Annotated in this window: 55 protein-coding genes and 1 pseudogene (2 of these 56 cut by a window edge); 35 read left to right on the top strand and 21 right to left on the bottom strand. The window is 71.7% G+C overall.

The genetic code is table 11. The features are described 5' to 3' along the window. Positions 1-193, top strand: the final stretch of a protein-coding gene (locus KBX34_RS10935) for an acyl-CoA dehydrogenase (RefSeq protein ID WP_210791911.1). 1,664 nt of this gene lie to the left of the window's left edge; the window shows 193 of its 1,857 coding nt (coding positions 1,665-1,857); its start codon lies beyond the left edge, outside the window; it ends in the stop codon at positions 191-193. A 284-nt stretch (positions 194-477) separates the two neighbouring features. Further along, positions 478-747, top strand: coding sequence for a DUF6458 family protein (locus KBX34_RS10930; protein ID WP_030332052.1), 270 nt, complete (start codon positions 478-480; stop codon positions 745-747). Positions 748-799: 52 nt separating this feature from the next. Here KBX34_RS10930 and KBX34_RS10925 read toward each other — a convergent pair whose 3' ends face one another. Continuing rightward, positions 800-1,339 carry a histidine phosphatase family protein gene (locus KBX34_RS10925; RefSeq protein WP_210924777.1) on the bottom strand — a complete coding sequence of 180 codons (540 nt, stop codon included), beginning with the start codon at positions 1,337-1,339 and terminating at the stop codon, positions 800-802. Between the two features lie 113 nt (positions 1,340-1,452). Between KBX34_RS10925 and KBX34_RS10920 the strand changes: the two genes are divergently transcribed. Further along, positions 1,453-1,740, top strand: coding sequence for a DUF6458 family protein (locus KBX34_RS10920; RefSeq protein ID WP_088950887.1), 288 nt, complete (start codon positions 1,453-1,455; stop codon positions 1,738-1,740). Positions 1,741-1,950: 210 nt separating this feature from the next. Here KBX34_RS10920 and KBX34_RS10915 read toward each other — a convergent pair whose 3' ends face one another. After that, complete coding sequence (locus KBX34_RS10915) at positions 1,951-2,628, bottom strand: hemolysin III family protein (protein ID WP_088950888.1); 678 nt, start codon at positions 2,626-2,628, stop codon at positions 1,951-1,953. Between the two features lie 107 nt (positions 2,629-2,735). Between KBX34_RS10915 and KBX34_RS10910 the strand changes: the two genes are divergently transcribed. Genes KBX34_RS10910 through KBX34_RS10900 form a run of 3 tightly spaced genes read left to right on the top strand, consistent with a single transcriptional unit; the run spans position 2,736 to position 4,985 of the window. Beyond that, positions 2,736-3,392 carry an allophanate hydrolase subunit 1 gene (locus KBX34_RS10910; RefSeq protein ID WP_210791915.1) on the top strand — a complete coding sequence of 219 codons (657 nt, stop codon included), beginning with the start codon at positions 2,736-2,738 and terminating at the stop codon, positions 3,390-3,392. After that, entirely contained in the window at positions 3,389-4,252 is an 864-nt protein-coding gene (locus tag KBX34_RS10905) for a biotin-dependent carboxyltransferase family protein (RefSeq protein WP_210924776.1), read from the top strand. Before KBX34_RS10910 ends, KBX34_RS10905 begins: the two co-directional genes overlap by 4 nt. Next, entirely contained in the window at positions 4,236-4,985 is a 750-nt protein-coding gene (locus tag KBX34_RS10900; protein WP_210791919.1) for a LamB/YcsF family protein, read from the top strand. The genes KBX34_RS10905 and KBX34_RS10900 overlap by 17 nt, the downstream gene beginning before the upstream one ends. A gap of 34 nt (positions 4,986-5,019) precedes the next feature. Here the strand turns inward: KBX34_RS10900 and KBX34_RS10895 are convergent, their stop codons facing one another. The 6 genes from KBX34_RS10895 to pdhA form a co-directional block, all read right to left on the bottom strand. Next, positions 5,020-6,858, bottom strand: coding sequence for an NHL domain-containing thioredoxin family protein (locus tag KBX34_RS10895; RefSeq protein WP_210924775.1), 1,839 nt, complete (start codon positions 6,856-6,858; stop codon positions 5,020-5,022). A 249-nt stretch (positions 6,859-7,107) separates the two neighbouring features. Next, the gene (locus tag KBX34_RS10890; RefSeq protein ID WP_210924774.1) at positions 7,108-9,825 is read right to left on the bottom strand and encodes a hypothetical protein; all 2,718 of its coding nucleotides are present in this window, start codon (positions 9,823-9,825) and stop codon (positions 7,108-7,110) included. A 342-nt stretch (positions 9,826-10,167) separates the two neighbouring features. Then, a complete protein-coding gene (locus KBX34_RS10885; RefSeq protein WP_165435866.1) occupies positions 10,168-10,305 on the bottom strand; it encodes a hypothetical protein in 138 nt (45 codons plus the stop codon). Positions 10,306-10,523: 218 nt separating this feature from the next. Further along, positions 10,524-11,987, bottom strand: a complete 1,464-nt coding sequence (locus KBX34_RS10880; protein WP_210792038.1) for a dihydrolipoamide acetyltransferase family protein — start codon at positions 11,985-11,987, stop codon at positions 10,524-10,526. A gap of 5 nt (positions 11,988-11,992) precedes the next feature. Next, on the bottom strand, positions 11,993-12,982 hold the full coding sequence (locus KBX34_RS10875) for an alpha-ketoacid dehydrogenase subunit beta (protein WP_088950894.1): 990 nt from the start codon (positions 12,980-12,982) through the stop codon (positions 11,993-11,995). Continuing rightward, positions 12,982-14,157 carry a pyruvate dehydrogenase (acetyl-transferring) E1 component subunit alpha gene (gene pdhA, locus KBX34_RS10870; protein WP_210791921.1) on the bottom strand — a complete coding sequence of 392 codons (1,176 nt, stop codon included), beginning with the start codon at positions 14,155-14,157 and terminating at the stop codon, positions 12,982-12,984. The genes KBX34_RS10875 and pdhA overlap by 1 nt, the downstream gene beginning before the upstream one ends. A 603-nt stretch (positions 14,158-14,760) precedes the next feature. On the opposite strand from pdhA, the gene KBX34_RS10865 reads away from it, so the two are divergent. Next, complete coding sequence (locus tag KBX34_RS10865) at positions 14,761-15,612, top strand: hypothetical protein (RefSeq protein ID WP_210924773.1); 852 nt, start codon at positions 14,761-14,763, stop codon at positions 15,610-15,612. A gap of 65 nt (positions 15,613-15,677) precedes the next feature. Beyond that, positions 15,678-16,301 carry a phosphatase PAP2 family protein gene (locus KBX34_RS10860; protein WP_141912082.1) on the top strand — a complete coding sequence of 208 codons (624 nt, stop codon included), beginning with the start codon at positions 15,678-15,680 and terminating at the stop codon, positions 16,299-16,301. 132 nt (positions 16,302-16,433) lie between these two features. Here KBX34_RS10860 and KBX34_RS10855 read toward each other — a convergent pair whose 3' ends face one another. Genes KBX34_RS10855 through KBX34_RS10845 form a run of 3 tightly spaced genes read right to left on the bottom strand, consistent with a single transcriptional unit; the run spans position 16,434 to position 21,238 of the window. Beyond that, positions 16,434-17,657: a hypothetical protein gene (locus tag KBX34_RS10855; protein ID WP_088950897.1), complete on the bottom strand. Its 1,224-nt coding sequence runs from the start codon at positions 17,655-17,657 to the stop codon at positions 16,434-16,436. Positions 17,658-17,714: 57 nt separating this feature from the next. Beyond that, the gene (locus KBX34_RS10850) at positions 17,715-19,400 is read right to left on the bottom strand and encodes a GTPase (protein WP_210791924.1); all 1,686 of its coding nucleotides are present in this window, start codon (positions 19,398-19,400) and stop codon (positions 17,715-17,717) included. Further along, positions 19,397-21,238 carry a GTPase domain-containing protein gene (locus KBX34_RS10845; RefSeq protein WP_210924772.1) on the bottom strand — a complete coding sequence of 614 codons (1,842 nt, stop codon included), beginning with the start codon at positions 21,236-21,238 and terminating at the stop codon, positions 19,397-19,399. The genes KBX34_RS10850 and KBX34_RS10845 overlap by 4 nt, the downstream gene beginning before the upstream one ends. A gap of 220 nt (positions 21,239-21,458) precedes the next feature. On the opposite strand from KBX34_RS10845, the gene dnaK reads away from it, so the two are divergent. The 5 genes from dnaK to KBX34_RS10820 all read left to right on the top strand — a co-directional run bounded on the left by dnaK (position 21,459) and on the right by KBX34_RS10820 (position 26,171). Next, on the top strand, positions 21,459-23,336 hold the full coding sequence (dnaK, locus tag KBX34_RS10840) for a molecular chaperone DnaK (protein ID WP_210791928.1): 1,878 nt from the start codon (positions 21,459-21,461) through the stop codon (positions 23,334-23,336). 48 nt (positions 23,337-23,384) lie between these two features. Beyond that, positions 23,385-24,143: a nucleotide exchange factor GrpE gene (gene grpE, locus KBX34_RS10835; protein ID WP_088950901.1), complete on the top strand. Its 759-nt coding sequence runs from the start codon at positions 23,385-23,387 to the stop codon at positions 24,141-24,143. 45 nt (positions 24,144-24,188) lie between these two features. Beyond that, positions 24,189-25,370 (top strand): molecular chaperone DnaJ, encoded by a 1,182-nt coding sequence (gene dnaJ, locus KBX34_RS10830; RefSeq protein ID WP_210924770.1) that lies wholly within the window; start codon positions 24,189-24,191, stop codon positions 25,368-25,370. 30 nt (positions 25,371-25,400) lie between these two features. After that, positions 25,401-25,841: a heat shock protein transcriptional repressor HspR gene (locus KBX34_RS10825; protein ID WP_088952117.1), complete on the top strand. Its 441-nt coding sequence runs from the start codon at positions 25,401-25,403 to the stop codon at positions 25,839-25,841. A gap of 135 nt (positions 25,842-25,976) precedes the next feature. Further along, positions 25,977-26,171 carry a hypothetical protein gene (locus KBX34_RS10820; RefSeq protein WP_210924769.1) on the top strand — a complete coding sequence of 65 codons (195 nt, stop codon included), beginning with the start codon at positions 25,977-25,979 and terminating at the stop codon, positions 26,169-26,171. Between the two features lie 80 nt (positions 26,172-26,251). On the opposite strand, the gene KBX34_RS10815 is transcribed toward KBX34_RS10820, so the two are convergent. The 4 genes from KBX34_RS10815 to KBX34_RS10800 all read right to left on the bottom strand — a co-directional run bounded on the left by KBX34_RS10815 (position 26,252) and on the right by KBX34_RS10800 (position 29,828). Then, complete coding sequence (locus KBX34_RS10815; protein WP_088950904.1) at positions 26,252-26,683, bottom strand: hypothetical protein; 432 nt, start codon at positions 26,681-26,683, stop codon at positions 26,252-26,254. 143 nt (positions 26,684-26,826) lie between these two features. Then, entirely contained in the window at positions 26,827-28,032 is a 1,206-nt protein-coding gene (locus tag KBX34_RS10810) for a cation:proton antiporter (RefSeq protein ID WP_099849638.1), read from the bottom strand. Positions 28,033-28,037: 5 nt separating this feature from the next. After that, entirely contained in the window at positions 28,038-28,538 is a 501-nt protein-coding gene (locus tag KBX34_RS10805; protein WP_030332098.1) for a cation:proton antiporter regulatory subunit, read from the bottom strand. A 153-nt stretch (positions 28,539-28,691) separates the two neighbouring features. Further along, positions 28,692-29,828, bottom strand: a complete 1,137-nt coding sequence (locus KBX34_RS10800) for an epoxide hydrolase family protein (RefSeq protein ID WP_210924768.1) — start codon at positions 29,826-29,828, stop codon at positions 28,692-28,694. Between the two features lie 84 nt (positions 29,829-29,912). Between KBX34_RS10800 and KBX34_RS10795 the strand changes: the two genes are divergently transcribed. From KBX34_RS10795 to KBX34_RS10730, 14 genes are all read left to right on the top strand, one after another. Further along, positions 29,913-30,557: a TetR/AcrR family transcriptional regulator gene (locus KBX34_RS10795; RefSeq protein ID WP_210924767.1), complete on the top strand. Its 645-nt coding sequence runs from the start codon at positions 29,913-29,915 to the stop codon at positions 30,555-30,557. A gap of 85 nt (positions 30,558-30,642) precedes the next feature. Continuing rightward, the gene (clpB, locus tag KBX34_RS10790; RefSeq protein ID WP_210924766.1) at positions 30,643-33,234 is read left to right on the top strand and encodes an ATP-dependent chaperone ClpB; all 2,592 of its coding nucleotides are present in this window, start codon (positions 30,643-30,645) and stop codon (positions 33,232-33,234) included. Between the two features lie 178 nt (positions 33,235-33,412). Beyond that, positions 33,413-34,039, top strand: a complete 627-nt coding sequence (locus tag KBX34_RS10785; RefSeq protein ID WP_112586431.1) for a DUF4178 domain-containing protein — start codon at positions 33,413-33,415, stop codon at positions 34,037-34,039. A gap of 1 nt (position 34,040) precedes the next feature. Beyond that, complete coding sequence (locus tag KBX34_RS10780) at positions 34,041-34,553, top strand: DUF2617 family protein (RefSeq protein WP_210924765.1); 513 nt, start codon at positions 34,041-34,043, stop codon at positions 34,551-34,553. Then, the gene (locus tag KBX34_RS10775; RefSeq protein WP_088950910.1) at positions 34,550-34,975 is read left to right on the top strand and encodes a DUF4247 domain-containing protein; all 426 of its coding nucleotides are present in this window, start codon (positions 34,550-34,552) and stop codon (positions 34,973-34,975) included. The genes KBX34_RS10780 and KBX34_RS10775 overlap by 4 nt, the downstream gene beginning before the upstream one ends. 34 nt (positions 34,976-35,009) lie before the next feature. After that, positions 35,010-35,432: a DUF350 domain-containing protein gene (locus KBX34_RS10770; RefSeq protein ID WP_088950911.1), complete on the top strand. Its 423-nt coding sequence runs from the start codon at positions 35,010-35,012 to the stop codon at positions 35,430-35,432. Positions 35,433-35,484: 52 nt separating this feature from the next. Further along, positions 35,485-37,077 carry a polyamine aminopropyltransferase gene (locus KBX34_RS10765; RefSeq protein ID WP_210924764.1) on the top strand — a complete coding sequence of 531 codons (1,593 nt, stop codon included), beginning with the start codon at positions 35,485-35,487 and terminating at the stop codon, positions 37,075-37,077. Positions 37,078-37,189: 112 nt separating this feature from the next. Beyond that, on the top strand, positions 37,190-37,570 hold the full coding sequence (locus KBX34_RS10760) for a hypothetical protein (protein WP_088950913.1): 381 nt from the start codon (positions 37,190-37,192) through the stop codon (positions 37,568-37,570). A 142-nt stretch (positions 37,571-37,712) separates the two neighbouring features. Continuing rightward, positions 37,713-38,318: a DUF4178 domain-containing protein gene (locus KBX34_RS10755; RefSeq protein WP_210924763.1), complete on the top strand. Its 606-nt coding sequence runs from the start codon at positions 37,713-37,715 to the stop codon at positions 38,316-38,318. A 92-nt stretch (positions 38,319-38,410) separates the two neighbouring features. Next, positions 38,411-39,226 carry a hypothetical protein gene (locus tag KBX34_RS10750; RefSeq protein ID WP_210924761.1) on the top strand — a complete coding sequence of 272 codons (816 nt, stop codon included), beginning with the start codon at positions 38,411-38,413 and terminating at the stop codon, positions 39,224-39,226. Between the two features lie 72 nt (positions 39,227-39,298). Next, positions 39,299-39,955, top strand: a complete 657-nt coding sequence (locus KBX34_RS10745; protein WP_210924759.1) for a hypothetical protein — start codon at positions 39,299-39,301, stop codon at positions 39,953-39,955. Positions 39,956-39,965: 10 nt separating this feature from the next. Continuing rightward, the gene (locus KBX34_RS10740; protein ID WP_210791942.1) at positions 39,966-40,775 is read left to right on the top strand and encodes an SDR family oxidoreductase; all 810 of its coding nucleotides are present in this window, start codon (positions 39,966-39,968) and stop codon (positions 40,773-40,775) included. A 169-nt stretch (positions 40,776-40,944) separates the two neighbouring features. Next, positions 40,945-41,484 carry an orotate phosphoribosyltransferase gene (pyrE, locus tag KBX34_RS10735; protein WP_088950918.1) on the top strand — a complete coding sequence of 180 codons (540 nt, stop codon included), beginning with the start codon at positions 40,945-40,947 and terminating at the stop codon, positions 41,482-41,484. A 57-nt stretch (positions 41,485-41,541) separates the two neighbouring features. Continuing rightward, complete coding sequence (locus KBX34_RS10730; protein WP_030332125.1) at positions 41,542-41,919, top strand: helix-turn-helix transcriptional regulator; 378 nt, start codon at positions 41,542-41,544, stop codon at positions 41,917-41,919. A 173-nt stretch (positions 41,920-42,092) separates the two neighbouring features. On the opposite strand, the gene KBX34_RS10725 is transcribed toward KBX34_RS10730, so the two are convergent. Both KBX34_RS10725 and KBX34_RS10720 read right to left on the bottom strand, forming a co-directional pair. Beyond that, on the bottom strand, positions 42,093-42,914 hold the full coding sequence (locus tag KBX34_RS10725) for a DedA family protein (protein ID WP_088950919.1): 822 nt from the start codon (positions 42,912-42,914) through the stop codon (positions 42,093-42,095). A gap of 130 nt (positions 42,915-43,044) precedes the next feature. Continuing rightward, positions 43,045-44,634 (bottom strand): LPXTG cell wall anchor domain-containing protein, encoded by a 1,590-nt coding sequence (locus tag KBX34_RS10720; RefSeq protein WP_210924755.1) that lies wholly within the window; start codon positions 44,632-44,634, stop codon positions 43,045-43,047. A gap of 181 nt (positions 44,635-44,815) precedes the next feature. On the opposite strand from KBX34_RS10720, the gene KBX34_RS10715 reads away from it, so the two are divergent. Further along, positions 44,816-45,295, top strand: coding sequence for a SigE family RNA polymerase sigma factor (locus KBX34_RS10715; protein WP_210791944.1), 480 nt, complete (start codon positions 44,816-44,818; stop codon positions 45,293-45,295). 2 nt (positions 45,296-45,297) lie between these two features. After that, entirely contained in the window at positions 45,298-46,362 is a 1,065-nt protein-coding gene (locus tag KBX34_RS10710; protein WP_210924753.1) for an LCP family protein, read from the top strand. An 18-nt stretch (positions 46,363-46,380) separates the two neighbouring features. Here the strand turns inward: KBX34_RS10710 and KBX34_RS10705 are convergent, their stop codons facing one another. Further along, positions 46,381-46,593 carry a hypothetical protein gene (locus KBX34_RS10705; RefSeq protein ID WP_088950922.1) on the bottom strand — a complete coding sequence of 71 codons (213 nt, stop codon included), beginning with the start codon at positions 46,591-46,593 and terminating at the stop codon, positions 46,381-46,383. Between the two features lie 123 nt (positions 46,594-46,716). On the opposite strand from KBX34_RS10705, the gene KBX34_RS10700 reads away from it, so the two are divergent. Both KBX34_RS10700 and fbaA read left to right on the top strand, forming a co-directional pair. Next, positions 46,717-47,100 carry a phage holin family protein gene (locus tag KBX34_RS10700; RefSeq protein WP_088950923.1) on the top strand — a complete coding sequence of 128 codons (384 nt, stop codon included), beginning with the start codon at positions 46,717-46,719 and terminating at the stop codon, positions 47,098-47,100. A gap of 135 nt (positions 47,101-47,235) precedes the next feature. Then, positions 47,236-48,261, top strand: coding sequence for a class II fructose-bisphosphate aldolase (gene fbaA / locus KBX34_RS10695; RefSeq protein ID WP_088950924.1), 1,026 nt, complete (start codon positions 47,236-47,238; stop codon positions 48,259-48,261). A gap of 52 nt (positions 48,262-48,313) precedes the next feature. Here fbaA and KBX34_RS10690 read toward each other — a convergent pair whose 3' ends face one another. After that, positions 48,314-49,507, bottom strand: a complete 1,194-nt coding sequence (locus tag KBX34_RS10690; protein ID WP_210924751.1) for an LOG family protein — start codon at positions 49,505-49,507, stop codon at positions 48,314-48,316. 248 nt (positions 49,508-49,755) lie between these two features. On the opposite strand from KBX34_RS10690, the gene KBX34_RS10685 reads away from it, so the two are divergent. Then, positions 49,756-50,184, top strand: a complete 429-nt coding sequence (locus KBX34_RS10685) for a DUF3151 domain-containing protein (protein WP_088950926.1) — start codon at positions 49,756-49,758, stop codon at positions 50,182-50,184. A gap of 45 nt (positions 50,185-50,229) precedes the next feature. On the opposite strand, the gene KBX34_RS10680 is transcribed toward KBX34_RS10685, so the two are convergent. Both KBX34_RS10680 and KBX34_RS10675 read right to left on the bottom strand, forming a co-directional pair. Continuing rightward, positions 50,230-52,509 (bottom strand): chromosome partitioning protein, encoded by a 2,280-nt coding sequence (locus KBX34_RS10680; protein ID WP_210924750.1) that lies wholly within the window; start codon positions 52,507-52,509, stop codon positions 50,230-50,232. A gap of 93 nt (positions 52,510-52,602) precedes the next feature. Then, positions 52,603-53,490 (bottom strand): annotated as a pseudogene (locus KBX34_RS10675) (hypothetical protein); the annotation flags it as partial. Between the two features lie 355 nt (positions 53,491-53,845). On the opposite strand from KBX34_RS10675, the gene KBX34_RS10670 reads away from it, so the two are divergent. The 3 genes from KBX34_RS10670 to purD form a co-directional block, all read left to right on the top strand. Next, positions 53,846-55,135, top strand: a complete 1,290-nt coding sequence (locus KBX34_RS10670) for an adenylosuccinate synthase (protein WP_210924748.1) — start codon at positions 53,846-53,848, stop codon at positions 55,133-55,135. Positions 55,136-55,293: 158 nt separating this feature from the next. Then, complete coding sequence (locus tag KBX34_RS10665; protein WP_374223674.1) at positions 55,294-56,250, top strand: type IV toxin-antitoxin system AbiEi family antitoxin domain-containing protein; 957 nt, start codon at positions 55,294-55,296, stop codon at positions 56,248-56,250. A gap of 156 nt (positions 56,251-56,406) precedes the next feature. Then, positions 56,407-56,468, top strand: partial view of a phosphoribosylamine--glycine ligase gene (gene purD, locus KBX34_RS10660; RefSeq protein WP_210924746.1) — the beginning only. 1,189 nt of this gene lie beyond the right edge of the window; the window shows 62 of its 1,251 coding nt (coding positions 1-62); its start codon is at positions 56,407-56,409; its stop codon lies beyond the right edge, outside the window.

Genomic DNA, 56,468 nt, shown 5'->3' with positions numbered 1-56,468 from the left:
CCAGCGGCAGGCCGAGGTGGCGCTGAAGGCACTGACCGGCGAGGTCTCCGCCAGCGACAAGGCGTTCTACACCGGCAAGGTGGCCGCTGCCCGCTTCTTCGCCCGCGAGGTGCTGCCCCGCATCGGTGCCGACCGGCGGATCATCGAGAACACCGACCTCGACATCATGGACCTCCCGGAGGAGGCCTTCTGACCGTGCCACGGCACGGTTGACCGGTCCCGGGTCGCACCACCTGGGACCGACACCGACGGCCGGTGGGGCAGCTGCCCTACCGGCCGTTGCCGCGTCCGAGGGGTCAGCGACGCCTCTGCTTCCCGGCCCCGACGTCCCAATCCGCGGCAAGGAACACCGCTCGGTCCCTCCTCGGGCCGGGTATTGGGCGAGCCTGGCCGGGTATGCCGGCGGCGTGGCGGGTAACCGTCGCGTGACCTCGAAAGGGAACGCCCAGAGCCACCGCACGGGGGAGTGCAGCGCATATGGGTGTCGGAAGCGGCATTTTTCTCATCGCGATCGGCGCGATCCTGACCTTCGCGCTGAGAGCCAACGTCTGGTGGATCGACGTACGGGCGGTCGGCTGGGTCTTCATCCTGGCCGGGCTGGCCGTACTGCTGACCACGCTCTGGTTCTGGCAGGACCGGCGCAAGCGGGCCCGGACCCTCATCGTGGAGGAGAACCGGCTCTCTCATCCGACCGCGATGATGCCGCCGCCGCCGGACCCGCCGCCACCAACCGCGCCGCCGTCCTGAGCTGGGCCTGGGCGCGTACCTCTGAGCCACCCGTCGAGAAGCGGCGGGTGGCTCAGTCGCGTGCGGTGTGCCGCTCGACGATCGGAGCGCTCGACCGACCCAGTTCCGCCCAGCCGAGTGGGCCACGGTGCACCGCCAGTTCCGCGGTGCGTAGACCTTCGTCCGCCGCGCCCTCCGGGTCGAGGAGCGCGGAGAGCAGTGAGATGCCCGGATTGTGGGCGATCAGCAGCGCCGTGCGAGCCGTGGGGTCGATCGTGCGGACCAGCGCCAGCAACTCCTCGGGGTGCGCGTCGTACGCGCCAGGCTCGTAACGGACGGTCGGCCGTGGCCCGGTCGGGCCACCCTCCGGCGGCGAACCGGTCATCCCCATCGCCACCCCGTGCCAGGTCTGGCGGGTGCGTCTGGCCGTCGAGCAGATCACCACGTCGGGTAGCAACCCGTGGCGCGCCAGCCAGGCGCCGGCCGCTGCGGCGTCTGCGGTCCCGCGTGCGCTGAGAGGCCGTTCGGCGTCGTCCGCCGCGTCGCTGCCCTGCTCGGCCTTCGCGTGCCGCAACAACACCAGCGTCCGGGTCTCGGGGTCGGCGTCCGTCATACTCCCAGCTTGCCCGATTGGCGATCTCCGTGCCTGGGTAAGTCGATGGATGCCGCACCCCTACCGACGGCCGCGGCGCGTCGTACGCCAGGTTTTGAGCCGAGGAGCGAGACATGGGCATTGGTGGCAGCATTTTCTTGATCGCGCTCGGCGCGATCCTCGCATTCGCCGTGGAGGCCGACCTGGGCTGGCTGGACCTGTCCGTGGTCGGCTGGGTGCTGATGCTGGCCGGCGTCGCCGGCCTGATCACGACCCTCTACTTCTGGAACAGCCGCCGCCGCACTGTGGTCGCCGCGCCGGTGCGCGAGCAGCGCGTCGTGGCGGACCGGGTGGTGCCGGTCCAGGACGACCAGGTCGTCCAGGAATACCGCGAGGTGCGTCGGCCGGGCCGACCGGTCTGAACCTCGCTCGCGAAACTCCGGGGTCCCGCAGCGTCGCGGGGCCCCGGCTCGCGTCTCTACCCGGAGGGACCACCACCCCGGCCACCCCTGGCAAGATCCGCGCACTTTCCGGGAAACTGCTGCCTGAAAGCCCGTCGAGGCAGCAGTTTCCCCGAAGTTGCGCGGATCTTGCGGTGCGGGCCGCGCCTGCGTCCTGGCGGGCTCGGGCGCTCAGGCGAACAGTGCGAAGTAGATCGCGATGTGGTGGCAGAGCGCCGCCAGCAGCGTGCAGGCGTGGAAGAACTCGTGGTGACCGAAGACGGTCGGCCACGGGTTGGGCCGCCGCAACGCGTAGAAGACAGCGCCGACGCTGTAGATCGCGCCGCCGACGACCAGCAGCACCAGTGCAGTGACGCCGCCGCCGTTCAGGATCTCCGGCAACATGGCCACCGCCACCCAGCCCAGCGCCAGGTAGAGCGGCGCGGACACCCAGCGCGGCGCGTGCGGCCAGACCACCTTGAGCGCCACGCCGGCCAGTGCGCCACCCCAGACCAGGGACAGCATCACGGTGGCCGGGCGGGGTGCGAGCAGCATCACGCAGAGCGGCGTGTACGTACCAGCGATGAACACGAAGATCATCGAGTGGTCCATCCGGCGCATCAGCTGGTAGCCGCGCTCCGACCACACCCGACGGTGGTAGAGCGCGCTCGTGCCGAAGAGCCCACAGACCGTCAGGCTGTAGATGAGGCAGCTGACCAGGGGCGCCCACCCGGGTCGGGTGGCGGCGATCGAGCAGAGCACGATGCCGCACACCACCGCGACGAAGAAGGCGTACGTGTGCAGCCAGCCGCGCATCCGGGGCTTACCGATGTCGACCGGCTTCAGGCGAAGCGGGGCGGAGGTGGTCACCTCCTTAGGTTACGGCACCGTAGGTTACTTGCAAGTAGTCACGGCGGTGACACCCGGCACCGTCGCCGTGAACACCGCGACCGCCGGCCATCGGCGAGGATGAGCCGATGCGGATCCGACCCGTCGGGGCGCACGCCCTGCTCCTCGACTGCACCGACCCCGACGGCGTGCCCGAGGCCGACCTGGTCGACGCATGGCGAGCCGAGCTGTGGCGGCGTCGGGAGCAGGGTGACCTGGCCGCCGTCGAGATCGTGCCGGCGGCCAGCACCGTCCTGCTCGACGGCCTGCCCGACCCGGCTGCCACGGCCGCGCAGCTGACCCGGTGGGCGCCGGCCATTGTGACCGCCGCCACCGCCCGTCGCGGCACGGACGAGCACGACGACGGCACGGAGACCGTCGTTCCGGTCGACTTCGACGGACCCGACCTGCCGGCGGTGGCCGAGCACTGGGGCGTCGACGTGCCCGCCGTGCTGTCCCGGCTGACCGGCACTCGGTTCCGGGTCGCGTTCTGCGGCTTCGCCCCCGGCTTCCCGTACCTGACCGGGCTGCCTGCCGAGCTGGCGCTGCCCAGGCTGGCCACGCCCCGCCCCCGGGTGCCACCCGGTTCGGTCGCCCTGGCCGGCCCGTACGCCGGCATCTACCCGGGCGCGTCGCCCGGCGGCTGGCAGCTGGTCGGCCGCACCGACCTGGTCCTCTTCGACGTCCACGCCGACCCGCCGGCCCGACTCGGCCCGGGCACCCCGGTCCGGATGGCCGCGGCATGACCCGCCCGCCCGCCATCGAGGTGCTCCGCGCCGGTGCGCTCACCACCGTGCAGGACCTGGGTCGGCCCGGCTGGGCGCACCTGGGGGTCCCCCGGTCCGGTGCCCTCGACCCGGCGGCCCTGCGGCTGGCCAACCGCCTGGTCGGCAACCCGGAGCACGCCGCCGGCCTGGAGATCACCCTGACCGGCTGCACGGTGCGGCTGACCCGGGCCACCACGGTGGCGGTCACCGGCGCCGAGGTGACCGTCCACGCGGGCGATCGGCCCGGCGACACCGGGCGCCCGCTCACCGTGCCGGCCGGGACGGTGCTGCGGATCGGCCCAGCCCGTCGGGGCGTACGGAGTTGGCTGGCGGTGGCGGGCGGCATCGACGTGTCGCCGGTGCTCGGCAGCCGGGCCACCGACACCCTCTCCGGGCTCGGTCCGCCTCGGCTGGGCGACGGCGACCGGCTGCCGCTCGGCGAGCCGCTCGACGCACCCGCGCCGGTGGACCTGACCGTCTGCTCCGCGCCCCCACCGGAGCTGCACCTGATGCTCAGCCTCGGCCCTCGCGACGACTGGTTCACACCAGCGGCACTCGACCTGCTGTTCGGCACCGCGTACACCGTCAGCCCGGTGAGCAACCGGGTCGGCGCGCGACTCGCTGGCGCGCCGCTGCCCCGCGCGGTCGCCGGCGAGCTGCCCAGCGAGGGCATCGCGCTCGGCGCGGTGCAGGTGCCGGCCGACGGACAACCCCTGATCTTCCTGGCCGATCACCCGACCACCGGCGGATACCCCGTCATCGGGGTGGTCACCGACGTGACCCCGCTCGCGCAGGCCCGCCCAGGGACTACCGTCAGATTCCATGGACCTCAACGCTGACCTGGGCGAGGGCTTCGGCATCTGGCGACTCGGCGACGACGAGGCGCTGCTGGGCCTCGTCACCTCCGCCAACGTCGCCTGCGGCTTCCACGGCGGCGACCCGTCCACCATGCGGCGGGTCTGCGAGGGCGCCGCACGGCGCGGGGTCGCGGTGGGCGCGCAGGTCGGCTACCGGGACCTGGCCGGCTTCGGTCGACGGCACATCGCGTACGACTTCGCTGAGCTACGCGACGAGGTGACCTACCAGCTCGGGGCGTTGAACGCGTTCTGCCGGCTGTTCGGCACCCGGGTCCGCTACCTCAAACCGCACGGCGCGCTCTACCACGCGACCAGCACCGACGAGTCCCAGGCGGCGGCGGTGGTCGCGGCGGTCACCGGGTACGACCCCGAGCTGCCCGTGCTCTGCCTACCCGGCTCGACGCTCGCTCAGCTCGCCGTCGGCGCGGGCCTGCCGGTCGTCGCCGAGGCCTTCGCCGACCGCGCCTACCTGCCCAACGGGGCATTGGTGCCGCGCGGCACCCCCGGCGCGGTGATCACCGACCCGGAGCAGGTGGCCGAACGGGCGGTGCGCATGGCCGTCGAGCGGAGCGTGGTGGCGGTAGATGGCACCGTCATCCCCTGCTCGGTCGACTCGATCTGCCTGCACGGCGACACCCCGGGCGCGGTCTCCGCCGCCGAGCTGGTCCGCGCCACCCTGATCGACGCCGACATCCCGCTGGCCCCGTTCGCGTGACCTTCAGGGGCCCACCGGGCCCCTGAAGGTCACGTCAGGCGTCCAGGCCGCGGAGCACCAGAGGCAGCCGGGTCACGGCACCGTCGACCACCCGGACCGGTACGCCCCAGTCCTGCCGGGTCAGGTGGCACGCCGCGTGTTCGACGTCCGCGTCACAGGTCGCCGCCTGGGCGGTCACCTGCAACACCCCGGCGGTGACCTCGCCGTTGAGCACCAGCCGACGGGACAGCTCGGTGCCCGTGCCGGCACCGTCCACCAGCAGCTCCGGCGGAGACGCGGAGACCACCAACCGGGTCGACGGCCCGTACGTCTCGTCCAGCTTCTGCCCCGGCGCCGGGGTGAAGACGATGTCCAGGGTGACCTCACCGGCCGCGACGTCCGTCGGCTTGCGCTCGGTGCGGTGCCGGGGCCCGTCCACCGTGCTGGCACCCGCCGCCGACAGGGCACCCGGGGCGAGCCGGGTCAACCGGTGCGCGGCGGACTCCACCACCAGCACCTCGCCGGCTGGGGTGAGCACCAGGTCGCTCGGCTCCCCCAACCCGTCGGCGACAGTGGAGACCTGGTTGCTGGCCGGGTCGAAGCGGCGCACCGCGCCGTTGTACGTGTCCGCGATCAGCACTGAGCCGTCCGGCAGCGCGCACACGCCCAGCGGGTGCTGGAGCAGCGCCGTCTCCGCCGGGCCGTCCACGTGCCCGAAGTCGAACAGACCCTGCCCGACGGCGGTGCCCAGCACGCCGTTCTCCACGTACCGGATGGCGCTGGTCTCGCTGTCGGCGACCCAGAGCCGGGTGCCGTCGGCCGAGACCGAGAGCCCCGACGGCTGCGCCATCCACGCCTCGGCCAACGGGCCGTCGCGCAGCGCCTCGACGGTGGTGCCGGCGTACATGCCAGTGGTCCGCTTGATCGGGTCGAACCACCAGAGCTGGTGGATGCCGGCCATCGCGATGATCAGCTTGTCGTCGTACCAGGCCAGGTCCCACGGGGAGGAGAGGTCGACGGCGAACGCGTCGTGGGCGTGGTCGTCGACCGAGGCGCGCCACTGCCGCCCACTGCCGGCCACTGTGACCACCTCGCCGGACTCCAGCCGTACGCCGCGCAGCAGGTGGTTGACCGTGTCGGCCACCACCAGGTCGTAGCCGGCGACCTCGGCGACATGCGTGGGCAGCAGGCACACACCCTGCGGCTCGGAGAACGTCGCCGCGGCAGCCGGCCCGTCGGCCCGGCCCCGCTCGCCCGAGCCGATCCGGCGCACCGGCGTCTCGCCGTCCGGGGCAACCTCGACCAGGGAGTGCCGGGCCGAGTCCGAGACCAGCAGGTTGCCGTTCGGCAGCTGCACCGCCTTACCGGGGAAGCGCAGCGCGGTCTCTGGCGCCGGCGGCGGGACGTACGGACCATCGCCCCGGTGCAGGGTGCCCTTGGCCTCGTGGGTGGCGATCAGCTCGTCGATCAGCCGGGCCAGCCCTTCGGCGTGCCCCTCGCCGGCCATGGTGGCCACCACGTACCCCTCGGGGTCGATCACCGACAGGGTCGGCCAGGCCCGCGCGGCGTACTGCTGCCACATCTCCATCTCAGGATCGTCGAGTACGGGGTGGTGCACCCCGTACCGCTCGACGGCGGCGGCGAGCGCGTCGGCGTCCTTCTCGTGCTCGAACTTCGGCGAGTGCACACCGATCACGACGAGCACGTCGCCGTACTTCTCCTCCAACGGGCGCAGCTCGTCGAGAACGTGCAGGCAGTTGATACAGCAGAACGTCCAGAAATCCGCCAAAACGATCTTGCCGCGAAGGTCGGCGAGCTTGAGGTCGCGTCCACCGGTGTTCAGCCAACCCCGGCCGTGCAGCTCTGGAGCCCGTACTCGTGCAGTCGTTCCCATGCCTGTCAGCCTGCCACGGCGAGGCTTCTCCGTATCGGTCGTCGTGACCCGGACGACAGTCAACATTTCGATCGGTGGCAGTTCAGCAGTAGTGGCAGCTCAGCAGTGGTGGCAGCTCAGCAGTGCGGTGCTCGGCGTGTCGAGTTGCTCAGCTGCCAACGATCAACGGGACGAGGCAGGAAAGGCCCAGGTGGTGGGGTACGACGACGGCGGGGTCACGGTCGCCCGTGAACCCCGCCGCCGGTCGAGCTACTTCGTGGCCGGTTTGAGGCAGAGCACCCGGTTGGTGCCGTCACCCGGCAGCACCACGTGCGGCTGCGTCGTGTCGGTGCACTTTTCCTTGGCGTCCACCTTCGAGACGATCGTGAAAGCGTCCGCCTCGCCGCAGTCCGCCGCCGTGGCGCCACCCTGACCGGACTGCTTCACGCAGGTGCCGACCGCCGGGTCGAACGACGGACCGTCGTCGCCGCCGAACTTGCCGAGCAGCATCAGCAGGCCGAGCGGCACCGCCAGGATCAACACCGCCGCGATCAGCACTGCGGCCAGCACCCGACCGTTGCGGACCTTCGGCGTGGGCGGCTCCGCCTTCGGCTCGTCGGCGTCCGGCTTGAACGCGTCGAACCGGCCCTGGTCCGACTGGCCGACCTCCTGGCCCCAGGACGACGTGGGCTGCTGCGCGGGCGGGAACGACGGCGGGAAGTTTCCGCCCGGCACCGGCTCGGTTGCCGGCCCGGCACCGAAGCCCGACCCGCCGGACCCTGGCCCACCGAAGTTCGACCCGCCGAAGGCCGACGCCCCGTTCACCGCGGCGGCGCCGGAGGCAGGTGACCCGGGGCCGCCGAACTGGTCGGCCGGTCGTTCGGCACCGGCGTGCGGCCGGGTGCCGTTCATCGGCCGGTTGTTGCCGGGCGTGTCGACGAAGGACGGCACACCGGGCGGGAACGCCGGCGGCGCCGACGGGGCCTCACCGAACGTGTTCGGTGCGGGCTGCCGGTCGTCGAAGCGGGGATCGGCAGCCGACTCGCCGCCCCAACCGGGACCGGCCTGGCGCTGCGACTCGTTTGGCCACTCGGGTGCGGCCTGGCGCTGGGCGTCGTTCTGCCACTCCGGTGCGGCCTGGCGGTGGGAGTCGTTCTGCCACTCCGGTGCGGCCTGCCGGTCGGCTCCCGGGTCGCCCTGGAACGCCTCCGGCTCCGGCTCGTTCTCCGGCTCGGGTCGAGCCGGGCGGCCGTACACCCGGGGTTGTGGTGTCGCCGTGCCGGTGGGCCGGATGGCCTGGTCGGTCGGTGGCATCACCCGGCTGGCCAGCGGCACCGAAGCGCTCGCAGTGGCGCGGGCCGCCGCGCCGTCCGCCGAGTCGGCCTCCGACGCCGGCACGACCGCGCGGCCCGCTCCGGACTCCGGAGAGGTACGCGGGGCAGGCACCATGGCGCCGCCGCTCGCGGGAGCGTCGCCGGCGCGGCCCCAGCCGGGCTCCGCCTCGTACTGCGCGGCGGCGTCCGGGGCCTCCCGCTCGGCGTACGCGGGCTGCTCGGGGATCGGGGCGAACTGGGCCTGGGGCGGCGCGTAGTCGGCCGGCGGGGCGGCGGCCAGGCTGGCGCCCGGCACACGCTGCTCCTGTGGGGGCAGCGGCACGGCGTTCGCGGGCGAGATGCCCGGCGCGGGCCCGGGCTGGTAGGCAGGTGCCTCGTCGCCCCGGTCCGCCTCCCAGCCACCGCGGGACTGGGCGGAAGCCTCCGCTTCGGCGCGTCCCCACACCTCACCGGGTGCCCACGGCTCGACCGCCGGCACGCCGGGGTTGGCCTGTGCGGCGTTGTCCTGGTTGGCGGCCCAGCCGGGCACGCCGTCGTTGCTGGGCACACTGACGCTGGCACGCGCGGGCAGGCCACTCTGCTCCGGCGGATTCCACACTGCCGGCTCCGGCCGTTCGGCCGGCTGGTCCTGAGGTGCGAGCACCCAGTCGGGCTGCTGCGGACGGCTCTCGGCCCCGCCCCAGGCAGCCGGCTGCTCGGCCTGGTCCTGCCGCGCGTCGCCGCCGTCATTCCAGGCTGCGGGTTGTGCCTGCTGCTGTGCGGCCCACCCACCGGAGTGGGCCGGGTCGTCCTGGCTGGGCCAGTTCGCCGCCGGTGCCGGCACCTGGGCCGCGCCACGGGCGGCGCCGGGCTGGGCGGCCTGTCCCCACTCGGGGGCGGGCTGCTCGTTCGGTTCGGCAGGTTGGCCCCAGGCCGGCGGCGACTGCTCAGCCGGCGTCCACACCGGCTGGTCGTCGCGCGCGGCGGCGTTGCTGGCGGGCCAACCGCCGTTGCCGGGCGCGTCGTCCTGCTGAGCGCCGCCGGACCAACCACCGGCCTGCGGCATCTCGGGCTGCTGCGACTCGGCGCCGTGCCAGTCACCGGCGGGCGGGTTGGGCTGCTGCGCCCCACCCCAGCCTCCGGCTCGGGCCGGGTCTTCCTGGGCAGGCCAGGCAGTGGTGGCCGGAGGCACCTGCGCGGCACCTCGCGCGGCCGGCTGGGCCTGCACCCACTCGGGCTGCTCAGCGGCGTTCGGAGTCCAGTTTGGTGCGGGTGCGCTCTGCTCGGCCGGCGTCCAGCCCTGCTGCTGCGCCGCCCAGGGGGCAGGCTGCGCGGGGGCCGGTGTGCCGTCGTTGCCGGGCCAGGTGCCGGGCTGCTGCTGCGGCGGCTCGCTCGTGCCGCCGGCCGCCCAGGCAGGCTGCGCCGGGTCGCTGGGCTGCGGGGCAGCGGCGGCACCCCAGGCGGGGGCCGGTGGCTGCTCGGACTGGGTCGCCCATGCTGGCGTCGACGGGTTGGGCCGCGTCGGCGGCGGGGGCGCCCAGCCCAGGTCGGGGCCGGCGGCGTTGTGGCTGTTGTCCGGCTGCGCCGGGCGGTCGCCGTACGGCGCCGGTCCGCCGGCGCCCGGTGACACCTCGTCCGGCTCTTGGCCGGGGCGGTGCGGGCCCTCGGACGTCATGGGTGCGCCTCCTCCATCACATGTCGGCTCGCCGGTGCCGATCGGTCTCCTCGGCATGGCTGCCGGCGTCACCGGCGTACCGCTGTGCCGGCTCCCCGCACGGTATCGGGTGGTGGCACGGCCCGTCCAAGGAGCACCGGTCGTCACTTTGCGTGGCCGGTCGGTGTCGAGCAGCTTCTGTCAGCTCGGCCCCTGCCGGGTCGGCGGGCGGCGACCGAAGCCCACCGTACCGGGCGCTGCGGCAGGGCGGAATCCCGGTGGCCGATGGCCGGAGACGCCGATGGCCCACCCGGCGGACCGGGTGGGCCATCGATCTGGAGGAGGTAGGAATGTCGAGGAGCGTCAGCTCATGTGACGCTGGGCGATGACGAGGATTTCCTCGCGAACCGCCGGCGAGTTCGCCGAGCGCAGCGCGTGCTCGATGGCACGGGCGCGGCGGGTCGCGTCGCGGTGGTTGCGGATTCGCTCGATCATGCTCATTGGTGGGTCCCCCTAGCTATTCGGTTGTCAGCCCCTGATGCGTCTATTTAACCGCAGAACCCGGCCAACTTCCATCGATTATTAGGTGAGCTGAGACACCTGCCTAACAATCAAAGGTCAACAGTCGATCTGGCTGACGTTTCCGTCGCCCAAACGACACGGCCGGTGTGCCGGGCGTTAACCCGTGGCACACCGGCCGTGGCTGGCGTCGCGAACGATCAGGTCCAGGCGAGCAGCGCCGCCTCCGGATCGGTGAGGAAGTCGCCGATGTCGCGCAGGAACTTCGAACCCAGCTCACCGTCGATGATCCGGTGGTCGAAGCTCAGCCCCAGCGTGGTGACCTGACGCGCCTTGACCTTGCCCTTGTGCACCCAGGGCATCTCCCGCACGGCACCGAAGGCCAGGATCGCGGACTCGCCCGGCGGCAGGATCGGCGTGCCGGTGTCCACTCCGAACACCCCGACGTTGGTGATGGTCAAGGTGCCACCGGACATGTCCGCTGGCGAGGTACGGCCGGACTTGGCCGTCTGCACCAGGCCGTTCAGTGCGTCCGCCAACTCCCGCAGCGAGAGCCGGCCGGCGTCCTTGACGTTCGGCACGATCAGGCCACGCTCGGTGGCCGCCGCGATACCGAGGTTGACGTAGTCCTTGACCACGATCTCGTCGCCGGCCCAGGTCGAGTTGACCATCGGGTGACGCTTCACCGCCAGCAGCACGGCCTTCGCCACCAGCAGCAGCGGCGAGACCCGTACGTCGCGCCACTCCCGTCGACCGCGCAGTCGGTCCAGAGCCTTCATCGCCCGGGTCACGTCGACGGTCAGGAACTCCGTCACGTGCGGGGCGGTGAACGCCGAGCGGGACATGTTCTCGGCGGTGAGCTTGCGAACCCCCTTGACCGGGATGCGCTGCTCGCGGTCCGTGCCGAAGCTCGCGGCGCTCGTCGTCACCGACGGGGTCGCGATCGGCTCGGCCACGGCACCGCTCGCCGCCTGCTGCACGTCCTCCCGGGTGATCGAACCCAACGGGCCCGACCCGGTCACCGTGCCGAGGTCGACCCCGAGGTCCTTGGCGAGCTTGCGCACCGGAGGCTTGGCCAGGACCAGCCCGCCGGTCGCCGTCGCGGCCTGCCCGTTACGAGCCGGAGCCGCCACTGGCGCGACCACCGGCTGCGGAGCCGGTGCCGCCGGAGCGGGGGCCGCAGCGGCCTGCGCCGGGACACCACCCTTGCGCGGGCGACGCTTCGCGGCCGTCGTACGCGGGCCGTAACCGACCAGCACCGCCGTCCGTCCACCCGGGGCCGCCCCGCCGATCAGGCCGGGCTCGATCATGCCCTCGGCAGGCGCCACCTCCACCGCCGCCAGCGAGGCCGCCGACGGGGTGGGCAGGTCGCTGCTGGGCGTGGCCGTGGTCGACGGCGCCTCCAACGGGCCGGCACCCGGATCGGTGTCGATCGCGATGATCGGCGTACCGACCTCGACGGTGGTGCCCTCCGGGTGGTGGATCGCCTGCACCTGCCCGGCCCACTTCGCCGGGATCTCCACCGCCGCCTTGGCGGTCTCGACCTCGACGATCGGCTGGTTCAGCTCGATGGTGTCGCCGACCTTGACCAGCCAGGCAAGGATCTCGCCCTCGGTCAGCCCTTCGCCCAGGTCGGGCAGGTTGAACGTCTTGATCCGGGACATGTCGATCACCAGCCGAAGGTGCGGTCGACGGCGTCGAGCACCCGGTCGAGGTCGGGCAGGTATTCCTCTTCCACCCGGGAGGCCGGGTAGGGGGTGTCGAAGCCGGTCACCCGCAGCACTGGCGACTCCAGGGAGTAGAAGCACTCCTCGGTGATCCGGGCGGCCAACTCGGCGCCGAGACCGATGTTGGACGGTGCCTCGTGCACCACGACCGCGCGGCCGGTGCGCTTCACCGACTCGTACGCGGCGCCCAGGTCCAGCGGGGAGAGCGAGCGCAGGTCGATGACCTCCAGCTCCCGGCCGTCCTCCGCGGCGGCGGTCGCCGCCTCCAGGCAGGTCCGCACCATCGGCCCGTAGGCCAGCACCGTGACGTCGGTGCCGGGCCGCACGACCCGGGCCGAGTGCAGGGGGTACGCCTCGGACAGCGGCGCGTTCAGGTCGACCTGACCCTTCTCCCAGTAGCGCCGCTTGGGCTCCAGGAAGACGATCGGGTCATCCGAGGCGATGGCCTGCTGGATCATCACGTACGCGTCCTGCGGGTTGGAGCAGGTCACGACCTTCAGACCGGCGGTGTGCGCGAAGTACGCCTCCGGCGACTCGGAGTGGTGCTCGACGGCGCCGATGCCACCGCCGAACGGGATCCGGATCACCATGGGGATGCTGAGCTTGCCGCCCGAGCGGTAGTGCATCTTCGCCACCTGCGACACGATCTGGTCGTACGCGGGGTAGACGAAACCGTCGAACTGGATCTCGCAGACCGGCCGGTAGCCGCGGATGGCCAGACCGACCGCCGTGCCGATGATGCCGGACTCGGCCAGCGGGGTGTCGATGACCCGTTGGTCGCCGAAGTCCTTCTGGAGCCCGTCGGTGATCCGGAAGACACCGCCGAGCTTGCCGACGTCCTCGCCCATGATGATGACCTTGGGGTCGGTCTCCAGGGCGCGGCGCAGGCCGGTGTTGAGGGCCTTGCCGAGGGTGAGCGTCTCCGTGGCCATCAGTGGGCGCTCCCTTCGAAGGACTCCATGTAGCGGTTGAACTTCGCGCGCTGCTCGTCGAGCAGCGGAGAGCCGTTGGGGTAGACGTGGTCGAACATCGTCACCGGCTCCGGGTTGGGCATGTTGAGCACCCGCTCGCGCAGGTGCACCGACTCGCGGCGGGCCTGCTCGTCGACCTCGGCGAAGAAGGTCGCGTCGGCGATCTGCTGCTTCTCCAGGAAGGCCTTGACCCGGGTGATCGGGTCCTTGGCCTGCCACGACTCGACCTCGCTGGCGATCCGGTAGCGGGTCGGGTCGTCGGAGGTGGTGTGCGCGCCCATCCGGTAGGTGTACGCCTCGATCAGGCTCGGGCCCTGCCCGTGCCGGGCGTTGTCCAGCGCCGTGCGGGTCACCGCGTACGAGGCCAGGACGTCGTTGCCGTCCACCCGTACGCCGGGGAAGCCGAAGCCGGCGGCCCGCTGGTAGAGCGGGACCCGGGTCTGGCGCTCCAGCGGCTCGGAGATCGCGTACTGGTTGTTCTGGCAGAAGAAGACCAGCGGCGCGTTGAAGACACTGGCCCAGACGAACGCCTCGTTCACGTCGCCCTGGCTGGTGGCCCCGTCGCCGAAGTAGGCGATCGCGGCCTCGCCGTCGTCGTTGCCGATCTTGCCGTCCATGGTGATGCCCATGGCGTAGCCGGTGGCGTGCAGGGTCTGCGCACCGATGACGATCGTGTACATGTTGAACTTGAACTCGTTCGGGTCCCAGCCGCCCTGGTCGACACCGCGGAACAGGCCCAGCGGCATGATCGGGTCGATGCCCCGGCAGTAGAGGACGCCGTGCTCCCGGTAGGTCGGGAAAGCCATGTCCTGCGATCGCAGCGCCCGCCCGGAGCCGACCTGAGCGGCCTCCTGGCCGAGCAGGCTGGCCCAGAGGCCCAGCTCGCCCTGGCGCTGGAGGGCGGTCGCCTCGGCATCCAGCTTGCGGACCATCACCAGATCGCGGTAGAGCCCGCGGTATTCCTCGTCGGTGAAGTCCACGCGGTACACGGTGCCGTCCGGCCCGGTGGCGCTGTCGATGCGCTCGCCGTCGGGGGTGAGCAGCTGCACCAGCTCCGGATTACCGGCCGCGCCCTTCTTGGAGCGGGGTGCAGGCCGCCTGCTGCGGGTGGTGCCCCCGGGGTCGCCCTTTGCCATCGGTCTCTCCCTGTCGTGTCTGCGTCGGCACCGGGGGGTCACCCGGCCGCGCAACTCGTGCGCCTGCCCGGCTGCTGCCGGGCCGGTTCCTGGCGGCCGCGCCTAGCCCCGGTGGGGGTTGCCGCACGGCGTGATCCGGGTTCTGGCCGAACCCGGATCGGGAGTGCCGGCGCTCAACCGCGCCTGCCGCGAGGGTGCGCGGAGGTCACGGCTGCGTTGCCGTCGTGCTCCATATTCGCAGAGCAGGTGAGCGCGCCCACAGTACGCCTGCCCCGCATTCCGACCGCCCACGCTTTGCCATCGTTTGTCGCCATCATGCTGGCCTGCGTTTCGAGGGCGATCCGGCGATGATTCGTCACCGTTCGGTCAGCACCGCGTGTCGACACGCGGTGGAGGTTGGACGACGGAGCGTGACTACGTAAGGCTGATTACCGCAGGATCGCGCCTATCGAGTTATTTGCCGGCTTCAGCGCCGGCGGCGTCCATCCATGTCCTCCGACGGCCGACGACAAGGGGTGTGCGGTGCACGAGCCAGGTGATGGTCCCGGCACACCAGCCCTCGGCCGGCACCGGTCCGCGGGCGGTTACCGCAGGGTGGTCGGCGTGCACCGTGCTCCCGGCGCGGGTGGCCCCACCCGGGGTTACCTGCTCACCGTCGCGCTGCTGGCCGGCACCGCGTCGATGCCGATCCTCGCCGCGATCAGCGCCGGCTCGGCCACCCCGGGCAGCACCGCGCTGCCGGACAGCAGCATCCCGTTCATCCCGACCCCGTCGGTCGGGCCGGTGCTGATTCCGCTGCCGATGACCAGCCAGCCGTCAGTCCCACCGCCCGGCTCACCCAGCGTCGGCCCCACCAGCGGCTGGCTGCCCGCCGCTCCCCGGCGTACCCGGGAAGGGCCTGGGTCGGGGCCCACAGTGACCGACCCGGGGCCCGCCCCGCGGGCGCCGCACCCGCCGGTGGCGCCGAAGCCGCCCCGGGGCACCTCACCGGCCGTCCCCCCGTCGTCGCCGACCGGTTCGCCGACCGACCCCGGTCCGACCGACCCGGACCCGACCGACTCGCCGGGCCCCGATCCGACTCCGACCCCCAGCCCGACTCCGACCCCGACGTCGACGCTGGATCCGTCGCCCACGCTGGATCCGTCGCCGACGCTCGACCCGACGCCCACGCTGACTCCGACCTCCACGCTGGAGCCAACCGCCACGCCGACGGACGCCTCGACCGCCACCGCCGTCCCGACCTGCACCCGGTCGGTGCCCGCCACCAGGCCCGCGCCGACCAGCACCCGGTCCGTGCCGGCCACCAGGCCCGCGCCGCCCGCCACCCCCGCCGTGCCGACCAGCCGGCCCAGCCCGTCGGTCCCGTCGTCTCCGACCGATCTCCCGACGTTCGCGGCCGGCCTGGCATCGCTGGCCGGACCGCCGCACCCGACGGTGTCCCCGGCGGTACGGTGACGAACAGGGGCGGCCCATCCGGTGCCGGCGGTGTTCGGCGGTAGGCGCATACCGGAGGGGGTGGCGTGGGCGGCGGTACCGAACTCCGCCCGGTCACCAGCCGACCCGGTCCGGGGCGGCGGATCGCCCGGCTGGTCACCGAGGTGACCGCACCGGCCGTGCTCGTGTCGTTGCTGATCATCACGGTGAGCTGGCACAGCGCGCGCCGTCCGGGTCAGGGCCTCGTCTGGGGTCTGCTCGCCACGATCTTCGTCACCGGCATCCCGTTCGCCTACATCGTCGGCGGCGTACGCCGTGGCCGGCTCACCGACCACCACATCGGCCGTCGGGAGCAGCGCCGGGTGCCACTGCTGGTCGGCCTGGGTTCGGTCGCGGGAGGGCTCGCCCTGCTCGCCGTGCTCGGTGCGCCCCGTCCGTTGCTGGCGCTGGCGGTGGCCGGGCTCGTCGGCCTCGTGGTCGCCGTGTCGGTCAGCCACTGGTGGAAGATGTCGATCCACTCGGCGGTGTCCGCCGGCACCCTGGTCATCCTGGCCCTGACGTTCGGAACGCGCGTGCTCGTCGCCGCCCCGCTGCTGGCGTTGGTGGGCTGGTCCAGGGTGCGACTGAGGGACCACACGGTGCCGCAGGTGCTCGCCGGTGGTGTGCTCGGCGCGCTGATCGCCGCGGCGGTCTTCGGCCCACTGCGCTGAGACCCGCCGCAGACGCCGGCCGGTCTCGCGCGCGCTGGGCCGACCGAGCCGCTGGGCCGAGCCGTTGGGTCGGGCCGAGGCGTTGGGTCGGGCCGAGGCGGGCGGCGTTATGCCGCCCGGCCTCGGGTGTCGTCAGGCCCCGTCGTCGGCCAGGCGGTGCCGGTTCGCCTCGATCCAGGCGTCCAGGGCGGCCGGGTCGTCCGGGTCCACGCCGTCGGCCATCAGCTGTGCCACCGCGGCGGTGGCGGCGCTGCGTCGTTCACCCGTGGAGTAAAGGCGCGCGAACTCCGGCACCATCTCCTCGATCGCCTCGTCGGTGCGCGTGGTCGCCGCCTCGGGCAGACCGCGCTGCCGGGACGCGTACCGCGCCCAGGCACGCAGCACCCGGGGCAGCATCGCGGCGTCGTCCATGTCCAGCACGGCACGGCGGTGCACCCAGTCAAGCAGGAAGAGCCCGGACACCGCCGGGCTCCAGCGCATCGGGTCGGCGTCCGGGAAGGTCGCCGAGTGGTCCAGCAGCAGGCTCAGGCAGAAGTGCAGCGAGGCCAGCTCCGGGCCGTCGACGGAATCCAGCCCGAAGCGGGTGGCCTCCGGCGCGGCGAGGAACCGCCGGACCAGGTCGGTGCGCTCGGCGGCGGAGAGTGGCTCGACCTCCGCCGGGCCGGTCGGGTCGGCCGCGGTGGGCAGCAGCGCCAGCCGGGCGCCGACCAGCGCCCGGTCGGTGGCGAGGGAACCCTCGCCGGGCAACTCGCTCAGCTCGTCGGTCACCGCGAGATGGCGGGCCACCTCGCCACGGAGCTGGGCCGGATTCTCGGTGCGGAACCAGGTCAGCTCGTCGTCCGCGCACATCTGGCGGACCTGGTCCAGGATCCGTTCCGCCGGCCCGCCGACGAAGATGTCCTTGGTGATCCCGATGTTGTGGTCCACCAGGGCCACCAGCGCGTGCTCCGAGCCGCCGGACGCGTCGTCGTAGGCGAAGGTGGCGAGGTAGGACGTCTGGTCGCCGTAGACGTCGCCGTACGCCCACGTGCCGGTGAGGTGCACCCGACCGAGCTGACCGGCCCAGGTGGGTGCCTGGCTGCCCGGACGCACCCGATCGGTGCCCTCGGCGTCCGGGACGAGCGTGGCGAAGACCTGCCGGATGGTGGTCGCGGCCGCGACCCGGCGACGGGCGGTGGCGGCGAGAAACCCGGTGACGAACTCCCGTACGGCGGTGTCGCGGTCGGTCTCCGCGATCGCGTAGACACTGCCCAGCAGCGCGCTGCCGAGCATCTCGGCGTCGAGGGCGGACTCCAGCTTGGTCACGTCGCGTGCGGCGTGCAGCACCGCGTCGTAGGGGGTCTGAGGCGTGGCCATGCTCCGACCCTACGCCGCTCGGGGCGTACACAGAGCGGTAGCGAGCCGTGCGGAGCGTCAGCGGCGGGCGGCGTCCCTCAGCGCGTCGCGTGCCTGCGCGTACGAGCCGAGCACGACCCGCACGGGTGTGAGCACGTACTCCTCGCCCACCCGGGCCACCTTCGCGGTCAGGCGTTGCTCGGCGCGGGCCCGGGCACGCCGCGCGGCCCAGCGCACCACGGGTCGGGTCAGCGCCGCCAGCAGCAGCCCGGCCAGCAGACCGCCGAGCAGCAGCAGGGTCGGCAGTGGCACCTGCCCGACCATCGGGTTGTCCAGCGCGGGCAGGCCGAGTGCCCGCAGCGCGTAGCCGAGCACCAGCCAGCCCAGACCGACCACGGCGGCCAGGGTGACCAGCCACTGCAAACCGCCGACGACCCGCCACCACAGCGGTCGACGGCCGAGGCCGAGGTCGGTGCCGGCGATCGTGCGGTCCAGCGCGTCCGGCAGGTCGCCGAGGCGGGACCGGGCGGCGGCGGTGACCGCGCCGGGCCAGGCGGCGGGCAGGTCGGCGGCGGCCCGGTCGGCCACCGCGCGGATCGCCAGACCCAGGGCGGAGCGTTGGGCGGCCGTCGGATCCGGCACGGAGGTGGCCGCGACCAGGCTTTCCGCCGCGTCGGCCCCCGCGTCGGCCGGGCCGGGCAGGTGCAGCCGGCGCAGCGGGTCGGGTCGCAACCGGCGCCAGCCTCGGACCAGGGGCCAGCCGGTGGCCGCGACGGCCCGGTGCCGGTACGCCTGCTGCACCGCCTCGGTCACCGCGGGCACGCCGGCAGCTCCGGCCAGCGCCCGGTTCAAGCCGTCGACTGTCGAGTCGTCCGGCCCACCGGCCGGTCTGGCCGAGCCGACCAGCTCGTCCAGCCCGGCGACGACCGTGTCGACGTCACCGGCGAGCCGGCGCAGCGCGGCCTGCCGCTCGGCGACGGTCCGCTCCAGGGCACCGCGCAGCCCGACCATTCCGGCCGGGTCGATGGCGGTGGTGGACAGCAGGGGCACACCGGTCAGCCCGTCCGTGTCGAGCAATCGGCGCAGGTCGTCCAGGACCCGGGGCACCTCCGCCGGGGGCAGCCGGTCGGCCTGGTTGAGCACGACCAGTGTGACGTCGCGGTGCCGGTGGAACTCGCGCAGGTAGCTGTCGTGGATGACCCGGTCGGCGTACTTCTGTGGGTCGACCACCCAGACCACCTGGTCGACCAGGCCGAGCAGTCGGTCCACCTCGAGCCGGTGGGACCGCTGGACCGAGTCGAAGTCGGGCAGGTCGAGCAGGATCAGCCCGTGCAGCGCCGTCTCGTCGTCCGCGTCCAGGGCGCTCTCCCGGACGAAACGGTGTCGGGGCAGCACGCCGATCCAGTCGAGCAGCCGGTTGGCGCCCTCCAGTGGGCCCCACACGCAGGCGTGGGTGACGCCGGTGGTCGGCCGACGGACCCCGACCGGCGACAGCTCCAGCTGGGCCAGCGCGTTGAAGAGGCTGGACTTGCCGCTGCCCGTGGCGCCGGCCAGGGCGACCACTGTGTGGTCCCGGGAGAGCGCGAGTCGGGTGCCGGCCCGCTCGACCAGGGTGTGCGCGGGCACCAGCTCCGCGTCCGGCAGCAGGCCGTCGACAGCGGTCAGGAACCGGCGTACCGCGTCCAGTCGGGCGATCAGCGCGTCGGCGTCGACCCGCTGGTCTCCGCGGAACGCCTCGCGTACCCGGCCGGTGATGTTCGTCACCGGAAACCCTCCTCGTCGGCGGCCGGCTGAGTGTTGCCGGCGGCGGACAGGCCGCTGCGGTGCCGGGCCAGCTCGACCCGGCCCGCGGCCCGGCGCAGGCCGTCGCCGGCGTCCGCGGCGGGGCGGGCGTCCGCGGTGCGGCTCAGGAACCGGTCGGCCTCCGCGTCGAGCAGCGTCCGCACCCGCTTCAGCAGGTCGGTGCGGGCCTTGGCGGCGAGGGTACGCACCGCCTGGTCGCCGAAGATCGCCTGGAGTACGGCCTGCGCGGCGACGGTGGTGCCGGCCCCGGTGGCCAGCTCCAGCCCGGTCGGGATGAACGCGGTGGAGGCGAACACGGCGATCATCACGGCCAGCCCGGTGGCGTTGACGGCGTACGCGGCGGTGCGGGCCACGAACCGCTTGTCCCCGCCCTCGACCCGGACCAGCTCCAGCACCCCGCGCTGCCAGTCCCGGACCATCCGTTCGGCGCGTTCGGGCAGGTCGGCGCTCGGGTGGGCGAGCGCCGGTTCGAGCAGGTCGGCGCCCGCAGGGTGTGCCTTCCAGCCGGTGTACGCGGATTCGGCGGCCTCCGAGGCCACCCCGCGCAACAGCGTCACCAGCTGCGACTCGATGGCGTTGCGGAGTTCGACGGAGGGCGCCGGCCGGCCGGTGACGGCGGCCACCACCCGGTCCCGCAGGCGGCCGATCCGTGCCTCCAGGGTGCGGAACAGCTCGCCGGTGCCGACGAACTCCTGCCAGCGGGCGAGCACCTCGCCCCGGAGCAACCGACCGTCCTGGAGCCCCTGCTCGACGGTGCGCTCGGCACCCCGGTATGCGGCCCGGACCCGTTCGTCCAGCCCGTCGGCGGCGGCGAGCTGCTCGTCGGCGGCGTCGGCCAGCTCCTCGACGGCGGGGTGCAGGGCGGCCAGCGCCCCGTCCAGCGTCTGACGGACCACCGCCGCCCGGGCGTCCGCGTCGCCGGCCAGCCGGGCGAACCAGTCGGCCAGCGATGCGGTGACCCCCTCGGGCAGCAACCCCTGCCCGTCGACCCAGGTCTCCGGCAGCACGAACAGCGGCGCCCGGCCGAGGTCCTGTTCGGCGAGCATCTCGCTCAGGTGCGCGGCGATCTCCTCGGTGGCCTCGGCGGGCACCCGGTCCAGCACCATGGCGATCACCGCGCCTCGCGACCGGGCGCTGCGCAGCAGCTCCCAGGGCACCGCGTCGGCGTACCGCGCGGCGGTGGTGACGAAGAGCCAGAGATCGGCGGCGGCGAGCAGTTGGGTGGCGAGCGCCCGGTTGGCGTCGACCACCGAGTCGATGTCGGGCGCGTCGAGGAAGGCCAGCCCGGCGGGCAGGGCCGGCGCGGTGACGAGGTGCAGGGCGCGCGGATCTTCGCTCGGCTCGGTGGTGCGGGTCAGCCCGGGCAGCAGGTCCCCCTGCCGGAACCAGGCCGCGTCGGACGGGTTGCAGACCAGCACCGGCGAGCGGGTGGTCGGTCGGAGCACGCCGGCGGCGCTGACACGGGCCTTGACCAGGCTGTTGACCAGGGTCGACTTGCCCGCGCCGGTGGAACCGCCGACCACCACGAGCAGTGGGGCGTCCAGCCGGGCGAGCCGGGGCAGCAGATAGTCGTCGAGCTGGTCGGTGAGGGCGGTGGCGTTGTGCCGGGCGGACCCGGCGGTGGGCAGCGCGAGGGGATACCGGGTCGCACCGATCGCCTCCCGGAGGCCCGACAGTGCGCCGGGGAGGCTGTCGTCCCCGGTGGTGGCGGGCGGCTCCTCCGCGGCGTCCGGCGGGCCGGTGCGGGATGCGACGGCGGGCGCGCCGGAACGGGTGGCGGAATCGCCGTGCGTCGTCACCGCTAAAGCGTGCCCGACCGATGCAAGAGAAGACAACCGGACGGTAATAACGGGTGGGTTGCGTCGGGTTGACTCAACTCAACTTGACGATTCGCCAACGCGTGGCACTATTGAGTCAAGTTCACTCAACTTGTGGTGGGGCCCGCTGCGGGCGGTGCTCGCCAGGCAGCCGCGGGCAGTGCCCGTCACCTGCACAACCTTACGAAGCGAGGAAGCGAACATGGCACGTGCGGTCGGTATCGACCTCGGCACGACGAACTCCTGCGTCAGCGTTCTCGAGGGCGGTGAGCCCACCGTCATCGCCAACGCTGAGGGGTCGCGGACGACTCCGTCGATCGTCGCGTTCGCCCGCAACGGCGAGGTGCTCGTCGGCGAGGTCGCCAAGCGTCAGGCAGTGACCAACCCGGATCGGACGATCCGGTCGGTCAAGCGCGAGGTCGGCACGAACTGGTCCGTCGACATCGACGGCAAGAAGTACACCCCGCAGGAGATCTCGGCCCGGACGCTGATGAAGCTCAAGCGGGACGCCGAGGCGTACCTGGGCGAGCAGATCACCGACGCGGTGATCACCGTTCCGGCCTACTTCAACGACAGCCAGCGCCAGGCCACCAAGGAGGCCGGTGAGATCGCCGGCTTCAACGTGCTGCGGATCGTCAACGAGCCGACCGCGGCCGCCCTGGCGTACGGGCTGGACAAGGGTTCCAAGGAGCAGACCGTCCTGGTCTTCGACCTCGGCGGCGGCACGTTCGACGTGTCGCTGCTGGAGCTGGCCGAGGGTGTCGTGGAGGTCAAGTCGACCAGCGGTGACAACCAGCTCGGTGGCGACGACTGGGACCAGCGGATCATCGACCACCTGGTCAAGACGTTCCGTGGTGAGCACGGCATCGACCTCGGTCAGGACAAGATGGCCCTCCAGCGCCTCCGTGAGGCTGCCGAGAAGGCCAAGATCGAGCTGTCCGCCGCCACCACCACGAACATCAACCTGCCGTACATCACCGCCGGCGCGGCCGGCCCGCTGCACCTCGACGTGACGCTGAGCCGCGCCGAGTTCCAGCGGATGACGCAGGACCTGCTGGATCGTTGCAAGGGCCCGTTCGAGCAGGCCGTGAAGGACGCCGGGATCAAGATCTCCGACGTCGAGCACGTCATCCTGGTCGGCGGTTCGACCCGGATGCCCGCCGTGACCGACCTGGTCAAGCAGCTCACCGGTCGCGACCCCAACAAGGGCGTCAACCCGGACGAGGTCGTCGCCGTCGGCGCCGCCCTCCAGGCCGGTGTGCTCAAGGGTGAGGTCAAGGACGTCCTGCTGCTCGACGTGACCCCGCTGAGCCTGGGCATCGAGACCAAGGGCGGCATCTTCACCAAGCTGATCGAGCGCAACACCACCATCCCGACCAAGCGCTCCGAGGTCTTCACCACGGCGGACGACAACCAGCCGTCGGTGCTGATCCAGGTCTTCCAGGGTGAGCGTGAGATCGCGGCCTACAACAAGAAGCTCGGCACCTTCGAGCTGACCGGCCTCCCGCCGGCGCCGCGCGGCGTGCCGCAGATCGAGGTCGCCTTCGACATCGACGCCAACGGCATCGTCAACGTGCACGCCAAGGACCTGGGCACCGGCAAGGAACAGAAGATGACGATCACCGGCGGCTCCTCGCTGCCGAAGGACGACATCGAGCGGATGCGCCGGGACGCCGAGGAGCACGCGGAGGAGGACAAGCGCCGTCGCGACGACGCCGAGACCCGCAACGTGGCCGAGGCGCTCCAGTGGCAGACCGAGAAGTTCCTTGCCGAGAGCGGCGACAAGCTGCCCACCGAAAACCGGGAGCAGCTCAACGAGGCGCTCGGCGAACTGCGTGGCGCCCTCGGTGGCCAGGACATCGAGAAGATCAAGTCCGCGCACGAGCGGCTCGCGCAGGTCTCCCAGCAGGCCGGTTCGTTGCTCTACTCGCAGCAGGCCGAGCAGGGCCAGCAGCCGGGCGCCGAGCCTGGCCCGGGTGCGGCCGGCGCGACCGGTGCGACCGGCACGACCGGTGCGCAGGCCGGTGGGGCCGACGACGTGGTCGACGCGGAGATCGTGGACGAGGACGGCAAGAAGTGACCACCGGCCTCGGACGCGTATCCACGGCGAAGGGGATGAGGTAGCCGCATGACGCAGAAGCCACGAGCCGCCGACCCGGCCGACACCGGGTCGACGCCGGGTGGCTCCGCGCCCACGGAGCCGACCACCGGCGACAAGGAGCGGGTCGTCATCCGCAACAACCGCAAGCTCATCGACACGTCGGAGCCTGAGGGCACCGCGGCCGACGCCGAGACCGGCGTACCGGCCGAGGGCCTGGTCGAGGACGCCGAAGTGGTGGTCGACGAGATCGAGGTCGAGGTCAACGCCACCGACGGTCCGGAACCATCCGGCCCGGCGGTGGTGGACGCCCCGGCGCAGCCGGTCGACGGCGGCGGCACGGGCACCTCGCTCGGCGCCGAGCTGGAGGCGCTCCGGGCCGAGCTGGACGAGCGCACCAGGGATCTGCAGCGGGTGTCGGCGGAGTACGCCAACTACCGCAAGCGGGTCGACCGGGACCGCAGCCTGGTGCAGGAGCAGGCGACCGGCTCGGTTCTGGCCGCGCTGTTGCCGATCCTGGACGACCTGGACCGGGCCCGGGAACACGGCGACCTGGTCGGGCCGTTCGGCACGGTGGCGGAACAGCTCACCACCGCGTTGGGCAAGTTCGGCCTGAACGCCTTCGGCGAGCAGGGCGACCCGTTCGACCCGACCCGGCACGAGGCGGTCGCGCACCAGACCTCGGCCGACGTCAGCGAGCCGACCTGCGTCCAGGTCATGCGGCGCGGCTACCAGCTCGGTGAGCGGCTGCTGCGCCCCGCGCTGGTCGCGGTCGCGGATCCGGAATAGTGCGAGACAGTGACCGGGCCGCGAGGGTCGAGAGGGGGTGGACCGGTGAGTTCGAAGGACTGGATCGAGAAGGACTTCTACGCCGTGCTCGGCGTGGACAAGGCCGCCTCCGCGGATGACATCAAGAAGGCGTACCGCAAGGTGGCCCGGGAGTCGCACCCGGACCACAACCCGGGCGACCCGAAGGCCGAGGAGCGGTTCAAGGCCGCGTCCGAGGCCTACAACGTCCTGTCGGACACGGGTCGCCGTCGCGAGTACGACGAGATGCGCTCGCTGTTCGGCTCGGGGGCGTTCCGGCGCAGCGCCCGGGGCGGAGGCCAGCCGGGCGGCATGCCGTTCGACGTCTCCGACATGTTCGGCGGCGGTGGAGGCGGCGACCGTCGCTTCGGCGGAGCGGGCTTCCAGGACCTGTTCAGTTCGATCTTCACCGGTGGCCAGGCCGGTGGGCAGGCCGCACCGCGCGGTCCGGCCCGTGGTCGGGACGTCGAGACCGAGGTGGCACTGGACTTCGGTGACGCCGTACGCGGGGTGACGCTGCCCCTGACGCTGCGCGCCCCCGGAGTCTGCGAGACCTGCCACGGCAACGGGGCCAAGCCCGGCACCCAGCCGCGTACCTGCACGGTCTGCCACGGCGCTGGGGTGACCACCCGCGACCAGGGTGCGTTCAGCTTCTCCGAGCCGTGCCGCAACTGCCAGGGCGTCGGCACCGTGGTCGAGGAGAAGTGCCCGGAGTGCCACGGCAGCGGCGGGGTCACCAAGACCCGCACCATGAACGTGCGGTTCCCGGCCGGGGTGGCCGACGGTCAGCGCATCCGGCTCGCCGGGCGCGGTGAGGCAGGCGAGCGCGGCGGCCCCGCTGGTGACCTCTTCGTGCAGGTCAAGGTTCGGCCGGACGAGCTGTTCGGGCGTACCGGCGACGACCTGACGCTGTCCGTGCCGGTCACCTTCGCGGAGGCCGTGCTCGGCACGGACCTGCGGGTGCCCACGCTCGACGGCGCGGTGACCCTGCGGGTTCCGCCGGGGACGCCGAGCGGACGGGTGCTGCGGGCCCGCGGCAAGGGTGTGGTCCGCCGCGACGGGCAGGCCGGTGACCTGCTGGTCACGTTGGACGTGGTGGTCCCGGCCCGACTGTCGGACGAGGCGCGCACAGCACTGGAGGCGTTCGCCGAGCAGAGCCCGCCGGCGGCCCGGGAACATCTCGACGCTCGGGTGCGTCGGGTCAGTTAGTCCGATGGAGTGGACGCGGAGGTGAGCGGCATGTCGGGCGAGTTCCTCGGTTCGGGTGACCCTGCCTACGAGGCCAAGGTTCTGATGATCTCGGTTGCGGCCCGGATGGCGGGGATGCACCCACAGACCCTGCGCCAGTACGACCGGCTGGGGCTGGTGCAGCCCGGCCGGGCCGCTGGTGGCGGACGTCGGTACAGCGTGCGCGACGTGGTGCTGCTGCGCGAGGTCCAGCGGCTCAGTCAGGACGACGGGATCAACCTGGCCGGCGTCAAGCGGATCATCGGGCTGGAGCGGCTGCTGGAGCAGGCGCAGCAGCGGGTGGCCCGGCTGGAGGCGGAGCTGGACGCCGCGTACCGCCGGGTGGCCGAGCTGGAGTCGCTGGCCCGCTTCCCGGGTCGGGACCTGGTGCCGACCAACCGCACGTCCACTGCTCTGGTCGTCTGGCGACCCCGCCGCATGCCCGATCGCTGACCAACCGCTCACCCGGCGCTGTCTTTCGGCCCGGACCGTACCGGATTTCCCGGCGCGGTCCGGGCCGCTTCGGTTAGCCTGTCGATACGGTCCAATCGGCTTAATACGGACCTACCGGCATGGCGAGGGGGAGCGATGGCGGAGCCGGCGAAGAAGGTCGCCCAGCAGGCGGAAGACCGGTTGGAAGAACTGGCCGAGACCGTCCGCAAGAAGTTCGACAAGGTGACCGAGGGAACCTACCGGGACCGGGTCGTCGGAGGTCGGTTCGCCGGCCGGGACGACCACGGCGGCGAGAAGGGCCGAGCCGAGACGGAACGGCAGCAGGACTGACCGGTGACCGACGTGCGGGCCGGGACCCACGGGGGGTCCCGGCCCGTTCGCTGTCGCTGAGTGCGGGCCGGGACGCTACCTCAGCCGAGGCGGCGGTTCTCGCGGACCAGGCCGCCCTCGCACCAGTCCCGGTAGACGAAGAGATCCGGTCGGGCCAGCAGCACCCGGCCGTTGTGCGCCCAGATCTTCATCAGCTCGTCGCCCTCACGCTCGGCCTGTTCGACGAGCTTGCGGAAGCGACGCTTCGGGTGGGCGCGGAAGTTCGTCCGGATGCCGTCGGCCGCGTAGATGTAGAGGCAGTGCAACGCGAACCGCCGCGCCGGGCAGGACGGGTCCATCGCCAGCTCGAAGAGCGTCAACACCAGTCGATCGCCGGAGACCAGCAGGTCCCAGTCGGGCGGCATCGAAGCCAACGGCACAGAATCAGGCTGGTACGCCCAAGCTCGCAACTCCGCCGGACTCGGGTCGACGGGGTTGGCGAAGCCGTGGAACGTCGATTCCTGCACGCTCACCGGCCAACCTTCCGCTCTCGCCCGCGTTTGGCTGCGCTGCCTGCGGACCCTGGCTGCTGGGGCGAAACGGTAACCTGCCGTCGAGTGCTGCGGTAGTCCCCGTGGGGAGCAATTCAGCAACCGTTGGGGTCGGGGCTGCGCGGTCAGTCGTGGATCGGGACCGGTGCCGCCCGCTGGGCCGCCGCGCGGGTGCGCAGCCACCGCTTGAACCACGGGAAGTCCGGCAGCCGGGCGAGGATCGGCCCGGTCACCACGGTGATCAGGACGTACGTCGCGGCCAGCGCCGCCAACTGCGGCTCGACGCTCCCGGCGGCCACCGCGAGCCCGGCGATGACGATGGAGAACTCACCTCGGGGTACGAGTGCGAGGCCGGCCCGCCATCGGCCGGGTTCCGCGATGCCCACCCGACGCGCCGCGAGGTAGCCGGTGAGCGTCTTCGTCGCCATGGTGACCACGGCCAACGCGAGCGCCGGCAACAGCACCGGCGGGATGTCCCGTGGGTCGGTGACCAGGCCGAAGAAGACGAAGAACACAGCGGCGAACAGGTCCCGCAGGGGGGAGAGCAACTCGGTCGCGTGGTGCGCCACCGGGCCGGAGAGCGCGATGCCGACGAGGAACGCGCCGACCGCCGCCGACACCTGCAGCTTCGCCGCGAGCCCGGCGATCAGCAGGGTCAGACCGAGTACGCCGAGCAGCAGCGCCTCCGGGTCCTTCGCGGACAGGGCGGACGAGATGAGGTGGCCGTACCGGATGGCGACCACCAGCACCAGCAGCACCGTGCCCACCGCGACGGCGAGTGCGATGCCACCGCCGAGCAGACCGGTGCCCGCCAGTACGGCGGTGACCAGCGGCAGGTAGAGCGCCATCGCCAGGTCCTCGATCACCAGGACCGAGAGGATCACCGGGGTTTCCCGGTTACCGAGTCGTCCCAGGTCGGCGAGGACCTTGGCGATCACGCCGGAGGAGGAGACCCAGGTGATGCCGCCGAGCACCAGGGCGGCCACCCAGTCCCAGCCGAGCAGCAGGGCGAACGCCGCGCCGGGCAGCGCGTTGAAGACGCCGTCTATCAGCCCGGCCGGGGCCGCCGATCGGAGGTTGCCGACCAGCTCGTTGGCCGAATATTCCAGGCCGAGCATCACCAGCAGCAGGATGACGCCGATCTCGGCGCCGACCGCGAAGAACTCCTCGCTGGCGGCGAGCGGAAGCAGCCCGCCGTGCCCGAACGCCAGCCCGGCGAACAGGTAGAGAGGGATGGGGGACAGGCCTACCCGGCGGCTGAGCCGACCGAGGACGCCAAGCAGCAGCAGCAGCGCGCCGACTTCGACGAGCAGAGTGGTGGAATCGTGCATCCGCCTCAGCCGTCCGGGTCACTGTCGGCGAGGATGGCGGACACGCCGTCGAGACCCCGTCGGGTCCCGACAACGACCACCACGTCGCCGGCCGCGAAGCGGAAGGAGGGAAGTGGCGAGACGATGACTTCGCCTTCGCGAAGCACCGCCACGATGGAGGCGCTCGTGCGGGTACGCGCCTTGGTGTCGCCGAGCTTCCGGTTGACGTACGGCGACCCGGCCGTGATGGCGATCTGCTCGGTGAGCAGACCGGCGGCCTGCTCGCGGAGCCCGGAGAGTTGACCGAGCATCAGCGACGCGCCGAGGATGTCGGCCAGGGCCTCAGCCTCGTCGTCGGTCAGCGGAATGTCCGACTGGCAGGCATCGGGATCGTCGGGGTCGTAGAGAACGAGATCACGGCGGCCATTGCGGTGGGAGACGACGCCCAAACGGCGTCCTGACTCCGTCACCAGATCGTGGCGTACCCCGATCCCGGGTAAGGCGGTCTGCTCGACACGTACTCGCACCCACCAAGGCTACCGCTTCGTGAACAGAACGCAGATCTTGGAAGCCCTCGGCCCTCCGACCAGCCCCGACACGTCCAGCAGGGCCGAGGGCGGGGCGGGACGTGGCGGTGCCCGCCCCCGGTGGAGCGGGCGCGGGCACCGGGTTCGTCGTGGTCAGCGGAGGCTGGCGAAGAACTCGCGGATGTCGGCGACCAGAACCTCGGTGGCCTGGTGGGCGGCGTAGTGACCGCCGACGTCACCGCGGCCGTCGACGTCGTTGTCGTACGCGGTCCACCGGACGATGTTCGCGTGGTCCCGATCGGCGAAGCGGCGGATGGACTGGAAGTCGCCGGGGAACATCGCCAGCGCGGTCGGCGCGGTGGTCGGCCCGGTCGGTGACTCCTCGGCGTGCGCGTCCTCCCAGTAGAACCGGATCGCCGACGCGGCCGTGCCGGTGAACCAGTAGAGCGCCACGTTGGCCAGGATGAAGTCCGCGTCCAGGCTCTCGTCGAAGAGTTGCGCGTTCCAGGCGAGCAGCCCGACCGGGGAGTCGGCCAGCGCGAACGCCAGGGTCTGTGGCTGCTGGCTGTGCACCTGGTTGAAGGAGAACTTGTTCTCGTAGAACCACTGGAGGTGCTGGAGCGCGGCCTGATCCGCCTCGGACAGCCCGGCGAACTCGGCCGGGTCGCCGGAGGGGAACGAGAAGAGCTGGGTGACGTGGACGCCGAGCACGTGGTCCCGGTCGATCCGGCCCAACTCCGGCGCGACCATCGAGCCGGCGTCGTTGCCGACCGCCCCGTAGCTGGCGTACCCCAGGCGGTTCATCAGCTCGGCCCAGGCGCGGGCCGTGCGGTGCCGGTTCCACCCGGCGCTGCGGGTCGGGCCGGAGAGGCCGAAGCCGGGCAGCGATGGGATGACCACGTGGAAGGCCGGCGCGTCCGGGTCGGTCGGCTCGGTGAGCGGGGCGATCACGTCGAGGTATTCCAGCACCGAGCCTGGCCAGCCGTGGGTGAGCACCAGCGGGGTGGCGTCCGGCCGGGTCGACCGGACGTGCAGGAAGTGGATCTGCTCGCCGTCGATCTCGGTGACGAACTGCGGGTGGGCGTTCAGGTGGGCCTCGACGGCGCGCCAGTCGAAGCCGTCCCGCCACCGGTCGGCGAGGGCGCGGACCCGGTCGCTGCTCATCCCGTACGAGTCGCCGGTGCCGGGCAGGTCGGCGGGCCAGATGGTGCGGCCCAGCCGGTCGGCCAGGTCGTCGAGGGCGGTCTGCGGGATCTCGACGCGGAACGGGCGGATCGCGGTGCCGGTCATCTGAAGCTCCTTCGGAACGGAATGTTTCGTTCTGCAATCAGAGTAGCAGACCGGAATGATCCGTTCCACTGGTAGTCTGAGGCCATGCCGAATCCCCCCGGAAAGACGCTGGCCGGCCGCCGCGCCCAGGCCGCCCGCAACGACGAGGTCATCCTCGAAGCCGCCCGCGCGGTCTTCCTGGACGACCCGAAGGCGCCGATCGCCGCCGTCGCCGAACGCGCGGGGGTCGGCATCAGTGCCCTCTACCGCAGGTACGCGGGCAAGGAGGACCTGCTGCGCCAGCTCTGCCATGACGGGTTGCGCCGGTACGTCGCCGCGGCCGAGGCCGCCCTCGCCGAGCCGGACGACTGGACCGCGTTCAGCGCCTTCCTGACCCAGGTGGTCGACGCCGACGTGCACTCGCTCACCGTCCACCTGGCGGGCATGTTCACTCCGACCGAGGAGATGGGTCGGGACGCGATGCGCGCCAACGAGTTGGCCACCGCCCTGTTCGAGCGGGCCCGCGCCAGCGGTCGGCTGCGGCCGGACGCGGTCGTGCAGGATCTGGGGTTGCTGCTGGAGGCGTGCGCCGCGGTGCGCGTACCCGATTCGGAGCGCACCGGGCAGTTGCGCCGACGCCAGCTCGCGGTGCTGCTGGCGGGTCTGTCCACCGGACCGGCCACGGATCCGCTGCCCGGCCCGGCGCCCGCCGCTGGAGAGTTCGACTGGCGGTGGCGTCGCCGGGAGTGATGGGCATCACGCGCTAAGGTTGAGCGGAATACGCTCAACTCTGGTTGTGTCCAACTCAGTGGACAACGCCGATCCGGGGGAGCCCATGAACACCGAAAGACTCACCACCAAGAGCCGCGAAACCATCACGGGCGCCGTCGCGCTGGCCAACCAGCGTGGTCACGCCACAGTGGAGCCCTGGCACCTGCTGCTGGCACTGCTGGACACCGACGGCTCGACCGCCACCGGCCTGCTGCGCGCCGTCGGGGCCGACCCGACCGAGCTGCGCCGGGCCGCCCAGCGCGCGGTCGACGGCCTTCCCGCCGCCCGCGGCTCCAGCATCGCCGAGCCGACCCTGGCTCGGGAGTTCGTCAACGCCATCGGCGCCGCCGAGCAGATCGCCCGACCGTTGGGCGACGAGTACACCTCCACCGAGCACCTGCTCGCCGGGCTGGCCCGGGTGGGCGGCGCGGTGTCCGGTGCGCTGAAGACGGCCGGTGCCACCGAGGAAGCCCTGGTCGCGGCCTTCCCCACCGTGCGGGGTGGCGACCGCCGGGTCACCACCGCCGATCCGGAGCAGACCTATCAGGCCCTGACCAAGTACGGCGTCGACCTCACCGCCAGCGCCCGGGACGGCAAGATCGACCCGGTCATCGGCCGTGACTCCGAGATCCGCCGGGTCATCCAGGTGCTCTCCCGGCGTACGAAGAACAACCCGGTGCTGATCGGTGAGCCCGGCGTCGGCAAGACCGCGATCGTCGAGGGGCTGGCCCAGCGGATCGTCACCGGTGACGTGCCCGAGTCGCTGCGCGACAAGAAGCTGATCTCGCTCGACCTTGGCGCGATGGTCGCCGGTGCGCAGTACCGGGGGCAGTTCGAGGAACGGCTCAAGTCCGTCCTGGAGGAGATCAAGAACTCCAACGGGCAGGTCATCACCTTCCTCGACGAGCTGCACACCGTCGTCGGCGCCGGCAAGGGCGAGGGCTCGATGGACGCCGGCAACATGCTCAAGCCGATGCTGGCCCGTGGTGAGCTGCGGATGGTGGGCGCCACCACGCTGGACGAGTACCGCGAGCACGTCGAGAAGGACCCGGCTCTGGAGCGCCGTTTCCAGCCGGTGCTGGTCGGTGAGCCGACGATCGAGGACACCATCGGCATCCTGCGAGGGCTCAAGGAGCGCTACGAGGTGCACCACGGCGTACGGATCACCGACGCCGCGCTGGTCGCCGCCGCGACACTGTCGGACCGCTACATCACCGACCGGTTCCTGCCGGACAAGGCGATCGACCTGGTCGACGAGTCCGCGTCCCGGCTCCGGATGGAGATCGACTCCCGGCCGGTCGAGGTGGACGAGATCGAGCGGGCGGTCCGCCGGTTGGAGATCGAGGAGATGGCGCTGGCCAAGGAGCCGGATGCCGCGTCCGCCGAGCGGCTGGAGCGGCTGCGCAAGGAGCTGGCCGACAAGCGCGAGCAGCTCACTGTGCTCTCCGAGCGTTGGCAGACGGAGAAGAGCCACATCACCAAGCTCTCCACCGCGAAGGAGGAGCTGGAGCGCCTCGGCGGTGAGGCCGAGCGGGCCGAGCGCGACGGCGAGTTGGAGCGCGCCGCCGAGCTGCGCTACGGCCGCATCCCCGCCCTCAAGGTCGAGCTGAAGCAGGCCGCGGAGGAGCTGGCCCAGCTCCAGGCCGACGGCGCCATGCTCAAGGAGGAGGTCGGCGCGGACGACATCGCCGCGGTGGTCGCCTCCTGGACCGGCATCCCCGCCGGCCGCCTGCTCGAAGGCGAGACGGCCAAGCTGCTGCGGATGGAGGAGTCTCTGGGCGGCCGGGTGGTCGGCCAGGCCGAGGCGGTCGGCGCGGTCTCCGACGCGGTACGCCGTGCACGAGCCGGAATCGCCGACCCGGATCGCCCGACCGGCAGCTTCCTCTTCCTCGGCCCCACGGGTGTCGGCAAGACGGAGCTGGCCAAGGCCCTCGCCGAGTTCCTCTTCGACGACGAGCGGGCGATGGTCCGCATCGACATGAGCGAGTACGGCGAGAAGCACTCGGTCGCCCGCCTGGTGGGCGCCCCGCCCGGCTACGTCGGCTACACCGAGGGCGGCCAGCTCACCGAGGCGGTGCGCCGCAGGCCGTACTCGGTGATCCTGCTGGACGAGGTGGAGAAGGCCCACCCGGACGTCTTCGACGTGCTGCTCCAGGTGCTCGACGACGGTCGGCTCACCGATGGCCAGGGCCGCACTGTGGACTTCCGCAACGCCATCCTGGTCCTCACGTCCAACCTCGGGTCGTCGGTGATCAGCGACCTGACCCTGGCCGAGGAGCAGCGCCGGGAGGGTGTCCTCGCCGTGGTGCGGTCGCACTTCAAGCCGGAGTTCCTCAACCGGCTGGACGACATCGTGGTCTTCGCCTCGCTGCTGGGTGACGATCTGCGTTCGATCGTCGACATCCAGTTGGACCGGATGCGGCGGCGGTTGGCCGACCGCAGGCTCGGCCTGGAGATCACCGATGCCGCTCGGGACTGGCTCGCCGAGCACGGCTACGACCCGATCTACGGCGCTCGCCCGCTGCGTCGCCTGATCCAGACGGCAATCGGCGACCAGCTTGCCAAGGCGCTCCTGTCCGGCCAGATCCGCGACGGCGAAACGGTGAAGGTGGACCGCGCCACCGAAACCAACACCCTCTCCGTAACCGCCGCCTGATCCGTCGCACCCGGGCCGATCCCGCCTCCGCAGGCGGGGTCGGCCCGACACGTTCTCCGCCCCCACCGACACTCCACCGGGACGCTGCGTAGCTGCCGCATCACCAGAGAATGATTTGTTTCCCCAGGTGCGCGGGGTTGTTACCGTTCCCGCCGACGCACTTGGGGAGGTGGTCGGCATGAATGGTCCTGTGGCGTACCTGGTAACGACGCTGGGGTGTCTGATCGGAGTCGCCGGGGTCGTGGTGGCGGTGGTGGCGGTACGCAAGGGCCGTAAGGCCGCCCGGCCGGCGGCACCCGCCGACCCGTTCCGGGACACCGACAGCGACGCGCTCCGCGGCGACCCGCGCAGGCTCAAGCCCGGCGACATCGTCGAGATCCGCCGGGTGTCGTACGCGGTCCGGGGCTCGGTGCATCTGAACGAGGGTGGCTGGAGCTGGGCCGAGCACCTGCTGGACACCGTCGAGGGCGACAAGCGCTGGCTCTCCGTGGAGGAGGACCCGGACCTGGAGCTGGTGCTCTGGACCGCCGAGCCGGCCGCCACGATCACCCCGGGTGCATCCACCCTCGACTTTGCCGGCCGCCGCTACGCCTCGGAGGAGTCCGGTCAGGCCCGCTTCACGGCCACCGGCAGCACCGGCCTCGACCCCAGTGGCACCCTTCGATACCACGACTACCGGGCCCAGGGCGGCGAACGGCTTTCCTTCGAGGCGTACGGCCAGGCCGGCTGGGAGGTCGCCCGGGGCGAGCAGTTGCACCGCGCCGACGTGATGGTGTACCCGCAGGCCGGACCGGAGGCCAGCTGACGTGTTGGTGAGCCTCCACACCCCGTACGTCGACACCTGCGCCGCCGACTTGAGCCTGGCACTCGGTGGGCCGGAGCGGCCCGCGTTGCACGTCCACGACCTCACGCTGCCCGGGGAGGTCCGGCTGCGGCTGCGCCTGCTCGGCGCGTCCCACCAGGTCGTACTGGCCGAACCCGGTGATGCGGCCGGACTCACCGAGACGGTCGCCTGCCTGCCTGGTCGGCCGCCGCACCTGCCCGGCGCCCTGCATGACGAGGCGGGCGGCTACCGCTTCACCGCCAGCGTGCTGCGCCCCGCCGACGGCGAGTTGCACATTCGGATCGCCGGGCTCCGCGCCGACCTGGCCGGCGACCCGTACGCCCTGGTCGGAGTCTTTCCCGGTGACCCGGACGCGGTCACCGCGCTGGCCGTACGCACCGACCTGCCGCACGGGTCGGTCGGCTGGCGTACCTGGCACGCGTACCCCCAGACCAATGAGCTGGTCCTGACCGAGACGGTGGTGGCACTGCGATGACGTACCGACGCTGGTTCGTGGTGGGCGCGGCGGTGGCCGTGGTCGGCGTGCTGGTCGCGGCCTTCGCGCTCGTCAACGGCACCTTCTCCCCGCGCGCCTACGTGCAGGACAGGTATTCGCGAGCGGCCAGCCGGGACATCGGCCGGCAAGCAACCGCGTACACCTCGTCCAAGTCACCGACCACTGTCGCCAAGGAACTGACCGACGCATGGAAGCCGTCCGACCGGTACGCCGACAGCAGCGGCGTCTACCTGCGCTACGACGACGACTCGGTGGTGATCCTGCCGATCGCCGCCGGCTCGGTGATCCTGCTCGAGGACATGGACACCGCTCACCCCCGCTACCACTCGACCGTCGGGTCGTACTGGGGCTGGGGACGCGGCAGCAGCGTTCGGGGCGGCGGCCCCGGCACCGGCAAGTAGCCCGACACCCGACCCCTTCACCTGGAGCCCTTCCGTGCAGAACCTCGTCACCGATCTGCTGGCCACCCTCGCCTTCGGCGCGGTCGGCGTCGTCCTCATGGGCGTCGGCTACGCGCTGGTCGACCTGACCACCCCTGGCAAGCTCCACGAACTGATCTGGACCGAGCGCAACCGCAACGCGGCGCTGCTGCTCGCATCCAACCTGCTCGGCGTCGGCACCATCGTGGTCGCGGCGATCGTCGCCAGCGACGACGACTTCGCCCTGGGGCTGGTCGGCGCGGCGGCGTACGGGATCGTCGGCCTGGTCATCATGGCCGCCGCGTTCCTGCTGCTCGACGCGGTGACCCCCGGCCGGCTCGGCGAGCTGCTGGTCGACCCGGAGCCGCACCCCGCCGTGTGGGTGTCGGCCGTGGTGCACCTGGCCACCGGCGCGATCATCGCCGCCGCGATCCTCTGATGGCCGGGGGTCCGCGACCGGTCGGTGCCGGCCGGCCGTACCCGGGGCGGTCATGAGCACCGGGGCACCGCCGGTGGTCGACGGCGGCACCGAGGCCCGACCGCACTGGCGGCTGGCCCGCGCGGCGGTGCTGCTCGCGGTCTTCGTCTGCGCCGCCTGCGGGCTGGTCTACGAGCTGGCCCTGGTCGCGCTCGGCAGCTACCTGATCGGCGACACCGTCGGGCAGGCGTCGATCGTGCTCGGCGTGATGGTCTTCGCGATGGGCGTCGGCGCGCTGGCCGCGAAGCCGTTGCAGCCCCGGGCCGCCGCCGCGTTCGCGGTGATCGAACTGACCCTGGCCCTGCTCGGTGGTCTGTCCGTGCTCGGCCTCTACGCCGCCTTCGCCTGGCTCGACCTGTACGGCCCGGCGCTGGTCGGCACCGCCTTCGTGCTGGGCCTGCTGATCGGCGCGGAGATTCCACTGCTGATGGTGATGCTGCAGCGCATCCGCGAGCAGGCCGCCGGCAGTGCGGTGGCCGACCTGTTCGCCGCCGACTACGTCGGCGCGCTGCTCGGCGGGCTCGCCTTCCCGTTCCTGTTGATCCCCGTCTTCGGCCAGCTCAAGGGTGCCCTGGTGGTCGGCGCGGTGAACGCGGTGGCCGGCCTCGCCCTGGTCTGCACGGTGTTCCGGAGGGAGCTGAGCCGCCGGGCCCGGCTCGTCCTCGGCGCCGGCTCTGTCGTGGTCGCGCTCTGCCTGGGGTACGCCTGGGTGACCGCCGCCGACTTCGAGGTGACCGCCCGGCAGCAGCTCTACCGGGACCCCGTGGTGTACGCCGAACGCTCCCGTTACCAGGAGATCGTGCTGACCCGGTCGGTGCGGGAGGTTGGCCACGCCGACACCGACCTGCGGTTGTTCCTCAACGGTGATCTCCAGTTCAGCTCGGTCGACGAGTACCGCTACCACGAGGCGCTGGTGCATCCGGCGATGCGCGGCCCGCGCGGTGACGTCCTGGTTCTCGGTGCTGGCGACGGCCTCGCCGTCCGGGAGATCCTGCGGTACCCGGACGTCCGCCGGGTGACAGTGGTCGACCTCGACCCGGCGGTGGTGGCCCTGGCCAGCACCGTGCCGCAGCTGCGGGCGCTCAACGGCGGCTCGCTCGACGACCCCCGCGTACGGGTGCTGAACACCGACGCGTTCGGCTGGCTGCGTACCGCCGCCGAGCGCTTCGACGTGGTGGTCGCCGACCTGCCCGACCCGGACGAGACGGCCACCGCCAAGCTCTACACCGTCGAGTTCTACGCGTTGATCAGGTCGGTGCTCGCCGAGCAGGGACGCCTGGTGGTGCAGTCCGGCTCGCCATACTTCGCGCCCCGCTCATACTGGTCGATCGATGCGTCGGTGCGGGAAGCCGGCTTCGCCACCGTGCCGTACCACGTCGACGTGCCGTCCTTCGGCGACTGGGGGTTCCTGCTGGCCACGGCGGGAACCGTCCCGCCGGTGCTGGAACTGCCGGCCGACGCGCTCCGGCTGCGTTTCCTCGACCCGGGCGTGCTGCGGGCGGCGGCGGTCTTTCCCGCCGACCGCGCTCGCCTGAACGTGCCCCCCAGCACCCTCCTCCAACCGAGGGTCCTCGACTACGCCCGCACGGAGTGGCGCGGCTACTGACCCCATCATCTGGCGCCTGAACACGGTGGCTGTGTCAGGAGAGAGTCCGCTCATGGCGCAAACCTCTTGGCTAACGGGGTGGAGTGGGTGCGAACGGGGAAAGGGTGGAGGCATGTTTGGGATGCGCAAGGCTTGGGAGCGCGAATTGGGCGCGGCCGTCGACGAGTTGGTGGCGGCTGACACGCTCGCCTTCGGTGGGGTGGGAATCGCGGGCAAGCTGTTGCCGGTGACCGAGGCGTACCAACGGGTCGAGGCCGCCATCGACGACCACCCCGAGGAGGTACGCCGGCAGCTCGACCGCGTGCTCGCCGACGGCACACCCGCTGGCCGGGCGTACGCGGCGACGCTGCTGGAGCGGATCGACCCGGCGGCGGCCCGAGCGGCCTGGACGTCGCTGCGCGACGACCCGAGCGAGTTCACCACCTTCGTCGGCTGCGTGATGGACCGCGAAACCATCGGGAACTACGCCACCCAGCGCCTCGCTGCGGCGTGAGTCATCCGCCATCAACGTGCGAGGGTGCACACCGGGCGACACCACGGATGCCGTCGGTAGCTGAGCTGTCCGTCACGGTACGGGTCCGGATCGTGCCTGCGGTTGTTACCGTCTGCGCCGACGTACCTGGGGAGGTGGTCGGGTGAGCGGGTCAGCGGTGTACCTGGTGGTGGCCCTTGGCGTACTCGTGGCGGTCGTGGTTGTGATCATCGTGCGGGCCCGGCTGCGAGCCGCGGCCCGGCCCGACGGCACGCTGCCACCCGGCCGTGCGGCGGGGACGCCGGACGACGGCCCGCTCCGCCTGACCCTGGGCGACCGGGTGCGGATCCAGGACCGGGAGTACGTGGTGAGTGGCACGGTCCGCCTGGTCGAGGGGGACTGGAGCTGGGTGCAGCACCTGCTCGACGACGACTCCGGCACCCGGCACCGGCTCTCCGTGGAGGACGGCCCGGAACTGGAGCTGGTGCTCTGGACGGCCGAGCCGGGCGCGACAGTCACCCCGGGGGCCCCGACCATCGACCTCGGCGGCCGGCGCTACACGTGGGCCGAGACAGGGCAGGCCCGCTACACCGCCACCGCGGAGACCGGGCTGCCGTCGGCCGGGACGATGCGCTACCACGACTACCAGTCGGGTGGCGCCGCGCGGCTCTCCTTCGAGGCGTACGGCGAAGAGGGTTGGCGGGTCGCCCGAGGTGACCTGCTCGACCCCGCCGACCTGACGATCCATCCCACGTCCGAGGAGCACTGAGCCGAACCGGGCGGGACGCGCGGGGTCGACACGGCATGCCGAACTGGCTTGTTGTCGATACGGTGTGGGCGCGATCTTAGGGAAGGAGAATCGTGGTCGATTCCCAGAGCACGCCGGCCCGTCAGCGGCCATCCATTGTGTCGATTTCCAGCTATCTGCTCTTCCTGTTCCTGGCGTGCCAGGTGATCAGTCTGATCATCACGCTCAGCACCATCGGTAAGACGCGCGACGCCCTTCGTGACGCGTACGCGGGCAGCAACGTCGAGAACGCCGATCAGGTGGGTGACGTCTTCTACGCCATCGGCCTCGGCAGCGCCATTCTGGTGCTGTTGCTCGCGGTCGTGCTGGGCGTTCTGGCCCTCTTCAACAACCAGGGCCGCAACGGTGCCCGGATCACCACCTGGATCGTCGGCGGCATCATGGTCTGCTGCGTGGGTGGTGGCCTGCTCAGCAACGCAGCCGGTGGTTTCACCGCCGGTGGAGAGACCGGCGCCAACGGGCCGAGCAGTGAAGAGGTCCAGCGCCGGTTGGAGGAGGCTCTGCCCTCCTGGGCCACCGCGGTGAGCCTGCTGCTCGGCGTGATCAGCCTGATCTCGCTGCTCGCGGCGCTGATCCTGCTGGCGATGCCGAAGGCGAACGCGTTCTTCCGCAAGCCGACCGCGGCGTGGGAGCCGCCGACCCCGGGCGCCAGCTACCAGGCACCGGGTCAGCCCGGTTACCCGCAGGCCCCGGGTCAGCCCGGTTACCCGCAGGCCCCGGGTCAGCCCGGTTACCCGCAGTCGTCCGGTGAGCCGGGCTACCCGCAGTCGAGTGGGGAGCCGAGCTACCCGCCGCCGCCGGGCACGAACCGGCCGGACGACACGCCGCCCGCGGACCGTCCCGGGTCAACCCCGCCGTCAGCGAGTTGATCGACAGATAAGCACCACGCCGACGATCCCTCCGAGTAGGTTGCAACCCGACGCCTACCGGAGGGATTCGTCGTGTCGTACCCGGAATCGGCACCGGCCCGCCGGCCCGCCGTCGTCCTGATGGCTGCGGGCGTGCTGCTGGTGATGGCGGTCGCCGCGCTCGCGTACGCCGTGGTCGACCTGGTGGTGCTGGGCGGGACGGTCGACGCGTTCCGCACCGCCGCCCGGGACACCTCGGCCAGCCCGGAGCAGATCGACGACGTGGTGACCCTGCTCCGCGCGTCCGCGGTGCTGTCTGCGGTGGTGGCCGCCCTCTCCGCGCCGGTGCTCGCCGGCTTGGCCCTGGGGCTGCTGGCCGGTCGCAACGGCGCACGGGTTGCCACCTGGGTGGTCAGTGGGCTTGGCCTGCTCGCCGGCTGTTGCAGCGTGGCGGTGCTGATCGGCGAACGAGCCGCACCACTGCAACTCGGCACCGGTGAGCAGGCTGTCGCCGAGTTGCTGGGGCTGATCGGCGACGCGTACCCGTCGTGGTGGATTCCGCTCAACGCCGGGCTTTCCGTCGCGCAGGGCCTCGGTTACCTTGTAGTAGCTACGCTGCTGGCCCTGCCGGCGGCGAATGCCTGGTTCGGTCGCCACCGCTCGACCGCGCCGACCGTCCCATCCGCACCACCGGCGTTTCAGCACGCCCCGCACCAGCCGCCGCCCGCACCCCCGTACCCGCCCAGGTGAGGACCACCCCGTGACGCTCGACCCCACGACTGCCGAGCGCCGGGCCCTGATCACCGGGGCCACCGCAGGCATCGGCGCGGCGTTCACCCGGCGGCTGGCCGCCGACGGCTGGCATCTGGTGCTGGTCGCCCGTGACGCGGCCCGGCTGACCGAGCTGGCCACCGAGTTGGGTTCCACCTACGGCCGCCCCGTGGAGACGATCCCGGCGGATCTGTCCACCGACGACGGCTGCGCGGTCGTGGAGCGGCGAATCGCCGACGGCAGCCCCGTGCACCTGCTCGTCAACAACGCCGGCATCAGCCTCAACAAACCGTTCCTGCGCTCCACGGCAGAGGACGAGGCGCGGCTGTTGCGGCTCAACGTGCACGCGGTCATGCGGCTGACCCTGGCGGCGTTGCGACCGATGACCGAACGGCGGAATGGGGCAGTGATAAATGTCTCTTCGGTCGCCGGTTTCGGCACGGCGATGCCCGGCTCGACCTACTCGGCCAGCAAGGCGTGGGTCACCAACTTCAGCGAGTCCGTAGGCCTTTCGGCGCGCCCGTTCGGCGTCCGGGTGATGGCCCTCTGCCCCGGCTACACCCGCACCGAGTTCCACCAACGAGCCGGCATCAACATGTCCAAGACGCCCGAGTGGCTGTGGCTCCGCGCCGAGGATGTGGTCGACGAAGCCCTGCGTGACCTGCGCAAAGGCAAGATGGTCAGCGTCCCGGCATGGAAGTACAAGATGGTCGTCGCCGGCATGCGGCACGCCCCCCGCCGACTGCTCCAGGCCGTCGCGCGGGACACCCGCGGCCGGATCGGTCGCGACGAGCACTGAGCCTCGACCGGCCCACCAGGCCCCGTAGGTCGTTGGGGCGGTGCTGGCGCGCCGCTATCGGGCCAGTTGCTGAGCGTAGTCGAACATCGCCAACCATCGGTCCCCCGCCGGGCTGATCAGGGTGGACCCCACACACGGCGTTCAGACTTGCGCAGTAACCTCTATCGCCATGGGGGACCACGACGACCTGCGCAAATTCATTACCGACCTGGCTGTGGTCCACGGACGGGTCGTGCTCTCCTCGGGGCGCGAGGCAGACTGGTACGTGGATCTGCGGCGCGTCACGCTCCATCACCAGGCCGCTCCTTTGGTCGGCCGGGTGTTGCTCGACCTCACCGCCGACTGGGAGTACGACGCCGTTGGCGGCCTCACTCTGGGCGCGGATCCTGTCGCGCTCTCGATGCTGCATGCCGCCGCTCCGACCGGTCGGGCCCTGGACGCCTTTGTGGTGCGCAAGGCGGGCAAGGCCCACGGTCTGCAACGGCGGATCGAAGGACCGGAGGTGGCCGGCCGTCGGGTGTTGGCGGTGGAGGATACGTCCACGACAGGCGGAAGTGTGTTGACCGCTGTCGAGGCACTTCGTGAGGCCGGGGCGGAAGTTGTAGGCGTGGCGGTTATTGTTGATCGAGGCGCCGGCGACGCGGTGCGAGCCGCCGGATTGCCATACCGGGCGGCCTATACGTTGGCTGACCTCGGCCTTGTGGCGTAAAAGTTTGCCGATTCGGATCTGCTGATATGCAGGCGGATCGATGCTGCTGGTGGAAGGATGGAATACGTGGGAACTGCGTTGGCCGAAATGACTATGCCTCAGATCTCGCCGCTTAACGGCGAGCCGATCGAACGTGCCGATGCCGAGCGTCTTGCCGGGGTCCTCAAGGCCCTTGCTGATCCTGCTCGGTTGCGGCTGCTCAGCCTGATCCAGTCGGCCCCCGAGGGCGAGGCGTGCGTCTGTGACCTGACGGCGCCGCTCGGCCTCTCTCAGCCGACGGTCAGTCATCACCTGCGCATCCTCACCGAGGCTGGCTTGCTGCAGCGGGAGAAGCGCGGTGTCTGGGCGTACTACAGCCTGGTCCCGAGTGCGATCGCGACGATCGCCGACCTGCTGACCCCGCCGCGTAAGCGGGCCACCAAGAAGGCCCGCTGACGTAGGCACTGCACGCCGTCCCGCGCCGGGACGGCGTCCGGTGGCGAGCCAGGGGTGGCGCCATCGGTGAGTAACACCTGCTCGTCCCCGGCCGCACCGCCGGAGGCCGGGTCCGACATGCCGACGGCCGACCCCCGCACCAGGGGGCCGGCCGTCGTCGTCGTACCGGGACGTCAGCGGTCCTGGCCGTGCTCCGGGCGATGGCGGCCGTGCTGGTGTCCGTCGTGGTCGAACGCCTCGCGGGCTGCCTCCACCGCGCCGGCGGCGCTGGCCGCGGCAATTACCGCAACCGCCTCGCCACGCTTGCGGGCGCGCCGGTCGCGGAGGAACTCGAAGAAGATCGGCAGCACCGAGATCACGATGATCAGGGCCACCACCGGCAGGATGTAGTGGTCGATCTTGTCGCCGATGGCCTGGTAGATCTGCTCGGCCAGCAGGTAGCCGATCAGCAGGATGCCGTCCACCCAGAGCACCGCACCGACGATGTTCCAGAGCAGGAACTGCCGGGCCGGCATGCCGAGTGCACCCGCGACCGGGTTGAGGAACGTCCGGACGATCGGGATGAAGCGCGCCAGCACCACAGCCTTCGCCGGGCCGAACTTCTGGAAGTAGTACTCGGCCTTCTCGACGTACTCCTTCTTGAAGAGTCGGGAGTTCGGCCGCTCGAACATCGGCCGGCCGTACCGGGCGCCGAGCCAGTGCCCCAACTGGGCGCCGACGATCGCGCAGATCGGCCCACCGATCAGCAGGCCGGCCAGCGAGAGCCGCGTGCCGTCGCCGAAGATCGCGTCCGCCACCGGCGACGAGGCCACGCCGGCGAGGAACAGCAGCGAGTCGCCGGGGAAGAAGAAGCCCACCAGCAGGCCGGTCTCGGCGAAGAGGATCACCCACACACCGATCAGCCCGAAGGTCTGCAACAGCTCCTTGGGGTCGAGCGGGTTCAGGGCGACGCTCTCCACGAGAGCGCGGGTCTGCTCAGCTGTGTCCACGGCCACAAAGGGTACCGAAGCCCAAGGTTCCTGCCGCGCCGGACCGGCCCGCACCACCCGCCCGCGTGGCGGAGGCCCCAACGACGGTGCCCCGCCGACCGGAGTGGTCGGCGGGGCACCGGTGGTGCGGGGTAGGTCAGGCGACGAAGCGGGTCCGGCGGCGCTTGGCCACCAGGTAGCCGCCGACGCCCATGGCGAGCAGCAGCGCGCCGAGACCGGCGATCAGGCCGGTGGACTGACCGGTGATCGGCAGCGTGCCGCCGTCACCGTCACCGTCACCGTCACCGTCGCCGCCGCCCGTGCCGCCGGCCGCGTTGACCAGGATCTTGGCGACGTCGTTGGCCGGCTTCAGGTCCTCGGTGAAGCCCTCGCACTCGCACTTGGCGTTGATGGTGACGGTGCCCGCCGCGTTCTCGATCACCTTGTCGATGCGGAGGCCGATGTCGACCAGCTGCTTCTCACCGACACCGATGAAGATGTCCGGGTAGCAGCGGTAGAGCTTCGCGCCCGGCTTGCCGGCGTTCTCCCAGTCCTGCTCGTCGCCGTTGAGCGGCGCGCAGAACTCGGGAACCTCGACTGCGGTGGTGCCCTCCGGAACGGCAATGTCGATCTTGGTGACCGGCGTGCCCGAGCGGCCGAAGTCCAGCGCGGCCGGGCCGTCGTTGCGGACTCCGACGGAGGCCGTGACCACGTCGCCGGCCTTGCCGGTCAGTTGGCCGCCGACCGCCACCAGGTCCGTGCCGTTCTGGCCGGTGACCTTGACGGTCATGCCGGACCAGTTGTTCATCGGGTCGGTGTCAGCCTGGAAGCCGCGCGCCCCCATCTTGGACGGGACCTCCGGAAGGCTCAGGACCGGACCGTTGCCGGGCTTCCCAACCGAGATGCCCCCGGCCTGGAGGTACGCGTTGAAGTCCTCGAACTCGGCGATCGTCATCCAGTTGTAGTAGCCGTACTCGCTGCCCGGCGCGTAGGTGTCCTTGCCGAGCACGTAGGACAGCGAAACCGAGCGGGCATTGCCGGCGGCGGTCACCTCGTCGAAGGCGCAGGTCCGCAGGTGACCGTCCTCGTAGGTGCAGTTGCTGTACTGCTTCTCCGGGCGGATCGCGTAGTCCAGGTCGAAGACCGCGACAGCTCCCTTGGCGGCGGTCTTGCCAGCGTTGCTGAGCGTCAGCGGAGCGCTGAACGTGCCGCCAGGAGCGGACGAGATGTTGGTTTCCTCGCCCGGGGCGGCCAGGTCGACGCCCTCGCCGATCCGCAGCTTGGCGGTGTGGCTGGCCGGAGCGAGACCCTCGGCGCTGACCGTGACCTTGAGGTTGCCGGTGTCGCCGTCGGCTGCCTTCGCGGCCGGCGTCAGGGCAACCTCGAAGAGGCCACCGAAGGCCCACTCCTCGAGACCGATCTCGAAGGGGTCGGTGCAGACCAGAACACCGGCCTCCGGCGACTTGCAGTCGAAGCTCGACGATTCGGGCTTGACCTGGACGACACCGCTCAGGTCCCGGTAGTCGTAGGTGACAGTGAGGCCTTCGACCACCACCGGCTCGGAGGCGAACAGGAGGGGAGAGTCGATCTTGCCTTCGGACCCCGCGGCAATTGTGGTGTCGCTGAAGTAGACGCCCAGTTCGATGGGCGCCTCCGGGGCGGCGACGGCCGGGCTGGCGGCGGCGGCGACGAACGCGCCTGCTACGCCCAGTCCGGCGAGCCAACGCCGGGTGGAGTGGGTGAGCATGAGGGGGGTTCCTCCAGTTGGGGGATCAGGTGGAGCCTGCGGATCTTAAGGAATCGCTAAGGCTGACTGCAGCCCCCAAAGCCGCCCGCTGAGCAAGACGAACCAAAAGGTTGATCAGAGTCACCGCAATGTTCGGTCGGTCCGCTTCCGTCATCTGAGGCAGGAGCCCCCGGGAGGTGCAGTGACGTACGAGGAGTTCGCGGACACGCGGCTGGCCCCGTTGCTGCGGTACGCGGTGATGCTGACCGGCGATCCGCACCAGGCCCAGGATCTGGTTCAGGAAACCATGGTCCGGGTCCAGCTCAACTGGCGTCGGGTCGCCCGCGCGGACTCACCCGAGCGATACGTGCGCCGGATGCTCACCAACCAGTACGTCGACTGGCGGCGCGGCTCCTGGGTTCGCCGGGTGCTGCTGCGCGGAGAGCCCGACGCGACGGTGCCGGTGACCACCGACCACGCCCAGTCCGCCGTGGACCGGGACCAGATCTGGTCCTGGCTGTCCCGGCTGCCGCGTCGGCAGCGGGCCGCCCTGGTGCTGCGCTACTACGAGGACCTGCCCGACGCCGAGATCGCCGACATCCTCGGCTGCGCCGTCGGGACCGTACGTTCGTCCATCTCCCGGGCCCTCGCCACGCTCCGGGCCGAGTACGTGGAGGCGTGAACATGATTGAGGACGACCTGCGTGCCGCCTTCGCCCGGCACGAGCCGTTGACACCACCGACGGGCCCGCTGCGGGTTGCGATCGACCGGCTGGCGACGCGTCGGCGGCAGCTTCGCCGACGCTGGCAGGCTGGCGGAACGGCCTTGGCCGTGCTCGGCGTACTGGGCATCGGGGTGCCTCTGTTCACCCCGGAGCGCGCCGGGCAGCCGCAGGCCGCCGACCTGATCGGCGCGACGGATCGGCCGGTGGCGACGGGCGCGGTGAACGTTCTGCTGGTCGGCATCGACAACCGGGGGTCCGTCCCGCCGTTGGCCGACTCGGTGCTGCTGCTGCACATCCCGGCCGATCGCAGCCGCCCGTACCTGGTCTCACTGCCCCGCGACCTGCAGGTGCCGATCCCCGGCCACGGCACCGACAAGCTGAACGCGGCGTTTCCGTTCGGCGCGGGCCACTCTCCACCGGATCTGACCAAGGGGTACGAGCTGACCCGGCAGACGGTGGCGAAGCTGACCGGCGTCCGCATCGATACGGGTGTGGTGTTGACGTACTCGACTCTGCGCACGCTGACCAACGAGGTTGGCGGTGTGCCGGTCTGCCTGCCCGAGCGGGTGCAGTCGGTCCACACCCGGCGGGTCTTCCCGGCCGCGTGCCAACGCCTCGACGGTGCCGCCGCCGTCGACCTGCTCCGCCAGCGGTACGGGCTGCCCGACGGCAGTCAGGGCCGGGACCGCAACGCCCGGATCTTCGCCGCCGGGCTGGTCCGTTCGGCCTCCGACCAGGGTGTGCTCACGAATCCGGTACGACTCGCCAAGCTGCTGGGGGCCGTCGGTCCGGACCTCGCCGTGTCACCGGGGCAGGCCACCATGCTGGACCTGATGCGGCTCGTCCCGACACTGCGATCGGTGGACCCGGTCGGGCTCAGTCTGCCGGTCGGCGACCCCACCGGGCCCAGTCGCTTCGTGCAGGCCGACCCGAAGCTCGCCCCGGCGTTCCTGACCGCACTGCGCGAGGATCGCCTCGGCGACTGGGTGGCCCGTCACCCCGAACAGGTCAACCCCGCCCGGTGATGGCGACCTGCCGCGAGGTCAGCGGTAGTCGTCCTCGTCACCGGTGACCACCCGGGCCTGCTCCATCGCGTCCCAGTCGTCGACCTCGAGGCCGCGCTGGGGCTCGCCGTCGGCGTCGGCGGGGCCGACCACCGTGGCCTGCTCGACCGCGTCGGCCGAATCGGCCTCGGGGTCGCGCTCGTCCGGGGCGAGGTGGTCGCCGGGAATGAAGTCCTCGTCGGGCTGACCCATCGTCCCTCCCGGGGTCTCGGGGCACGGTTCCCACCCACCGTACGGGTTGCGTCGGCGCCGCGCCCGGAAGCGGAGTAGGCGGAATCAGCCCTCGACGACGCGACCCGATGCCAGGATGGTGCCGTGGGCTTCCTCATTCGACTGGCGATCACCGCGGTCGCTCTGTGGATAACCACCCTGATCGTGCCCGGTGTCGACGTGCACGGTCGCTCGGGTGGCAACACCGCGCTCACCCTGATCGTGGTGGCGCTGATCTTCGGCGTGATCAACGCCGTGCTGAAGCCGTTGATCAAGGTCGTCGGCTGCGTGTTCTACCTGCTGACCCTGGGCCTGTTCGCGCTCGTGGTCAACGCCCTGCTGTTCCTGCTCACCGACCGGATCGCCCGCGGGCTCGACCTGCCGTTCCAGGTGGACGGTTTCTGGGCCGCGTTCTGGGGAGCCATCGTGATGACGGTGGTCACCTGGCTGATCAGCGTCATCGTGCCGGACAACCTGGACCGCCGGTGAACAGCTGACACCCGGGTCGGTTGTTCCGGCGCACCTCACCTACGGGATACTGCCGGGCGGAGGACAGCGCGGTCCGGCGCACAAATGAACAACAGCGGCCAGCACGGCCGAGAGTGGTAAGTAAGGAGCGTCAACATGCCCATCGCTTCCCCCGAGGCTTACGCGGAGATGCTGGACCGCGCCAAGGCTGGCCGGTACGCGTACCCCGCGATCAACGTGACCTCCTCCCAGACGCTGAACGCGGCGCTCAAGGGCTTCGCCGACGCGGAGAGCGACGGCATCATCCAGGTCTCCACCGGTGGCGCCGAGTACCTCTCCGGCCCGTCGATCAAGGACATGGTCACCGGCGCGGTGGCGTTCGCCGCGTACGCGCACGAGGTCGCCAAGAAGTACTCGGTGAACATCGCCCTGCACACCGACCACTGCCCGAAGGACAAGCTGGACGGGTTCGTGCGTCCGCTGATGGGCATCTCGCAGGAGCGGGTGAAGCGCGGCGAGGAGCCGCTGTACCAGTCGCACATGTGGGACGGTTCGGCCGTGCCGGTCGCGGAGAACCTGGAGATCGCCGCCCAGCTCCTCGACGAGGCCGCCAAGGCCAAGATCGTCCTTGAGATCGAGGTCGGTGTCGTCGGTGGCGAGGAGGATGGCGTCGAGAACGCCATCAACGACAAGCTCTACACCACCACCGATGACGGCCTGGCCATGGTCGAGGCGCTCGGCCTGGGCGAGAAGGGCCGCTACATGGCGGCGCTGACCTTCGGCAACGTGCACGGCGTCTACAAGCCGGGCAACGTCAAGTTGCGTCCGGAGATCCTCAAGCAGATCCAGGATGCCGTCGGCGCCAAGTACGGCAAGGACAAGCCGCTCAGCCTGGTCTTCCACGGCGGCTCGGGGTCCCTGCTGAGCGAGATCCGTGAGGCCCTGGACTACGGCGTGGTGAAGATGAACATCGACACCGACACCCAGTACGCCTTCACCCGGCCCGTCGTGGACCACATGCTGCGCAACTACGACGGCGTGCTGAAGATCGACGGCGAGGTCGGCAACAAGAAGCAGTACGACCCGCGTGCCTGGGGCAAGGCCGCCGAGGCTGGCCTGGCCGCCCGGGTCGTCGAGGCGTGCGAGCACCTTCGCTCCACCGGCACCACGATGACCAAGTAACGACGTACCACCGACGGCCGGCTTCCCCTCGCGGGGAGCCGGCCGTCGTCGTTCAGGCGGTGAGCAGGCGGACGGCCTCGCGTACGTCGTCGGTGAGGTGGATCGTCGCCGACAGGTCACCGAACGGGGACGCGGCCAGCAGCGGACGCAACAGCGCCTCCACCGGCAACTCCACTGTCCAGTACGCGCGGTCCAGGAAGATGTACGCGCCGCTGGTCCCGTCGGTGCCGTAGTAGGTCTTGGTGGCCGCCTGGAACACCTCCTGCACCGTGCCCGCCCGCCCCGGCGCGAAGACGATGCCGCCCCGGGCGAGTCGCAGGATGGTGTCCTCCCGGATCGCGTTGGAGAAGTACTTGGCAATCCGCCCGGCGAACAGGTTCGCCGGCTCGTGCCCGTACAGCCAGGTCGGGATGGCCAGCCCACCGGCTCGCGCCCAGCCCAGGTCGTCGCCACGCTGACGGGGAACGCTCGCGTACCGCTGTCGGACCGTCAATGCGGTGGCCGTGTACAGGTGGTGGTCGGTGAAGTCCGGTGCGGTGGCCAGCAGGTCGATCGCCGCCGTCACGTCGGTCGCCGGCCGGTCCGCCAGGTAGGCGCCGAGGTTCGCCGCCTCCATCACCCCGGGACCGCCGCCGGTCACCACCAGGCGGTCGGCCCGCGCCAGCTCCCAACCCAGCACTGCCGCCATCCGGTACGCGGGACTGCCGCGCCGCACCGCGTGCCCACCCATGATGCCCACCACCGACTGCGGACCGTGCCCGACCAGCCAGGTGCGGGTGGCGTCGGCCAACGCGTTGTCCACGCCGTGGTCGTGCAGCCGCTGACCCAGCGCCTCCTTGACGTCCGGCAGCGCGCCGCCGTGCGCCCGGTAGTGGTCGTACACCCGGGTGTCGTACATCCCGGTGAACCCACCCTCGGCGAACCCCTCGGCCAGTTCCTCCGGGGTGTAGAGGTGTGTCGGCTGGGTCGGGTACGGCAGCCCCGAGAACGGCGGCACCACGTTGGCGCCGCGTCGGACCAGGTCGGCGCCGACATCCCGGGACGCGAAGCGGCAGCCCACGAAGAGGGTGCCGGCGACGTCGACGCCGGTCAGGTCGGGCACCGGTGCGAGGTCGAGACGCAGGCCCTGCACGGTCAGCCCGCTCAGTTGGCCGGCGGCCAGTTGGCGGTCGAACTCGTCCCGGGTCTGGATCTCGCCCGCGTGCAGGTGCGGCTCGATGACGTCCGCAGGAGGTGGGGTCGGCACCCGGCCATCCTGCCCCCGCGGCGGGTGCGGCCAAACCTCGGGCCCGGGGTGAAACGACAGGAGCCCGGTGGTCGTGGCCACCGGGCTCCTGCGTTACCGGTTCCTGGGGAGGCTCCGGACCATTAGTTGTAGTGGAAAACACCTGGCAGCGGCATAGGCCGCAGGCGTGACCAACTCCTCAGCCGTTCAGCGGAACGTGTCGGCCGACCCGCTCGCGTGTCGCCCTGTCCAGCGGGTTGAATGGGGCGATGCAGAACCTTTTGCCAGAGCCACCGGCCACCCGCCTGCCCGCGAACAACGAGGCCGACGCCGCCCTGGCTGCCGCCGAGGAGGCCGGCACCGATGAGGCGTTCGCCAGCGTGGCGGCCGGCTTTCCCACCTACAGCGCGGCCTGGGCGGAGCTCGCGGCCCGGTCCTTCGCGCAGGGCCAGGTCGTGACCGCGTACGCCTACGCGCGCACCGGCTACCACCGGGGCCTCGACCAGCTGCGCCGCAGCGGGTGGAAGGGGCACGGCCCGGTGCCGTGGTCGAACGAGCCCAACCGGGGCTTCCTCCGCTGCCTCTACGTGCTGTCCCGAGCTGCGGACGAGATCGGCGAGGCCGACGAGGCAGCCCGCTGCGCGCAGTTCCTGCGTGACTGCGACCCGGCGGCGGCGGACGCGCTCGCGAGCAACTGAGCCCGATCCGACGGCCGGCCCGACATCGGGCCGGCCGTCGGCGGCTCACAGCCCTTCGGCGACCGCGGCGGCGATCTTCAACCAGGCGTCCCGGGTGGCCGAGGAGAGCCCGCCGTACCGGATCGGCTCACCCGTGTCGATGAGCCGCTCGTACGGGGCCAGCAGCACCGCCCGGGTGCGGGCCGCGAAGTGCTCCTGGATGGCCGGCAGGTCGATCTCCTTGCGGGACGGCGGCATCGACACGACGGTCACCGCCTGGCGGACCAGCCGTTGCCGGCCACTCTGCTCCAGGTGGTCGAGCATCCGGGCGGCCGTCTCCGCCGAGTCGTTACGGGCCGACATGGTGACCACCAACTGGTCGGTGGCGTCCATCGAGGCCTGCCAGTTCTGCGCCCGCACGTTGTTGCCGGTGTCCACGAAGATCAGTTTGTAGAACCGGCTGACCACCTCGCGGATCTCGGCGAACGCGGCCGCGGTCAACATCTCGCCGCCCGTGGCCGACTCGTCCGAGGCCAGGACGTCGAACATCCCCTCGCCCTGCGAGCGCACGTACTGCGACAGGTCGCCGACCCGCCCGTGCGCGCCCTGGAACTGCCCGAGGTCACGCAGCATGTCCCGCACAGTGCGGGAGTGGAAGTCCTGCTGGGCGCGCATCCCCAGGGTGCCCTGGGTCTCGTTGTTGTCCCACGCCAGCACGTAGCCACCGCGCTTCTGACCGAACGTCATCGCGAGCAGCAGGATGGCCACCGTCTTACCGGCACCGCCCTTCGGGTTGACCACGGTCACCTGCCGCAGCCCGCCGAAGTTGCGGCGCACCATCTCGATGTCCCGCTTGAGCTCCTGCTCGTGCCGCCCGGGAGAGAGCCGGAGCAGCCCCATCTTGTTGACCACCGCGCGTACGCCCATGGTCGCCACCGGGTCGGCGGGCCGGACCTGTCGACGCTTGCTGAAGTCCTCGGCGGTCGGCACCGCCGTAGACTCCGGCGTCCAGCTCGCGTCCGGGTATCCGGTGGTCGGCACCTGGGCCACCCCCTCGGCCTCCTGGTAAGGCTGACCAGGAGGTACGCCGGGCGGGCCCTGCTGCCACGGCGGGGGGTACCAGCCAGGGGACGGCGGGAACGGCCCGGGCGGTGCGGCCTGCTGGGGAACCTGCGGCGGCAGGTTGCTGAACTGCGTCAGGTCGGGTGGAGGCGGGATCGGCGTCGGGCCGGCCTGACCGGGAATCGCCGGGTTGAACGCCTGGCCGGCTTGGCCAGACTGACCGGCCTGCCCGGAGCCGGCCTGCGGGACGGCGGAGTGCGGCTGCGGCGGGGCCGGGATCGGGGGCGTCGCGGTTGCGCCCTCGTCGTGGGTCGGTGCGGCTGCGCCGGCCGGCCGTTGCGGCGGATACGCCCACGGCGACTCGCTGGCCGGCCGTGCCGCTCCACCAGCGGGCCCGTCCTCGCCGGTCCCGCCAGCCTGCGGCGCTGGTCCGGCCGTCGCGGACTCCGGCGTCGCAGGAGCTGCCGGGGCGGGGCCCGCAGCAGTGGGCTCTGCCCCGGCGGTGCGGCTGGTGGGCTCTGCCGCAGTGGTGCGGCTGGTGGGCTCTGCCGCGGCGGTGCGGCCGGTGGGCTCTGGCACGGTGGCGCGGCCGGTGGGCGGGGCACCTGCGGTGGGGTTGTCCAGGGTGAACGGCAGGTCCAGGTCGACACCGCCCGGGTTGACCGGCGGGGCGGGGACGGCGGCCGTACCGCGGTCACCCGGCTGCGCCTGCGTCGCGCCGGCTGCGGTGCTCGCCCCCTCGGGTCGGCTGTCCGTCGGCCCGAAGGCGGTGTTCGGTGCCGGAGGAACCCCAGTGCCGCCCGGGACGCCGTTGCCCGCCGGAGCGTTGCCCGCCGGCGGCGTGCTCATCGCCGGCGGCGTGCTCATCGCCGGTGGACCGGGCGGTGTCGCCGCGGCGGCCGGAGCGGCCGCTGGTGGCCAACTCGGCTGCGGCGGCCCCCAGCCCGATCCTCCGCCGGCCGGGCCGCCAGCGCCCCAACCCCCGGGCGCCGGAACGGCACCGCTCAGCGACGGGTAGTCGGACGGCGAGGGTGGCGGCAGCGGGGCCGCGCCCAGCTGTCCGGGGACCGGCGGCCGGTTGATCGGCGGCGCCGCCACCGGTGGCGTAACCGGCCCGGGCGCGGCCGACGACGGCGCGCCCCGCTGCTCGGCGACCGCCGCCCAGGGCGGTACGACGGTCCCCGCGCCCCGGTCGGTCGGATCCGGTGGCCAGAGTGGTTCGATGTCCCGCTCCGGCACCGGCTGCTGGCCGTGCACCTGCGCCCGGTCGGCGTTCTCGTCCATTAGGGCCCTCCCCAGTCCTCCTGCGAGGATAGGCGCATCCGCCCACGAGGGGCGGGCGGCGCAGCCGAGGTCGGCCGCTCCGCGCCGTCGACGTCAGATCGACCAGACCGCCCAGGCACCCGGCTCGACCCACCAGGAACGCTTCCGGGTCAGCTCGCCCTCGACACCATCGTCGAGGTACGGCACCTTCCCCTCCCTGGGCAGCACCGAAACCGCCCGGCCACGGGCCCGCCGAACTTCGAGACGTACCCGTTTGCGGCCGAACGCCGAGCGGACGACCACCGGCACGGCAACCGCGACCTCGACCTGACCGTCGGCCGGGTCCGGTGCGGTCAGCAGCGTGACGTCGTCGAGCGTCGCGTAGCCGCCGGCGTTGGCGACCGCGCAGGCCAGCAGCGGCTCGTCACCGTCGGTGAGGATGGCGTCGTCGACCTCCACCCGAGCCCGCCAGTGCAGCGGCCGCCCGGCGTCGTCGGCGGCACCGAGCAACGCACCGTCCAGCGTCACCGAACCACCGTCGTTGCGCAGCAGGTCCAGTCGGCGCGGCGTGCCGTCCAACACCGCGGCGGCCACCACCGCCGGGTCACGGGGCAGCCCGAGCTGCGCGGCCAGGTCGCGGTGGGTGCCGCCACGGGCCGGGTCGAGCGGGAGTACGCCCACCGGCGGCAGGTCGGGCAGAGTCCGGTTGCCGGGCAGATCCGCTGGGCGCTTGCTCGGCGCCGGGGCGTACCGCCGGACCAGCCGGCGCAGCACGGCGCGCAACTGCCCGTCGTTGGCCGTCGCGACGACCAGCCGGGTCTTGCCGTCCGGGTCCGGCCAGGTGAGCCCGTCTGGGCGTGCCGGGCCGTCGAGACGCGCCAGCACCGCGTCGATCTCCGCGTCCGAGCGGGCGGTGACCATCTCCACCCGGGCGCCTCGGGCGTTCAGCGCGTCGGCACAGGCCAGCACCGGCACCCGTGGCCGCTCGGTGGCGCACCGCTCGGTGTCACCGCCGGCCTCAGCCCGGGGTGCCTGACTGGCGTCGGCCTGGTCGGTGTCGGCCTGGCCGGTCTCGGTCTGGCTCGTCGAGCTGGTGTCGGTCTGGCCGTTGTCGGTCTGGCTCGTCGGGTCGGTGGCGGTCTCGGCCGCACCGCCGCAGCAGGCCCCGCCGCTGCCACAGCCCCCGGGAGCGTCCCGCTCCGAACCGAGGGTGAGCAGCACCACGTCGTACACGGAAGGAGCCTCCTGCCTCTCGACGCGACCCCTGCCGGCCGCGCCGTCATTACTTGTTAACCTGACACCCCGGGCTCGCCAACCGGTCGCCACCTGGCACCCGAGCCTTCTGGAGGCGGAAAAGATGCCAGCGATCGTGCTCCTCGGCGCTCAGTGGGGCGACGAGGGCAAGGGCAAGGTTACCGACCTGCTGGGTGAGCGGGTCGACTACGTCGTGCGCTACTCCGGCGGCAACAACGCCGGCCACACGGTGATCACCCCGGACGGCCAGAAGTACGCGCTGCACCTGATGCCGTCTGGAGCGCTCTCGCCGAACGCGATGATCGTCATCGGCAACGGTGTGGTGGTCGACCCGAAGGTGCTGCTCGCCGAGATCGACGGCCTGGCCGAGCGCGGCGTCGACGTGTCCCGACTGCGGATCTCCGGTGACGCGCACCTGATCATGCCGCACCACCGGGCGCTGGACCGGGTGATCGAGCGCTACCTCGGCTCGTCCCGGATCGGCACCACCGGCCGGGGCATCGGCCCGGCGTACGGCGACAAGGTCGCCCGGATCGGCATCCGCCTCCAGGACCTGCTCGACCCGGGCATCCTGCGCAAGAAGCTGGAACTCGCGCTGCGCGAGAAGAGCCAGATCCTGTTCAAGGTCTACAACCGCAAGGCGATCGACCTTGAGGCGACCGTCGAGGAGTACCTGGCGTACGCGGAGCGGCTCAAGCCGTACATCGCGGAGACCCGGGCGATGCTGTGGGACGCACTGGACCGGGACGAGACGGTCCTGCTGGAGGGTGCCCAGGCCACCATGCTCGACATGGACCACGGCACGTACCCCTTCGTGACCTCGTCGAACCCGACCGCCGGTGGTGCCTGTGTGGGTGCCGGCATCCCGCCGACCGCGATCAGCAAGGTCATCGCGGTGAGCAAGGCGTACACCACCCGGGTCGGCGCGGGACCGTTCCCGACCGAGTTGTTCGACGCCAACGGTGACCACCTGCGCAAGATCGGCGCGGAGTACGGCACGACCACCGGGCGGGAGCGCCGGTGCGGGTGGTTCGACGCGGTCGTGGCCCGGTACGCCTGCCGCCTCAACGGTGTCACCGACCTGGTCATCACCAAGCTGGACGTGCTCACCGGCATGCCCAAGGTGCCGATCTGCGTCGGCTACGAGATCAACGGCGTCCGGGTCGACGACATGCCGATGAGCCAGACGGACTTCCACCACGCCAAGCCCGTCTACGAGGAGCTCGACGGCTGGTGGGAAGACATCACCAAGGCGCGGACGGCCGCCGACCTGCCGGAGAATGCCCGCCGCTACATCGCCCGGGTAGAGGAACTCTGCAACGCCAAGGTGAGCGTCGTAGGCGTAGGCCCAGGCCGGGACGAAAACGTGGTCCTCCACCCCCTCCTCCCCTAACCCCGGACCTTGCTTCGCGCCCCCCCTCGACCCCGGTGATCAAGAAGTTTGCGTCAGGAATCCGTGTGAAATTGACGGAAACCTCTTGATCACCGGGGCTGATCGGCGGTTATCCACAGGACTGCGAGGGTTATCCACAAGGGCTTCGGTCGCATCGGGTGGGTGGGCAGGGTGTGGGGGTGGGACCACACCAGCTTCTTCGTCATATCGCGGCCAGGCAGGACGGGATGATCACCCTGGGCCAGGCGTTGCGCGCCGGCCTTACCAGGGACCAGGTCCGACAGCTGCACCGTTCCGGCAGTTGGCGACGGATTCTGCGCGGCTGCTTCGTGCCGGACGCCGAGCTGAGTGAATCGACACGGCGTCGTGCGCGGATCCGCGCCGCAGTCGTCAGCCTCGGCCCAGGTGCCTTCGCTGTTCTGGACACTGCGCTGGAGTTGCACGGGATCGCAGGCCTCTGGCGGGCCCCGCAGGTCCACGTCTCGGTGCCGTCCGGCCGGCCCCGGCCCCAGCGCGCTCTGGCGCCATGGCTGACCGTGCATCAAATGACCGTCGGTCCTGACGACATCGGTGAGGTTGCTGGCATCCGGACGACATCTCCACTCCGCACCGTCTCGGATGTCGTTCTGCGGGTTGATCGGTATCCCGCGGTCTCGGTCCTCGATTCGGCGCTGAACCAGCGTCGTATCGATCCAGCGGAACTCGCGGCGATCCAGAGACTCATCCGGGGGCGGCGAGGTGCGGTTGCGGCCCGCTCCTACCTGGCCGAAGCGGACGGACGGGCTCAGTCGCCGCTGGAGACGCGTAGCCGACTGCGATGCATTGACGGGCGCGTTCCGCCAGACACCCTCCAGCTGGAAGTACGTGACGAAGACGGATACCTGCTCGGCATTGGCGATCTGGGTTGGCGCGGCCCCAGAGTGATCGCCGAAGCGGATGGTCGCGACGCGCACGGCACTTTGGCGGCGGCCTTTGCCGATCGTCGTCGCCAGAATCGCCTGGTCAACGCTGGCTGGACCATCCTCCGCTTCACCTGGCAGGACACCCTGCACCCCACCTACATACCCCACACGGTCCGCCAAGCGATTGCCGCTGCCCGACAACCGCGACGGTGACCAAGAGGTTTGCGTCAGGCAACGGCCTATTTCTGACGCAAACCTCTTGATCACCGACGGCGGCGGCGGAACGGCGGTGGGGGGTGGCGGTGGTGGGGTGGGGGCGCATGGCGGCGGTCGACCGGGGTTCGGGTGGGGGACAGTAGAATCTCGGTCGTGCGGGTTCTTTTGGTTGGTGGTGGTGGGCGGGAGCATGCGCTCGCCCTCGGGTTGGTGGC

Source organism: Micromonospora sp. M61 (assembly GCF_018070245.1).
Lineage (GTDB): Bacteria > Actinomycetota > Actinomycetes > Mycobacteriales > Micromonosporaceae > Micromonospora > Micromonospora zamorensis.
Note: the sequence above shows the minus strand (reverse complement) of the source record. Positions and strands in the feature narration are given on the sequence as shown.

Coding starts and splice junctions, on each gene's coding strand:
- KBX34_RS10930 (WP_030332052.1), top strand. CDS start 478: ATGGGTGTCGGAAGCGGCATTTTTCTCATCGCGATCGGCGCGATCCTG.
- KBX34_RS10925 (WP_210924777.1), bottom strand. CDS start 1,339: ATGACGGACGCCGACCCCGAGACCCGGACGCTGGTGTTGTTGCGGCAC.
- KBX34_RS10920 (WP_088950887.1), top strand. CDS start 1,453: ATGGGCATTGGTGGCAGCATTTTCTTGATCGCGCTCGGCGCGATCCTC.
- KBX34_RS10910 (WP_210791915.1), top strand. CDS start 2,736: ATGCGGATCCGACCCGTCGGGGCGCACGCCCTGCTCCTCGACTGCACC.
- KBX34_RS10905 (WP_210924776.1), top strand. CDS start 3,389: ATGACCCGCCCGCCCGCCATCGAGGTGCTCCGCGCCGGTGCGCTCACC.
- KBX34_RS10900 (WP_210791919.1), top strand. CDS start 4,236: ATGGACCTCAACGCTGACCTGGGCGAGGGCTTCGGCATCTGGCGACTC.
- KBX34_RS10895 (WP_210924775.1), bottom strand. CDS start 6,858: ATGGGAACGACTGCACGAGTACGGGCTCCAGAGCTGCACGGCCGGGGT.
- KBX34_RS10890 (WP_210924774.1), bottom strand. CDS start 9,825: ATGACGTCCGAGGGCCCGCACCGCCCCGGCCAAGAGCCGGACGAGGTG.
- KBX34_RS10885 (WP_165435866.1), bottom strand. CDS start 10,305: ATGAGCATGATCGAGCGAATCCGCAACCACCGCGACGCGACCCGCCGC.
- KBX34_RS10880 (WP_210792038.1), bottom strand. CDS start 11,987: ATGTCCCGGATCAAGACGTTCAACCTGCCCGACCTGGGCGAAGGGCTG.
- KBX34_RS10875 (WP_088950894.1), bottom strand. CDS start 12,982: ATGGCCACGGAGACGCTCACCCTCGGCAAGGCCCTCAACACCGGCCTG.
- pdhA (WP_210791921.1), bottom strand. CDS start 14,157: ATGGCAAAGGGCGACCCCGGGGGCACCACCCGCAGCAGGCGGCCTGCA.
- KBX34_RS10855 (WP_088950897.1), bottom strand. CDS start 17,657: ATGGCCACGCCTCAGACCCCCTACGACGCGGTGCTGCACGCCGCACGC.
- dnaK (WP_210791928.1), top strand. CDS start 21,459: ATGGCACGTGCGGTCGGTATCGACCTCGGCACGACGAACTCCTGCGTC.
- grpE (WP_088950901.1), top strand. CDS start 23,385: ATGACGCAGAAGCCACGAGCCGCCGACCCGGCCGACACCGGGTCGACG.
- KBX34_RS10825 (WP_088952117.1), top strand. CDS start 25,401: ATGTCGGGCGAGTTCCTCGGTTCGGGTGACCCTGCCTACGAGGCCAAG.
- KBX34_RS10820 (WP_210924769.1), top strand. CDS start 25,977: ATGGCGGAGCCGGCGAAGAAGGTCGCCCAGCAGGCGGAAGACCGGTTG.
- KBX34_RS10810 (WP_099849638.1), bottom strand. CDS start 28,032: ATGCACGATTCCACCACTCTGCTCGTCGAAGTCGGCGCGCTGCTGCTG.
- KBX34_RS10800 (WP_210924768.1), bottom strand. CDS start 29,828: ATGACCGGCACCGCGATCCGCCCGTTCCGCGTCGAGATCCCGCAGACC.
- KBX34_RS10795 (WP_210924767.1), top strand. CDS start 29,913: ATGCCGAATCCCCCCGGAAAGACGCTGGCCGGCCGCCGCGCCCAGGCC.
- clpB (WP_210924766.1), top strand. CDS start 30,643: ATGAACACCGAAAGACTCACCACCAAGAGCCGCGAAACCATCACGGGC.
- KBX34_RS10785 (WP_112586431.1), top strand. CDS start 33,413: ATGAATGGTCCTGTGGCGTACCTGGTAACGACGCTGGGGTGTCTGATC.
- KBX34_RS10775 (WP_088950910.1), top strand. CDS start 34,550: ATGACGTACCGACGCTGGTTCGTGGTGGGCGCGGCGGTGGCCGTGGTC.
- KBX34_RS10765 (WP_210924764.1), top strand. CDS start 35,485: ATGAGCACCGGGGCACCGCCGGTGGTCGACGGCGGCACCGAGGCCCGA.
- KBX34_RS10760 (WP_088950913.1), top strand. CDS start 37,190: ATGTTTGGGATGCGCAAGGCTTGGGAGCGCGAATTGGGCGCGGCCGTC.
- pyrE (WP_088950918.1), top strand. CDS start 40,945: ATGGGGGACCACGACGACCTGCGCAAATTCATTACCGACCTGGCTGTG.
- KBX34_RS10730 (WP_030332125.1), top strand. CDS start 41,542: ATGGAATACGTGGGAACTGCGTTGGCCGAAATGACTATGCCTCAGATC.
- KBX34_RS10720 (WP_210924755.1), bottom strand. CDS start 44,634: ATGCTCACCCACTCCACCCGGCGTTGGCTCGCCGGACTGGGCGTAGCA.
- KBX34_RS10710 (WP_210924753.1), top strand. CDS start 45,298: ATGATTGAGGACGACCTGCGTGCCGCCTTCGCCCGGCACGAGCCGTTG.
- KBX34_RS10705 (WP_088950922.1), bottom strand. CDS start 46,593: ATGGGTCAGCCCGACGAGGACTTCATTCCCGGCGACCACCTCGCCCCG.
- fbaA (WP_088950924.1), top strand. CDS start 47,236: ATGCCCATCGCTTCCCCCGAGGCTTACGCGGAGATGCTGGACCGCGCC.
- KBX34_RS10685 (WP_088950926.1), top strand. CDS start 49,756: ATGCAGAACCTTTTGCCAGAGCCACCGGCCACCCGCCTGCCCGCGAAC.
- KBX34_RS10680 (WP_210924750.1), bottom strand. CDS start 52,509: ATGGACGAGAACGCCGACCGGGCGCAGGTGCACGGCCAGCAGCCGGTG.
- KBX34_RS10670 (WP_210924748.1), top strand. CDS start 53,846: ATGCCAGCGATCGTGCTCCTCGGCGCTCAGTGGGGCGACGAGGGCAAG.